This window comes from Hydrogenophaga borbori (assembly GCF_003417535.1).
GTDB classification, from domain to species: domain Bacteria; phylum Pseudomonadota; class Gammaproteobacteria; order Burkholderiales; family Burkholderiaceae_C; genus Hydrogenophaga; species Hydrogenophaga borbori.
The window spans coordinates 107,531-161,259 of sequence record NZ_QVLS01000007.1; the positions used below are offsets into that span (position 1 = coordinate 107,531).

Annotated in this window: 56 protein-coding genes and 4 tRNA genes (2 of these 60 running past the window's edge); 29 read left to right on the plus strand and 31 right to left on the minus strand. The window is 70.4% G+C overall.

The genetic code is table 11. The features are described 5' to 3' along the window. The 5 genes in view from DY262_RS12810 to DY262_RS12830 are tightly spaced (at most 34 nt apart) and all read right to left on the minus strand, a layout consistent with a single transcriptional unit that may run on beyond the window. Window positions 1–225, minus strand: partial view of an NAD(P)/FAD-dependent oxidoreductase gene (locus tag DY262_RS12810; protein ID WP_116959451.1) — the 5' end (the start) only. 945 nt of this gene lie to the left of the window's left edge; 225 of the gene's 1,170 nt are visible here — the first part of the coding sequence; it begins with the start codon at window positions 223–225; the stop codon falls past the left edge of the window. A gap of 34 nt (window positions 226–259) precedes the next feature. After that, a complete protein-coding gene (locus DY262_RS12815) occupies window positions 260–718 on the minus strand; it encodes a DoxX family protein (RefSeq protein ID WP_116959452.1) in 459 nt (152 codons plus the stop codon). After that, a complete protein-coding gene (locus DY262_RS12820) occupies window positions 715–1,503 on the minus strand; it encodes an HvfC/BufC N-terminal domain-containing protein (RefSeq protein WP_116959453.1) in 789 nt (262 codons plus the stop codon). Before DY262_RS12820 ends, DY262_RS12815 begins: the two co-directional genes overlap by 4 nt. Beyond that, complete coding sequence (locus DY262_RS12825) at window positions 1,500–2,402, minus strand: MbnB/TglH/ChrH family RiPP precursor modification enzyme (protein WP_116959454.1); 903 nt, start codon at window positions 2,400–2,402, stop codon at window positions 1,500–1,502. The genes DY262_RS12820 and DY262_RS12825 overlap by 4 nt, the downstream gene beginning before the upstream one ends. A 22-nt stretch (window positions 2,403–2,424) precedes the next feature. After that, the gene (locus DY262_RS12830; RefSeq protein ID WP_116959455.1) at window positions 2,425–2,706 is read right to left on the minus strand and encodes a BufA1 family periplasmic bufferin-type metallophore; all 282 of its coding nucleotides are present in this window, start codon (window positions 2,704–2,706) and stop codon (window positions 2,425–2,427) included. 141 nt (window positions 2,707–2,847) lie between these two features. Here DY262_RS12830 and DY262_RS12835 point away from each other — a divergent pair, with 141 nt between their 5' ends. The 3 genes from DY262_RS12835 to DY262_RS12845 all read left to right on the plus strand — a co-directional run bounded on the left by DY262_RS12835 (window position 2,848) and on the right by DY262_RS12845 (window position 4,224). After that, complete coding sequence (locus DY262_RS12835; RefSeq protein WP_116959456.1) at window positions 2,848–3,420, plus strand: sigma-70 family RNA polymerase sigma factor; 573 nt, start codon at window positions 2,848–2,850, stop codon at window positions 3,418–3,420. Then, complete coding sequence (locus DY262_RS12840; protein ID WP_116959457.1) at window positions 3,417–3,629, plus strand: zf-HC2 domain-containing protein; 213 nt, start codon at window positions 3,417–3,419, stop codon at window positions 3,627–3,629. The genes DY262_RS12835 and DY262_RS12840 overlap by 4 nt, the downstream gene beginning before the upstream one ends. Before the next feature lie 181 nt (window positions 3,630–3,810). Further along, on the plus strand, window positions 3,811–4,224 hold the full coding sequence (locus DY262_RS12845) for a hypothetical protein (RefSeq protein ID WP_116959458.1): 414 nt from the start codon (window positions 3,811–3,813) through the stop codon (window positions 4,222–4,224). A 15-nt stretch (window positions 4,225–4,239) separates the two neighbouring features. Here the strand turns inward: DY262_RS12845 and ftsY are convergent, their stop codons facing one another. After that, the gene (gene ftsY / locus DY262_RS12850; RefSeq protein WP_116959459.1) at window positions 4,240–5,313 is read right to left on the minus strand and encodes a signal recognition particle-docking protein FtsY; all 1,074 of its coding nucleotides are present in this window, start codon (window positions 5,311–5,313) and stop codon (window positions 4,240–4,242) included. Window positions 5,314–5,342: 29 nt separating this feature from the next. Between ftsY and DY262_RS12855 the strand changes: the two genes are divergently transcribed. The 5 genes from DY262_RS12855 to DY262_RS12875 all read left to right on the plus strand — a co-directional run bounded on the left by DY262_RS12855 (window position 5,343) and on the right by DY262_RS12875 (window position 9,574). Next, the gene (locus DY262_RS12855) at window positions 5,343–6,719 is read left to right on the plus strand and encodes a M16 family metallopeptidase (RefSeq protein ID WP_116959460.1); all 1,377 of its coding nucleotides are present in this window, start codon (window positions 5,343–5,345) and stop codon (window positions 6,717–6,719) included. Continuing rightward, the gene (locus DY262_RS12860) at window positions 6,716–8,050 is read left to right on the plus strand and encodes a M16 family metallopeptidase (protein WP_116959461.1); all 1,335 of its coding nucleotides are present in this window, start codon (window positions 6,716–6,718) and stop codon (window positions 8,048–8,050) included. Before DY262_RS12855 ends, DY262_RS12860 begins: the two co-directional genes overlap by 4 nt. Before the next feature lie 117 nt (window positions 8,051–8,167). Continuing rightward, a complete protein-coding gene (rsmD, locus tag DY262_RS12865; RefSeq protein ID WP_116959462.1) occupies window positions 8,168–8,749 on the plus strand; it encodes a 16S rRNA (guanine(966)-N(2))-methyltransferase RsmD in 582 nt (193 codons plus the stop codon). A gap of 20 nt (window positions 8,750–8,769) precedes the next feature. Further along, window positions 8,770–9,270 (plus strand): pantetheine-phosphate adenylyltransferase, encoded by a 501-nt coding sequence (gene coaD / locus DY262_RS12870; RefSeq protein ID WP_070397426.1) that lies wholly within the window; start codon window positions 8,770–8,772, stop codon window positions 9,268–9,270. 13 nt (window positions 9,271–9,283) lie between these two features. Then, a complete protein-coding gene (locus tag DY262_RS12875; RefSeq protein ID WP_116959463.1) occupies window positions 9,284–9,574 on the plus strand; it encodes a YfhL family 4Fe-4S dicluster ferredoxin in 291 nt (96 codons plus the stop codon). On the opposite strand, the gene pth is transcribed toward DY262_RS12875, so the two are convergent. The 7 genes from pth to DY262_RS12910 form a co-directional block, all read right to left on the minus strand. Next, complete coding sequence (gene pth / locus DY262_RS12880; RefSeq protein ID WP_116959464.1) at window positions 9,532–10,182, minus strand: aminoacyl-tRNA hydrolase; 651 nt, start codon at window positions 10,180–10,182, stop codon at window positions 9,532–9,534. The genes DY262_RS12875 and pth overlap by 43 nt on opposite strands. Before the next feature lie 149 nt (window positions 10,183–10,331). Beyond that, window positions 10,332–10,961, minus strand: a complete 630-nt coding sequence (locus DY262_RS12885) for a 50S ribosomal protein L25/general stress protein Ctc (protein ID WP_070397429.1) — start codon at window positions 10,959–10,961, stop codon at window positions 10,332–10,334. A gap of 87 nt (window positions 10,962–11,048) precedes the next feature. Next, window positions 11,049–12,023 carry a ribose-phosphate pyrophosphokinase gene (locus DY262_RS12890; protein WP_070397430.1) on the minus strand — a complete coding sequence of 325 codons (975 nt, stop codon included), beginning with the start codon at window positions 12,021–12,023 and terminating at the stop codon, window positions 11,049–11,051. 94 nt (window positions 12,024–12,117) lie between these two features. Then, a tRNA-Gln gene (locus tag DY262_RS12895) sits at window positions 12,118–12,194 on the minus strand. An 83-nt stretch (window positions 12,195–12,277) separates the two neighbouring features. Further along, on the minus strand, window positions 12,278–13,135 hold the full coding sequence (ispE, locus tag DY262_RS12900) for a 4-(cytidine 5'-diphospho)-2-C-methyl-D-erythritol kinase (protein ID WP_116959465.1): 858 nt from the start codon (window positions 13,133–13,135) through the stop codon (window positions 12,278–12,280). Then, window positions 13,132–13,629, minus strand: a complete 498-nt coding sequence (locus DY262_RS12905; RefSeq protein WP_147326229.1) for a lipoprotein insertase outer membrane protein LolB — start codon at window positions 13,627–13,629, stop codon at window positions 13,132–13,134. The genes ispE and DY262_RS12905 overlap by 4 nt, the downstream gene beginning before the upstream one ends. Continuing rightward, window positions 13,626–15,386 carry a tetratricopeptide repeat protein gene (locus DY262_RS12910; protein ID WP_116959467.1) on the minus strand — a complete coding sequence of 587 codons (1,761 nt, stop codon included), beginning with the start codon at window positions 15,384–15,386 and terminating at the stop codon, window positions 13,626–13,628. Before DY262_RS12910 ends, DY262_RS12905 begins: the two co-directional genes overlap by 4 nt. Window positions 15,387–15,489: 103 nt before the next feature. On the opposite strand from DY262_RS12910, the gene mutM reads away from it, so the two are divergent. The 3 genes from mutM (at window position 15,490) to mutY (ending at window position 19,444) form a co-directional block, all read left to right on the plus strand. Next, a complete protein-coding gene (gene mutM / locus DY262_RS12915; protein WP_116959468.1) occupies window positions 15,490–16,305 on the plus strand; it encodes a bifunctional DNA-formamidopyrimidine glycosylase/DNA-(apurinic or apyrimidinic site) lyase in 816 nt (271 codons plus the stop codon). A gap of 74 nt (window positions 16,306–16,379) precedes the next feature. Continuing rightward, complete coding sequence (locus DY262_RS12920; protein ID WP_116959469.1) at window positions 16,380–18,323, plus strand: dynamin family protein; 1,944 nt, start codon at window positions 16,380–16,382, stop codon at window positions 18,321–18,323. A 59-nt stretch (window positions 18,324–18,382) separates the two neighbouring features. After that, complete coding sequence (gene mutY / locus DY262_RS12925; protein WP_116959470.1) at window positions 18,383–19,444, plus strand: A/G-specific adenine glycosylase; 1,062 nt, start codon at window positions 18,383–18,385, stop codon at window positions 19,442–19,444. Here mutY and rapZ read toward each other — a convergent pair. From rapZ to DY262_RS12940, 3 genes are read right to left on the minus strand one after another with little or no spacing between them, the layout of a single operon-like run. Next, entirely contained in the window at window positions 19,426–20,310 is an 885-nt protein-coding gene (gene rapZ, locus DY262_RS12930) for an RNase adapter RapZ (RefSeq protein ID WP_116959471.1), read from the minus strand. The genes mutY and rapZ overlap by 19 nt on opposite strands. Continuing rightward, window positions 20,310–21,953, minus strand: coding sequence for a DNA repair protein RecN (gene recN, locus DY262_RS12935; RefSeq protein ID WP_116959472.1), 1,644 nt, complete (start codon window positions 21,951–21,953; stop codon window positions 20,310–20,312). Before recN ends, rapZ begins: the two co-directional genes overlap by 1 nt. Before the next feature lie 28 nt (window positions 21,954–21,981). Further along, window positions 21,982–22,899 (minus strand): NAD kinase, encoded by a 918-nt coding sequence (locus tag DY262_RS12940; RefSeq protein ID WP_116959473.1) that lies wholly within the window; start codon window positions 22,897–22,899, stop codon window positions 21,982–21,984. Window positions 22,900–22,988: 89 nt separating this feature from the next. Here DY262_RS12940 and hrcA point away from each other — a divergent pair, with 89 nt between their 5' ends. The 4 genes from hrcA to greB all read left to right on the plus strand — a co-directional run bounded on the left by hrcA (window position 22,989) and on the right by greB (window position 24,850). Beyond that, on the plus strand, window positions 22,989–24,008 hold the full coding sequence (gene hrcA, locus DY262_RS12945; RefSeq protein WP_116959474.1) for a heat-inducible transcriptional repressor HrcA: 1,020 nt from the start codon (window positions 22,989–22,991) through the stop codon (window positions 24,006–24,008). Between the two features lie 31 nt (window positions 24,009–24,039). Next, window positions 24,040–24,116: transfer RNA gene (locus tag DY262_RS12950), tRNA-Ile, on the plus strand. A gap of 27 nt (window positions 24,117–24,143) precedes the next feature. Continuing rightward, window positions 24,144–24,220: transfer RNA gene (locus tag DY262_RS12955), tRNA-Arg, on the plus strand. A gap of 72 nt (window positions 24,221–24,292) precedes the next feature. After that, window positions 24,293–24,850 (plus strand): transcription elongation factor GreB, encoded by a 558-nt coding sequence (gene greB, locus DY262_RS12960; protein ID WP_116959475.1) that lies wholly within the window; start codon window positions 24,293–24,295, stop codon window positions 24,848–24,850. Here the strand turns inward: greB and DY262_RS12965 are convergent, their stop codons facing one another. The 4 genes from DY262_RS12965 to DY262_RS12980 all read right to left on the minus strand — a co-directional run bounded on the left by DY262_RS12965 (window position 24,851) and on the right by DY262_RS12980 (window position 29,017). Beyond that, on the minus strand, window positions 24,851–27,115 hold the full coding sequence (locus DY262_RS12965; protein ID WP_116959476.1) for a RelA/SpoT family protein: 2,265 nt from the start codon (window positions 27,113–27,115) through the stop codon (window positions 24,851–24,853). 140 nt (window positions 27,116–27,255) lie between these two features. Beyond that, the gene (gene rpoZ, locus DY262_RS12970) at window positions 27,256–27,459 is read right to left on the minus strand and encodes a DNA-directed RNA polymerase subunit omega (protein WP_009519945.1); all 204 of its coding nucleotides are present in this window, start codon (window positions 27,457–27,459) and stop codon (window positions 27,256–27,258) included. A gap of 18 nt (window positions 27,460–27,477) precedes the next feature. Further along, on the minus strand, window positions 27,478–28,098 hold the full coding sequence (gmk, locus tag DY262_RS12975; RefSeq protein ID WP_116959477.1) for a guanylate kinase: 621 nt from the start codon (window positions 28,096–28,098) through the stop codon (window positions 27,478–27,480). 7 nt (window positions 28,099–28,105) lie between these two features. Then, complete coding sequence (locus DY262_RS12980) at window positions 28,106–29,017, minus strand: YicC/YloC family endoribonuclease (protein ID WP_116959478.1); 912 nt, start codon at window positions 29,015–29,017, stop codon at window positions 28,106–28,108. A 59-nt stretch (window positions 29,018–29,076) separates the two neighbouring features. Here DY262_RS12980 and DY262_RS12985 point away from each other — a divergent pair, with 59 nt between their 5' ends. The 5 genes from DY262_RS12985 to hemW are packed head-to-tail and all read left to right on the plus strand — an operon-like array spanning window position 29,077 to window position 33,574. Next, window positions 29,077–30,087: a serine/threonine protein kinase gene (locus DY262_RS12985; RefSeq protein WP_070397458.1), complete on the plus strand. Its 1,011-nt coding sequence runs from the start codon at window positions 29,077–29,079 to the stop codon at window positions 30,085–30,087. Then, window positions 30,084–30,986, plus strand: coding sequence for a PP2C family protein-serine/threonine phosphatase (locus DY262_RS12990; protein ID WP_116959479.1), 903 nt, complete (start codon window positions 30,084–30,086; stop codon window positions 30,984–30,986). The genes DY262_RS12985 and DY262_RS12990 overlap by 4 nt, the downstream gene beginning before the upstream one ends. A gap of 28 nt (window positions 30,987–31,014) precedes the next feature. Beyond that, a complete protein-coding gene (gene rph / locus DY262_RS12995) occupies window positions 31,015–31,743 on the plus strand; it encodes a ribonuclease PH (protein WP_116959480.1) in 729 nt (242 codons plus the stop codon). Continuing rightward, window positions 31,740–32,357 (plus strand): RdgB/HAM1 family non-canonical purine NTP pyrophosphatase, encoded by a 618-nt coding sequence (gene rdgB, locus DY262_RS13000; RefSeq protein ID WP_116959481.1) that lies wholly within the window; start codon window positions 31,740–31,742, stop codon window positions 32,355–32,357. Before rph ends, rdgB begins: the two co-directional genes overlap by 4 nt. Continuing rightward, window positions 32,354–33,574: a radical SAM family heme chaperone HemW gene (gene hemW / locus DY262_RS13005; RefSeq protein ID WP_116959482.1), complete on the plus strand. Its 1,221-nt coding sequence runs from the start codon at window positions 32,354–32,356 to the stop codon at window positions 33,572–33,574. The genes rdgB and hemW overlap by 4 nt, the downstream gene beginning before the upstream one ends. Window positions 33,575–33,591: 17 nt before the next feature. Here hemW and DY262_RS13010 read toward each other — a convergent pair whose 3' ends face one another. Together DY262_RS13010 and DY262_RS13015 are read right to left on the minus strand one after the other, a co-directional pair. Next, the gene (locus tag DY262_RS13010; protein WP_220377562.1) at window positions 33,592–34,980 is read right to left on the minus strand and encodes a heavy metal sensor histidine kinase; all 1,389 of its coding nucleotides are present in this window, start codon (window positions 34,978–34,980) and stop codon (window positions 33,592–33,594) included. After that, window positions 34,977–35,660 carry a heavy metal response regulator transcription factor gene (locus tag DY262_RS13015; protein ID WP_116959483.1) on the minus strand — a complete coding sequence of 228 codons (684 nt, stop codon included), beginning with the start codon at window positions 35,658–35,660 and terminating at the stop codon, window positions 34,977–34,979. Before DY262_RS13015 ends, DY262_RS13010 begins: the two co-directional genes overlap by 4 nt. Before the next feature lie 207 nt (window positions 35,661–35,867). Here DY262_RS13015 and DY262_RS13020 point away from each other — a divergent pair, with 207 nt between their 5' ends. Continuing rightward, a complete protein-coding gene (locus tag DY262_RS13020) occupies window positions 35,868–36,269 on the plus strand; it encodes a DUF4148 domain-containing protein (protein WP_116959484.1) in 402 nt (133 codons plus the stop codon). A gap of 140 nt (window positions 36,270–36,409) precedes the next feature. After that, window positions 36,410–37,660: a serine hydrolase domain-containing protein gene (locus tag DY262_RS13025; RefSeq protein WP_181936492.1), complete on the plus strand. Its 1,251-nt coding sequence runs from the start codon at window positions 36,410–36,412 to the stop codon at window positions 37,658–37,660. A gap of 9 nt (window positions 37,661–37,669) precedes the next feature. Here DY262_RS13025 and DY262_RS13030 read toward each other — a convergent pair whose 3' ends face one another. The 9 genes from DY262_RS13030 to DY262_RS13070 form a co-directional block, all read right to left on the minus strand. Continuing rightward, a complete protein-coding gene (locus tag DY262_RS13030) occupies window positions 37,670–38,203 on the minus strand; it encodes a DsrE family protein (protein WP_116959486.1) in 534 nt (177 codons plus the stop codon). 80 nt (window positions 38,204–38,283) lie between these two features. After that, a tRNA-Ser gene (locus DY262_RS13035) sits at window positions 38,284–38,371 on the minus strand. Between the two features lie 62 nt (window positions 38,372–38,433). Continuing rightward, entirely contained in the window at window positions 38,434–39,105 is a 672-nt protein-coding gene (gene ureG, locus DY262_RS13040) for an urease accessory protein UreG (protein WP_116959487.1), read from the minus strand. Continuing rightward, window positions 39,102–39,818, minus strand: a complete 717-nt coding sequence (locus tag DY262_RS13045) for an urease accessory protein UreF (RefSeq protein WP_116959488.1) — start codon at window positions 39,816–39,818, stop codon at window positions 39,102–39,104. The genes ureG and DY262_RS13045 overlap by 4 nt, the downstream gene beginning before the upstream one ends. Next, entirely contained in the window at window positions 39,784–40,350 is a 567-nt protein-coding gene (ureE, locus tag DY262_RS13050; protein WP_116959489.1) for an urease accessory protein UreE, read from the minus strand. The genes DY262_RS13045 and ureE overlap by 35 nt, the downstream gene beginning before the upstream one ends. Next, window positions 40,350–42,068 carry an urease subunit alpha gene (gene ureC, locus DY262_RS13055; protein WP_116959490.1) on the minus strand — a complete coding sequence of 573 codons (1,719 nt, stop codon included), beginning with the start codon at window positions 42,066–42,068 and terminating at the stop codon, window positions 40,350–40,352. Before ureC ends, ureE begins: the two co-directional genes overlap by 1 nt. Continuing rightward, window positions 42,068–42,373 carry an urease subunit beta gene (locus DY262_RS13060; RefSeq protein WP_116959491.1) on the minus strand — a complete coding sequence of 102 codons (306 nt, stop codon included), beginning with the start codon at window positions 42,371–42,373 and terminating at the stop codon, window positions 42,068–42,070. Before DY262_RS13060 ends, ureC begins: the two co-directional genes overlap by 1 nt. 5 nt (window positions 42,374–42,378) lie before the next feature. After that, complete coding sequence (locus tag DY262_RS13065; protein WP_116959492.1) at window positions 42,379–42,966, minus strand: HupE/UreJ family protein; 588 nt, start codon at window positions 42,964–42,966, stop codon at window positions 42,379–42,381. Window positions 42,967–42,982: 16 nt separating this feature from the next. Further along, a complete protein-coding gene (locus tag DY262_RS13070) occupies window positions 42,983–43,285 on the minus strand; it encodes an urease subunit gamma (protein WP_070397473.1) in 303 nt (100 codons plus the stop codon). An 83-nt stretch (window positions 43,286–43,368) separates the two neighbouring features. Between DY262_RS13070 and DY262_RS13075 the strand changes: the two genes are divergently transcribed. From DY262_RS13075 to urtA, 7 genes are all read left to right on the plus strand, one after another. Continuing rightward, complete coding sequence (locus tag DY262_RS13075; protein ID WP_116959493.1) at window positions 43,369–46,881, plus strand: ATP-binding protein; 3,513 nt, start codon at window positions 43,369–43,371, stop codon at window positions 46,879–46,881. Continuing rightward, window positions 46,874–47,890, plus strand: a complete 1,017-nt coding sequence (locus DY262_RS13080; protein ID WP_116959494.1) for a response regulator — start codon at window positions 46,874–46,876, stop codon at window positions 47,888–47,890. Before DY262_RS13075 ends, DY262_RS13080 begins: the two co-directional genes overlap by 8 nt. A 49-nt stretch (window positions 47,891–47,939) precedes the next feature. Continuing rightward, window positions 47,940–49,268 (plus strand): cache domain-containing protein, encoded by a 1,329-nt coding sequence (locus DY262_RS13085; protein ID WP_116959624.1) that lies wholly within the window; start codon window positions 47,940–47,942, stop codon window positions 49,266–49,268. An 8-nt stretch (window positions 49,269–49,276) separates the two neighbouring features. Further along, complete coding sequence (locus DY262_RS13090) at window positions 49,277–49,912, plus strand: response regulator (RefSeq protein ID WP_116959495.1); 636 nt, start codon at window positions 49,277–49,279, stop codon at window positions 49,910–49,912. Between the two features lie 166 nt (window positions 49,913–50,078). Beyond that, window positions 50,079–52,151 (plus strand): carbon starvation CstA family protein, encoded by a 2,073-nt coding sequence (locus DY262_RS13095; protein WP_116959496.1) that lies wholly within the window; start codon window positions 50,079–50,081, stop codon window positions 52,149–52,151. A gap of 22 nt (window positions 52,152–52,173) precedes the next feature. After that, window positions 52,174–52,368, plus strand: a complete 195-nt coding sequence (locus DY262_RS13100; protein WP_070397764.1) for a YbdD/YjiX family protein — start codon at window positions 52,174–52,176, stop codon at window positions 52,366–52,368. 189 nt (window positions 52,369–52,557) lie between these two features. Next, window positions 52,558–53,729, plus strand: the 5' portion of a protein-coding gene (gene urtA, locus DY262_RS13105; protein WP_116959497.1) for an urea ABC transporter substrate-binding protein. It continues 136 nt past the right edge of the window; only the first 1,172 of its 1,308 coding nucleotides appear in the window; it begins with the start codon at window positions 52,558–52,560; the stop codon falls past the right edge of the window.

Genomic DNA, 53,729 nt, shown 5'->3' on the forward strand with positions numbered 1-53,729 from the left:
GGCATGGGCCAGGGTGAGCAGGCCCGACAGGCCCACGCGGCAGGCGTCGGCCGTGTACCGTCCCGCGACCACGGCCGGCACCAGGGGTTCGTGCACGGGCGCGGGGGGCGGTGCCAGCAGGGTGACCTGCAGGTCGGCCGGGTGGTGCCGCGTCAGCCGGGCCAGCACCTCGCGGTGGGCCGGGCCGGCGCCGATGAGAACGAGTCGGGTGATGCCGCTGCGCATGGGCCGCGATGGTACGGCCCCCGCGCCGGCGGGCTCAGCAACGCCCGTGACGCCCCAGCCAGTGGTCCAGCGACCAGCGCCCCGGCCCGAACAGCGCCAGCGCCGCCAGCAGCGCGCCCCAGGTGAGGTGCTGCTGGAAGGCCGCCGGCGCGATCTCGCTCAGGCTGAGCACCGCCACCACGTTGACGACCGACAGCCCCAGCGCGGAGAAGCGCCCGGCCAGGCCCAGGGCCAGCAGCACCGGCAGTGCCAGCTCGCCGGCCGTGCCCAGGGGCGCGGCCAGGGCCGGTGGCAGCAGGGGCACGTGGTATTCCTCGGTGAACAGCAGCAGGGTGGTGTCCCAGTCGCGCACCTTGGTCAGGCCCGAGAGGAAGAAGACCTGGGCGATGTAGAGCCGCGCCAGCAGCGCGCCCAGGGGCTGGGCGGCGTCGAGCAGACGGGCCAGGGGCCGCCAGCCGGCGGCGATGCGGTGGCTGAAGGTGTTCGTGCTCATGGGTGGGCTCCGTCGGTGGTGTTGGGGCTGGGTTCGGACGCGGGCGCCACGCCCACGCACAGGCCGCTGCGCACGGCCTCGCTCAGCCAGCCGAGGGCGTCGAGAGGGGCAACCTCCAGGGCCTGCGCCAGCGTGTGGCCGGCCAGCAGCGCGGCCTCGAAACGCGCGCTGGCGGGGTCCAGGGGGGTGAGCCGCACGGCCTGGCCCTGGCGCCAGACGCGCACGTTCTCGGCCACGCCGTCGCGCAGGCGGCGGGCGGCGGTGGCGAGGTCGGGCTCGCCGTGCAGGTGGGCGTCGAGCAGGCTGAGCACGGGCCAGCGGCTCAGAACCACGGCGGTGGCGGGCGCGAACCGCAGGCGCAGGCGCTCCGGCGGTTCGCGTTCGAGCCAGGCGAAGCTGGCGGCGTCGGCGCGGGCGCCCTCGGCGCGGGTGGCGCCATGCAAGGCCCATTCGAGGCGGGCCACGTCGGGCAGGTAGGGCAGGTGGTCGAGGCCGGTCTGCTCGGCGATGAACCCGGCCAGCGTGCCACCCCATTCGCCGAGGTCGCCGCGCGTGGGCGGGTGGTGGTGCCACAGGGCGCGCGCGAGCGTGGCGAAGGCCTCTTCGCCCAGCAGCGCGGCGACCACGGGGTAGGCGTCGAGCAGGGCGCGTTCGGCGTGGGCGTGCGCGTTGGCGCGGTAGGCGCCGAGGCCGGGGCCGTGCCAGGGGGATGCGGGCCCGGGTGGGCGGGCCCGCAGCAGGGCGTCGAGCAGGCCGCGCTGCTGACGGGCGAGCCGGGCGTTCATGCGCAGGGCTCCGGGACGCGCGTGTTCAGCGCGTCGATGGCCAGGGCCCGCGCGTGGTCGGCTTCGTCCAGCAGCACCGCCAGCGCGGGCAGGTCGGTGTCCCACTCGATCAGTGTCGGCACGGCGCCGAAGCGCGCGACGGCGTGCCGGTACGCCTGCCACACCAGCGGGGACACGCGGCTGCCGTGGTCGTCGATCACCAGATCACCGCGGTCTTGGTGGCCGGCGAGGTGCAGCTCGGCCACGCAGGCGGGCGGTATCGCGTCGAGCCAGGCGCGCACGGCGGGCAGCGCGGCCTCGACGCGGCCGGCGCGCCGCCCGTTGAGTGCGTTGACGACCAGGTTGTTGACGTCCACCAGCAGCCGGCAGCCCGTGCGCCGGCTCAGGGCCGCGAGAAAGTCGGCCTCGGTCATGTCGGCCTCGGGCCAGTGCACATAGGCCGAGAGGTTCTCCACCGCGATCGGGCGGCGCAGCCGGTCCTGCACGCGCTGCACGTTGGCGCACAGCACGGCGAGCGCGGCGTGCGTGAAGGGCAGGGGCAGCAGGTCGGCGGCGTGCACGGCCCGGCCCCTCCAGGTGCCGCGCGCGAAGCTGGCGTGCTCGCTCACGAAGCGCGGTTCGGTGGCGGCCACGAGTTCGGCCAGCCGGTCCAGGTGCCAGGGGTCGATGCCCTCGGCCGAGCCCAGCGACAGGCCCACGCCGTGCAGGCTCAGGCCGTAGGACTCGCGGGCCTTGAGAAGAGGGGCCCGCAGGGCCGCGTGGGGCGCGAAGAAGTTCTCCGCGTGCACCTCGATGAAATCGAGCGCGGGCCGCTGCTCGAGCAGCGCGCGCTGGTGCGGCGCGCGCCAGCCGATGCCCAGCGCTGGCGCGGCGGCCTCGTGTGTCGGGACGGTCGGCATGGCGTGCGGCGGCCTGGCGCGATCAGCTCTTCATCGAGGCCTTCTTGGCCTCGTCGGCCGACAGGCCGCCCATCTGCTTGCAGGTGCCCGCGGGCACGTACTTCCAGTCGCCCTTGTCCATGTCCATCTTGGCCTGGCCCGCGCAGGAGTGCGTGCCCGCGAGATTGGCGCAGTCGTTCTGCCCGGCCTTGGCGATGCCGTAGCACTTCTCCTTGCCGCTGTTCTGCGCCAGCGCGGGGGTGGAGAGCAGGGCCAGCGACATCAGGGAGCCGGCGGCGGCGGCGAGGAATTGGCGTTGGTTCATGGGAGGGACTCCTCAAACCCAGTGCCCACCGCGCGATGGCTCGGTGCAGGCGATCTGGTGCGTGTGTGTCGCGGCGGCGCGTGGGTTCTTACACCGCCTGTCGTGGCGCGCCGCCATCGGCTTGACCTACACTGCCGCGCCATGCCGTCCCCAACGTTCGAACAGGAAGTGGCCGCGTCGCGCGGCTACCTCATGAAGTTCGCGCGCCTGCAGCTGCGCAATGAGGCCTGGGCCGAAGACGCGGTGTCCGAGACCGTGCTCGCGGCCATCGCCAAGCCGCAGGCCTTCGAGCGCCGCGCGCAGCTGCGGACCTGGCTCGTGGGCATCCTCAAGCACAAGATCGTCGACGCGCTGCGCCACCAGGGGCGCGAGGTGGCGCTGGGCCAGGGCGAGGACGACCAGGCCGACCCGCTGGACCATCTGCCCTTCGACGCCGGTGGCCACTTCGCCGAGCGCCCGGCCGACTGGGGCAACCCCGAGCAGGACCTGGGCAGCCGCCAGTTCCTGAGCGTGCTGGAGGCCTGCACCGAAAAGCTGCCCGCCGCGCAGGGGCGCCTGTTCCTGATGCGCGAGTGGCTGGAGATGAGCAGCGAGGAGATCTGTAAGGAGCTGTCGCTCACGCCGACCAACCTGTACGTCCAGTTGCACCGGGCCCGCCTGCGCCTGCGCGAGTGCCTCGAACTCAACTGGTTCGCCCGCCGAGACGCCGCATGAAGCCCCTCTACCCGTTGCGCCGCACCTGCAAGCAAGCCGTCGCGCTCATGATCGCGCGCGAGGACCGCGAGCTGCCGCGCCTGGAGCGCTGGGCCCTGCGGCTGCATCTGGCCGTGTGCAAGGCCTGCCCGAACTTCGAGCGTCAGCTGCTGACCATGCGCCAGGCCATGGGCGCCTGGCGCCACTACAGCGACGACGAGCCCCGCTGAGCCGAGCCTGCGCGCTCGCGCGTTGACGCATCAACAGTTCGCCTCTCGGGCAAGCCACCCATGGCCGCCAGGTGCGCAGCAAGTTTGCGCTGCGACAAACACGCCGCCCTCTTGCGCACGACATTGCCCTCGCATGGGATCGACCCATGAGCGCTTCAACAACCACTGAAGAGGATGCGTGATGAAGAAACTTTCGATGGCAGCGATGTTGGCTGCGGCCTTGCTGGGCGCGGGTGCTCAGGCCCAGGATCAGACCCGAGACCAGACCCGAGACCAGACCCGAGACCAGACGCAGGACCAGACGCGCGAGCTCTTGCGTGATCAAAACATCTACGGTTATCAGTTGATGACGCCCGCCGAGCGGGAGCAGTACCGCGCCCGGATGCGCGCCGCGCAAACCAATGAGGAGCGGGAACGCATTCGCGCGGAGAACCATGAGCGCATGGAAGCGCGGGCCCGCGAAAAAGGCGTCAATTTGCCCGATGCGCCGCCGCCCGGCCGCGGTCCGGGATCGGGTGCCGGCCCCGGCGGCGGCTCCGGTCCGGGCAGCGGAGGGGCCGGCCCCGGTGGCGGTGGATCCGGTCGCGGCCGCTGAAGCCGGCTGGCGGGCCTAGCTCAGCAGGGCCTGCGCGTACTCGCGGGCGTCGAAGGTTTCCAGGTCCTCGAGCTTCTCGCCCACGCCGATGAAGTACACCGGCACCGGCCGCTCGCGCGCGATGGCGCAGAGCACGCCGCCTTTGGCCGTGCCATCCAGCTTGGTGATGACCAGGCCGGTGAGTTGCAGCGCCTCGTCGAAGGCCTTGACCTGCGCGAGCGCGTTCTGGCCGGTGTTGCCGTCGATGACCAGCAGCACTTCATGGGGCCCCGTGGGGTCGGCCTTGTTCACCACGCGCTTGATCTTGCGCAGCTCCTCCATCAGGTGAAGCTGCGTGGGCAGGCGGCCGGCGGTGTCGACCAGCACCACGTCCTTGCCGCGCGCCCGGCCGGCGCTCACCGCGTCGAAGCACACGGCGGCCGGGTCGCCACCTTCCTGGGTGACGATGTCGACGGTGTTGCGGTCGGCCCAGACCGCCAGCTGTTCGCGCGCCGCCGCGCGGAAGGTGTCGGCGGCGGCCAGCAGCACGCTCGCGCCTTCGTCGGCCAGGTGGCGCGTGAGCTTGCCGATGGAGGTGGTCTTGCCCGCGCCGTTCACGCCCGCGACCATGATCACCGTGGGCTTGTGTTCGCCGATGACCAGGGGCTTCTGCAAGGGCTTCAGCAGGTCGGCGATGGCTTCGGCCAGCAAGGCCTTCACGGCGGCGGGCTCAGTGGCCTTGGCTTCTTTCACGCGGCGGCGCAGGTCGTTCAGCAGGTGCTGCGTGGCCGACACGCCGCTGTCGGCCATGAGCAGGGCGGCCTCGAGTTCCTCGTACAGGTCCTCGTCGATGCGCGTGCCCGTGAACACCGTGGCGATGCCGCTGCCGGTGCGCCGCAGGCCGGACTTGAGGCGGTCGAGCCAGCCCTGGCGCGGGGCCGCCGGCGCGGCCACCGGGGCGGGCAGGGGAGCGGCGACGGGCGCTGGCACCGCCACGGGCGCCGGCGCCGATGGGGGGGCCGATGCCGCTGCGGGACCGCCCACGGGGGCCTGGACGGCCGGCGCCTCCGGCGGGGGCGCGGGATTTTTTTTGCGAAAGAACGAGAACATTTCAGAATCTCTGGAATCCTTGGGATTCTATGAAACGCCTCCCGATGCTCCTGGGGCTGGTGCTGGCCGCGTCCATCGCGCGCGCGGCGCCCCCACCCAACGCCGCCCCGGCGGTCCAGCAATTCACCCTCGCCAACGGCATGTCGCTGATCGTGCGGCCCGACCACCGCGCGCCCACGGCCGTGCACATGCTGTGGGTGCGCGTGGGCGCCATGGACGAGGTCGACGGCACCTCGGGCGTGGCGCATGCGCTCGAGCACATGATGTTCAAGGGCAGCGCCACGCTCAAGCCGGGCGAGTTCTCCGAGCGCGTGGCCGCGCTGGGCGGCCAGCAGAACGCCTTCACCAGCCGCGACGCCACGGCCTACCACGAGCAGGTGCCGGCCGAGCGGCTGGAGGCGGTGATGGCGCTCAATGCCGAGCGCTTCGCCAGCAACCAGTGGCCCGACATCGAGTTCACGCGCGAGATCGAGGTGGTCAAGGAAGAGCGGCGCCAGCGCACCGAGGAGTCGCCGCGCGCGCGCCTGTTCGAGGCCTTCAATGCGATGGTCTGGCAGGCCAGTCCCTACCGCCGGCCCATCATCGGCTGGATGAGCGACATCGACGCCATGACGCCGCAGGACGTGCGCGACTTCCACCAGCGCTGGTACGTGCCGGCCAACGCGGCCGTGGTGGTGGCCGGCGACGTGGACCCGCAGCGCGTGCGCGAGATCGCCGAGCGGACCTACGGGCGCATCCCGGCGCGCGCCGTGCCCGCGCGCAAGCCGCGCACGGAACCGACGCAGCAGGGCCCGCGCCGGCTGGAGTACCGCGCCGTGGCCGACCAGGCCCTGGTGGTGCTGGCCTGGCACGCGCCGCGCTACAGCGGCAACGACGACGCGGCCAGCCGCGATGCGCTGGCGCTGGCGGTGCTGTCGGGCGTGCTCGACGGCTACAGCGGGGCGCGGCTGGAGCGCGCGCTGGTGCAGGGACAGGGCACGGGGGGGCAGCGCATCGCCGACAGCGCCAGCTCGGGCTACGGCCTGATGGGGCGCGGGCCGCAGGTGTTCACGGCCTCGGCCGTGCCGGCGCGCGGCGTCACGCCCGAGGCCGCCATGGCCGCGCTCAAGGCCGAGATTCAGCGGATCGCGCGCGAGGGCGTGAGCGAGGAAGAGCTGCAGCGCGTGAAGACGCAATGGACCGCCTCCGAGGTCTACAAGCTCGACTCGGTCTTCAGCCAGGCGCAGGAGCAGGGCAGCTACTGGGTCAACGGCCTGCCCACCGACGCGGGCGAGCGCCTGATGGCGGGCCTGCGGGCCGTGACGGCCGAGCAGGTGCGCGCGGTGGCGGGCCGCTACTTCACGGACCGCACGCTCAACACTGGCGTGCTGGTGCCCGAGGCGCGGGCGGCGGAGGGCCGGCCATGAGCACGGTGCGAGCCATTCGCCAAACGCTGGCCGCGCTGGGCCTGGCGCTGGGCCTGGGCGCGGCCTCGGCGGCCATCCCCATCGAGCATTGGGTGCACCCGAGCGGCACCCGGGTCTATCTGGTCAACAGCCCCGCGATCCCGATGGTCGACGTGCAGATGGACTTCGACGGCGGCAGCCGGCGAGAGCCGACCGAGCGCGCCGGCCTCGCCAACGCCACGGCCGGCCAGCTGTCGGGAGGCGTGGCCGCCTACGAGGGCCAGCCCGCGCGCGACGAAAACGCGCTGGCGGCGGCCTGGGTGGACCTGGGCGCGCAGTTCGACGCCAGCGCGGGCAGCGACCGCTTCTCGGTGCAGCTGCGCAGCCTGAGCGACCCGGCGATCCTGCCGCGCGCCGTGGCCCTGGCGGCGCAGCAGCTGGCGCGGCCCACCTGGCCCGAGGCCGTGTGGCGGCGCGACCGCGAGCGATCGGTGGCGGCGCTGCGCGAGGCGCTGAACCGGCCGTCCACCGTGGCCAGCCAGGCCTTCGGCCGCGCGGTCTACGGTGACCATCCTTATGGCCGCTTCGCCACGCCCGACACCCTGGGCGCGATCGGCGTGGACGACATGCGCAGCTTCTACCGCCGCCACGTCACCGCCTGCCGCGCGCAGGTCGTCATGGTGGGCGCAGTGGACCGCGCGGGCGCCGAGCGCATCGTCGACGCCCTGGTGCGCGCCATCGCGCCGAACGGCTGCGCCGAGCTGCCGCCGGTGGCCGAGGTGAAGCCCCTGGCCGCGCCCACGGAACAGCGCCTCCCCATGGCCGCCGCGCAGGCGCAGGTGCTCATGGGCCAGCCGGGCATCAAGCGCGACGACCCCGACTTCTTCCCCCTGCTTGTGGGCAATCACATCCTGGGGGGCAGCGGCTTCACCTCGCGCCTGACGCAGGAGGTGCGCGAGAAGCGTGGCCTGACCTATGGCGTGTACAGCTACTTTTCGCCCGGCCGCCATGCGGGCGCCTTCCAGATCGGCCTCAGCACCCGGCCCGATCAGGCCGACGAGGCCGTGCGCGTGGTGCGCGAGACCCTGGCGCGCTACGTGAGCGACGGTCCCAGCGAGGCCGAGCTGCAGGCCGCCAAGGACTACCTCGTCAACGGCTTCGCGCTGCGCTTTGACAGCAACCGCAAGCTGCTCGACAACGTGGTCAACATCGCCTGGAACGGCCTGCCGCTGGACTACCTGGACACCTGGACGCAGCGCGTGCGCGCGCTGAGCGTGGATGAGGTGCGCCGTGCGATGCAGCGGGTGGTGCATCCCGATCGCCTGGCCACGGTCATCGTCGGCGGGAAATAGGGGCCGCCCCTGCCGCGCTTCGCGCGACCCCCTCGAGGGGCGACACCGGCCGTCCGGCGAAGCCGGTCCGGCCGCGTCCCACGCCGGGGGCGGGCGCTCCCCGGTAAGCTCGCAGGCATGACAAGACATTCGGGCGCGCCGCCGCAGGAAGTCCGCCTGCTCGGCGGGCAGTGGAAACGCAGCAAGCTGCCCGTGGCCGACCGGCCCGGGTTGCGGCCCACGCCGTCGCGCGTGCGCGAGACCCTGTTCAACTGGCTGGGCCAGGACCTGAGCGGCTGGCGCGGCCTGGACGCCTTCGCGGGCACGGGCGCGCTGGGCTTCGAGGCCGCCTCGCGCGGGGCGCGCGAGCTGCTGATGGTGGAGCAGGAGCCCGCACTGGTGGCGCAGCTGCAGGCCGTGCGCGCGCGCCTGAAGGCCGAGGCCGTGCGCGTGCAGCGGGGCGACGGCCTGGCGGCCCTGCGCGCGGCGGCGGGGCAGGGCCTGGACGTGGTCTTCCTTGACCCCCCTTTCGACGCCAGCGGCCTGTTCGAGCCGGCGCTGCGCGCGGCGCGCGAGGCCGTGTCGGCCGAGGGGTTCGTCTACCTGGAGTCCCCGCGCCCCTGGACCGACGCCGAGCTGGCGCCCCTGGGCCTGGTCCTGCACCGGCACGGCCGCGCGGGCGCCGTGGCCTTTCACCTGCTGCGCCCGGTCGCGCCCTGAGCCCACGGGATAATCCCCCTATGCCCGAGACCACCGCCCGCATCGCCGTCTACAGCGGCACCTTCGACCCCATCACCCTCGGCCACGAAGACGTGGTGCGCCGCGCCGCCGGGCTGTTCGACGAGGTGATCGTGGCCGTGGCCGTGGCCCACCACAAGAAGACACAGTTCGGCGTGAATGAGCGCCTGGCGATGGTGGCGCAGGCCGCGCAGCGCCTGCCGGGCCGCGTGCGCGCGCTGCCCTTCGATGGCCTGATCATGGACTTCTGCCGCGAGCATGGCGCCCAGGCCGTGGTGCGCGGCATCCGCAACCTCACCGACTTCGACTACGAGGCGCAGATGGCGGCCATGAACCGCAAGCTGCATCCGGGGGTGGAGACGGTCTTCCTGCTGCCGCAGGCCGACCTGCAGTGCATCAGCAGCACCCTGGTGCGCGAGATCTCCAAGCTCGGCGGCGACGTATCGACCATGGTGCATCCCTCGGTGGCCGCGCGGCTCGTGCCGCCGCCGCTGCAGGCCTGAGGGGAGGACCGCCATGGCGCTGATGATCACCGACGAGTGCATCAACTGCGACGTCTGCGAGCCCGAGTGCCCGAACCAGGCGATCTCCATGGGCGAGGAGTTCTACGTGATCGAGCCCTCGCGCTGCACCGAGTGCGTGGGCCACTTCGAGGAGCCTCAGTGCGTCCAGGTCTGCCCCGTGTCCTGCATCCCGGTCAACCCGGCGCACGTGGAGTCCAGGGAGACGCTGTGGCAGAAGTACCAGCGCCTGCAGAAGGCCGGTCAGGGCTTGTCGTCGGCCTCGGGTGAGGTTCCGCCCGCCTGAGGCGGCGCGGCGGGTCGTGGCGGCTTCGGCCGTGGCGGCTTGCTGGTGTGGATCAGGGCGGTGGCCTTGTCCATTTCGCCCGCGATGAGCTGGGGCAGGGCCTTGAGGCAGCGGTCCAGCGCCTGCGCGATGGCGATGCGGTCGTCGGGCGAGGGCTTCTTGAGCACCCAGTTCGCCACCTCGTTCTTGTTGCCCGGGTGGCCGATGCCGATGCGCAGGCGCCAGTAGTCGGCGCTGCCCAGTTGCGCGTGGATGTCGCGCAGGCCGTTGTGGCCCGCGTGGCCGCCGCCCTTCTTGAGTTTGGCCTCGCCCGGGGGCAGGTCCAGCTCGTCGTGGACCACCAGCACCTCCTCGGGCGCGATCTTGTAGAAGCGCGCGAGCGAGCCCACCGACTTGCCCGAAAGGTTCATGAAGGTCTGCGGCTCGACCAGCCAGACCGGCTGGCCGCCCACGTTGGCGCGCGCCACCAGGCCGAAGTGCGAGCGCTCCATCTGCAGCGAGACCTTGAGCAGGCGCGCGGCCTCGTCCACCCACCAGAAGCCGGCGTTGTGCCGCGTCTGTTCGTACTCGGGGCCCGGGTTGCCCAGGCCGGCGATGAGCTTGATCATGGGGCGGGATTGTCCCAAAAGAAAAGGCCCGCGCGGGGCGGGCCTTCGGGAGGGCAGAAGAGGGTTCCGGCGCCGGGCCGCCCCAAGCCGGCACGCGCCCCCTTGGGGGGGGCAGCGACCCGCGAAGCGGTGGGGCGTAGGGGCCCTGCTTACTTCTTGCCCTTGCCCTTTTTCTTGTCGTCGGCGGGAGCGGCGGCGACCGGCGCGGCCACCACTTCTTCCACCGGCTCCACCACGGTGGCGACGGTGATGTCCTTGCGGCCGTGGGTGACGATCTTCACGCCCTTGGGCAGCTTGATGTCGCCGGCGTGCACGGTGGCGCCCTTGGTGACCTGGCTCAGGTCCACGGTGATGTGCTCGGGCAGCTGGGTGGCCAGGCACTCGATCTCGATGTCGTTGATCACGTGGTTGACCAGGCACTTGTCGAGCTTGACGGCCGGCGACTCTTCGGCGCCGGTGAAGTGCAGCGGCACCTTCTTGCGCAGGCGGGTCTTGTCGTCCACGCGCTGGAAGTCGACGTGCAGCACCTGCGGCTTGAACGGGTGGTATTGCACATCGCGCAGCAGGACTTTCTCGACCTTGCCGTTGAGCTCCATGTCGAGGATGGAGGCGTGGAAGGCTTCCTTCTTGAGGGCGTGCCACAGCGCGTTGTGATCGAGTTCGATCGAGACGGGGGCGGTGGTACCACCAAAGACGATGCCGGGCGCGCGACCGGTGATGCGCAGGCGGCGGCTCGCACCCGTGCCCTGCTTGGCGCGCTCGAAAGCGACGAATTGCATGACTGACTCCAGTTGAGGGGTTCCGCGACCAGAACGCCTCGGGTTGACGAAGGCCGCCTCGCGGCGGCCGGGGCTATCGTCCGACGATCAGAACAGGTTGTCCTGGTCGGCGAACAGACTCATGACCGACTCGCCCGAGGCAATGCGCGCGATCGACTCGGCGATCAGCGGCGCCACGGAGAGCTGGCGGATCTTGCCGCAGGCCTGGGCGGACTGCGACAGGGGAATGGTGTTGGTGACGACCACCTCGTCGAGCGCGCTGCCCTTGGCGATGCGCTCGATGGCGGGGCCGGAGAAGATGGGGTGCGTGCAGTAGGCGTAGACCTTCTTGGCGCCGCGTTCCTTGAGCACCTCGGCCGCCTTCACCAGCGTGCCGGCGGTGTCGATCATGTCGTCCATGATCACGCAGTTGCGGCCTTCGATGTCGCCGATCACGTGCATCACCTCGGACACATTGGCCTTGGGGCGGCGCTTGTCGATGATGGCCATGTCGCAGTTGAGCTGCTTGGCCAGCGCGCGCGCGCGCACCACGCCGCCCACATCGGGCGAGACCACCAGCAGGTCTTCGTAGTTCTTGGTGCGCAGGTCGCCCAGCAGCACGGGCGAGGCGTAGATGTTGTCGACCGGGATGTCGAAGAAGCCTTGGATCTGGTCGGCGTGCAGGTCCATGGTCAGCACGCGCTGGACGCCCACGGTCTGCAGCATATTGGCCACGACCTTGGCGCTGATGGGCACGCGGCTGGAGCGCGGGCGACGGTCCTGACGGGCGTAGCCGTAGTAGGGGATGACGGCGGAGATGCGCTCGGCCGAGGCGCGCTTGAGCGCGTCGACCATGATGAGCAGCTCCATCAGGTTCTCGTTCGTGGGCGCGCAGGTGGACTGCACCACGAACACATGGCGGGCGCGCACGTTCTGGGTGATCTCGACGGTGACCTCGCCGTCCGAGAAGCGGCCCACGGTGGCCGCACCGAGCTGCGTGCCCAGGTGCTGGGCGATCTCGGCCGCCAGCACGGGATTCGCGTTGCCGGTGAAGATCATGTAATCCGGGGGCTGAACTTGCATGGCATTCCCAGCGGTCTGGCGGCCACCGGCGGGGCCGCGATCAAAAAACAACGGCCATCAACGATGGCCAGTGTGAGTGATGTCAGAAAAACGGTGGCAGGGGAGGAAGGACTCGAACCCTCGCATGCCGGAATCAAAATCCGGTGCCTTTACCAACTTGGCGACTCCCCTACGCTGGAGATCCGTGGCGAAACCACGAACCACCGAATTGTCGCAGGTTGCTCAACCGCTGCGCCGTCTGGTGGTCCGGCCGTTCAGCCGTCGCACCAATCGAGCAATGGATGGGCATCCATGTTGCCGCAAACCCGCACCTGCCAGGACGCTGGCGCCGGACCGAGAACCGGGTTCGCGCCGCACGGTGCGAACACCGCCGTTCCCGAACCGGTCATGCGCCCCGACAGACCTTGGTCTGCCAGCCAGTGAAGGCATTCACCGACCTCGGGGCACAGGGCCCGTGCCACCGGCTCCAGATCGTTGTGGCCGAAGGCCATCAGCGATTCGAGGTTGCCGTTTGCAGCAAAGCCTTGGATTGTAGCAGTTTTCGAATCGCGTTTGAGCGCTGGGTCGGCAAAGATCTGCGGCGTCGACGCTCCCCCCGGCGGTTTGACCAGCACCAGGTGACCGCGCGGCAGCGCGATCGGCGTCAGGCGCTCGCCGATGCCCTCGACCCAGGCGTGGCGTCCGCCGATGAAGAAGGGCACGTCGGCGCCCAGCGCGAGGCCGATGTGCGCGAGCGCCTCGCGCCGCAGGTTCAGGTTCCACAGCCGGTTGAGCGCCAGCAGCGTGCTGGCGGCGTCGGACGAGCCACCGCCCAGGCCGGCCTGGGCGGGCAGGCGTTTGTCCAGGGTGATGCGCACGCCTTGCGTGCAGCCCGTGGCCTGGCGCAGGGCGCGGGCGGCGCGCACGCACAGGTCGTCCTCGGGCAGCGCGCCGGGCGTGCTGTCCACGCGCTCGATGGCGCCGCTGTCCAGGCGCTCGAAATGCAGGTGGTCGCACCAGTCGATGAGCATGAACACCGACTGCAGCTCGTGGTAGCCGTCCGGGCGGCGGCCCACGATGTGCAGGAACAGGTTGACCTTGGCCGGCGCGGGAACGTCGTACAGGCGCTTCATGGCTGCTCGAACACGAGGCGCAGCTCCGCCGAGGGCTGGGGCTGTTCGCGCCGGGCCACCAGGCGGCCGCTGGCGTGCTGCGAAAGGTCGACGCGCCAGCCGCCGGCCGGGGCGTCGCGACCCGCCAGCCAGTCGAACATGGCCAGCACGGGCAGCGGGGCGCCGCTGAGTTCGGTGGTGAGCGCATCCAGGCTGTCGCGGCGGGTGGTGTGATTGCCGCGCTGCAGTTCGGCGCCCTGGGCGGACCAGCGCACCGTGGCCAGGGTCTGGCCGAGCGCCGATGTGAGCTGCAGTTCGCCGGTATCGGCACTGCCGCGCAGGTCGAACAGCGCCGAGAAGGCCTGGGGCGGCGCGCCGTCCACGCGCAGCGCGAGCCGGCCGGCCCAGGCGGTTTCGCCGGGCGCGCGCGGGAGGCGTGGCGTGGCGCAGCCGGCCAGGCCGACGGCCAGGGCGAACATGGCCGAACGCCGGGTGAAGGGGGAAGCCGTTGTCACGGCTCGACGTTGAGGCGCTTGAGCGTGCTCTTCAGCGTCTCGTTGTCGCTGGCGAGCGCCAGGCCCTCGCGCCAGACGCGGCGGGCGTCGTCGTGCTGCCCCTTCACCCAGAGCACCTCGCCCAGGTGGGCGGCGATCTCGGGGTCGGGGCGCTTGCCATAGGCCTCGCGCAGGATGCCAAGCGCGCGCTCGGTGTTGCCCAGGCGGAACTCGACCCAGCCCAGGCTGTCCTGGATGTAGGCGTCGTTGGGCGCCATGGACACGGCCTTCTCGATGAGCTGCTTGGCCTCGGGCAGGCGCTCGTTGCGGTCGGCCAGGGAGTAGCCCAGCGCGTTGTAGGCGTGGTGGTGGTTGGGATCGATGGCGATGAGCTGGCGCAGCAGGCGCTCCATGTCGGCGGGCTGACCGGCCTTGTCGCCCATCATGGCCTGCTCGTAGAGCAGTTCGGTGTCCTGCGGGAAGCGCTGCACGGCTTCGCCGTAGACCTGGTAGGCCTCGCGCCAGGCCTTGAATTCGCGCAGCAGCTGGGCTTCGCTGATCAGCTTGAGGCGCGCATCGTCGGGCCGGCGCTCGGGCTGGCTGCGCAGCAGGGCGCGGGCCTCGTCGAGACGGCCTTGGCGTGCCAGCACCGAGGCGCGGCGCATCTGCGCGGCCATGATTTCCTCGGGGTTGTCGATGCGGTCGATCCAGGCGTTGGCGGCGACGTAGTCTTGCTGCTTCTCGGCGATCTCGGCCTTGAGCAGATAGGCCTGCGTGAGCGCGCGGCGCGTGCGCTCGTCGTTGGCGTCGCGCACCAGTTGCAGGTAGGTGTCGAGCGACACGTTGGCGGCGGGCAGGGCGTTGTCGCGCACCTGGAGCATGCCCAGCAGCAGCCAGGGGTCGGGCTGCTGCGGCGCGCGGGTGGTGAGCCGCTCCAGCTGCACGCGCGCGTCGCGCAGGCGGCCCAGGTCCAGCAGCACGCGGGCGTAGGCGGTGGAGATGGCGGTGTTGGCGGGGTCCTTGGCGCGGGCGGCGTCGATGTGTTCACGCACCACCGGCTCGGCATCGGCCTGGCCGCGCTCCAGCAGCTCCAGCGCCAGCAGCGCGGGGTAGGGCGAGGCCGGGTCCGCCGCGTGCCCGCGCCGCGCGGCGTCGGTGGCGGCGACCGGGCGGTCGAGGTCGAGTTCGAGCCGGCCGATGGTGGACCAGGCCGCGCCCGCGTGGGCCGGCTGGGTCAGGAAGGGGGCCAGGGCCTCGCGCGTGGCGGCCAGCACCTGGGCCTTGTCGTTCACCCGGGCGTACATCTGGGGAATGGCCGCGATGCCGCCGTTGCGGTCGTCGGCCGGCGTCGCCATCAGCACGGCGCGCAGGGGAGCCGCGGTTTCGCTCACCCGGCCCAGGGACAGCAGCGCGAGCAGCGTGAAGCGGCTGGCGTCGGCGTCGCTGGGGATGTCGCGGGCCCAGGCGCGCGCGGCGGCCAGCGCGGCGTCGACCTGGCGCGACTGCAGCGCGACCTCCACGGCCCGCCGGTAGAGCTCGGGGTTCTTCTGCTGCTGGGCGGCTTCGAGGAAGAGGGAGTAGCCCGCGCCGGGGTCGCCGCCGCGCACGTTGAGCTCGCCCAGCAGCAGCTGATAGAACAAGGGCGCGTCGAGCGAGGAACTGCTCGCGGCCGGGTTGAGCGGGCTTTGTGCCAGGGCCGCCGGGCCGGCCAATGCGCCGGCGCAGGTCAGCACGATCAGCGGGAGGCGAAGACGTCTGTGCAGCGGCGCAGGTTTCATCGGGTCATGATAATTGAAGGGGTTGAGGCCTTTGGTGTCTTGATCCCAATCCCCGGCGGGCGTTCCCCGCGCGCCGTCCCACCCATTCCTTCGCCGAATCGCCGTGCCCGAATTGCCCGAAGTCGAGGTCACCCGACGCAGCTTTGCCGACCGCATCGCCGGCGCCACCGTGCGCGCCGCCCGGCTGGGCAAGCCGCTGCGCTGGCCGCTCGGCGTGGCGCCCGAGGCGCTGGTGGGGCAGCGCGTGCGCTCGGTGGGGCGGCGCGGCAAGTACCTGCTGGTGGAGATGGACCGCGGCTGGCTTTTGGTGCACCTGGGCATGTCGGGCAGCCTGCAGTTCGCGCCGGCGCTGCCGCCCCCCGGCCCGCACGACCACTTCGAGCTCGACACCAGCCAGGGCTTGCTGCGGTTGCACGACCCGCGGCGTTTTGGCGCAGTGGTTTGCGTGCCTTCGCTGGACCACGCCCGCGCGGTCCAGCTGCTGGGCGGGCTGGGCGTGGAGCCGCTGGAGGCCGGCTTCGATCCCGTGCGCTTCCATCAGGCCCTGCGCCAGCGGCGGGCACCCATCAAGCAGGTGCTGCTGGCGGGCGACATCGTGGTCGGCGTGGGCAACATCTACGCCAGCGAGGCGCTGTTCAGCGCCGGCATCCGTCCGACCACGCGGGCCGACCGCATCAGCGGCCCGCGCGCCGCGCGGCTGCACGCGGCCATTGTCCAGGTGCTGCAGCGCGCCCTGGCCGTGGGCGGGAGCACGCTGCGCGACTTCGTCAGCGCCGATGGCCAGAGCGGCTACTTCCAGCTCGACACCATGGTGTACGACCGCGCCGGCCAGCCCTGTCGCCGGTGCGCGACGGCGATCCGGACCATCCGCCAGGGCCAACGTTCGACCTACTTTTGCCCGCTCTGCCAGGCCCGCTGACCATGCGTCCCCGATAGGCGGCCCCGCCGAGGGGTGGGTGCTATATTGATCGATCGCCCGCAAAGCACTGCCGCATGAGTTTCATTCAAGCCTTTGATCAGCACGGCGCCTGGCGCAAGCAGTTCGCGCTGCGCCTGAAGCTCCTGTCCGAATGGCTGGCCGACCACGACCTGATGGAGCCGGGCATCCGCGAACGGCTGGACCAGCTGCACGCCCAGATCAAGAACGACAAGATCACGGTCGCCTTCGTGGCCGAGTTTTCGCGCGGCAAGTCCGAACTCATCAACGCCGTGTTCTTCGCGGGTTACGGCCGGCGCATCATGCCGGCGAGCGCGGGTCGCACCACCATGTGCCCCACCGAGCTGGCCTACGACGCCGACCTGCCCCCCTGCCTGCGCCTGCTGCCCATCGAGACGCGCCTGCAGCCGCAATCCCTGCTCGACTGGCGCCACGCCCCCGCCAAGTGGGAGCGCGTCGACCTCGACGTGAACGACCCCAAGCAACTCGCCAAAGCGATCCAGAAGGTGTCGGAGGTGCGGCACGTGCCGGTGGACGAGGCGCGCGCCCTGGGCTTCTGGCACGACGAACTGCCCGAGGACAACCCCTTGCCCGGCCCGGACGGCCTGATCGAAGTACCGCGCTGGCGCCACGCGCTCATCAACATGGCGCACCCGCTGCTCAAGCAGGGCCTGGTCATCCTGGACACGCCGGGCCTCAACGCCATCGGCGCGGAACCCGAGCTCACCGTGAGCCTGCTGCCCCAGGCGCACGCGGTGGTGTTCATCCTGGCGGCCGACACGGGCGTGACCAAGTCCGACCTGAGCATCTGGCGCCAGCACCTGGCCACCCTGGGCGACGGACAGGCCTCGCGCCTGGTCGTGCTCAACAAGATCGACACCATGTGGGACGCGCTGAGCTCGCCCGAGCAGGTGCAGCTGCAGATTGCCGCGCAGCGCGCCGATTCGGCCGAGATCCTGGGCGTGCCTCAGTCGCAGGTGCTCGCGGTGTCGGCCCAGAAGGGCTTGCTCGCCAAGGTCAACCGCGACGAGGAACTGCTCAAGGCCAGCCAGCTGATCGACCTGGAGCGTGCGCTCGGCGAAGGCCTGCTGGGCCAGCGCCGCCGCATCCTGGGTGCGGCCGTGGCGTCCGGCGTCGAGGCGCTGCGCGGCGAGGCCGGTCGCATGGTGCATTCGCGCCTGCGCGACCTGGTCGAGCAGATCCAGGAGCTGGACGGCCTGCGGGGCAAGAACGCGGGCGTGATCAAGCAGATGCGCCTGCGCATCGAACAGGAGCAGGCCGACTTCGACGCCAGCGGGGCCAAGATCCAGGCGGTGCGCTCGGTGCACCTGCGCCTGCTCAAGGACCTGTTCGCGTTGCTCAGTCCCTCGCACCTGAAGGCCGAGGTCGCCACGCTCGCGAAGCAGCTCAAGAGCCCCGGCATCAAGCTCGGCGTGCGCCGCGCCTATGACGGCACCTTCAACCGCCTGCGCGAAGACCTCGCGCGCGCCGATGAGATGGCCGGCGAGATCCAGTCCATGCTGGAAGGCAGCTTCAAGAACCTCAACGCCGAGTACGGCTTCTCGCTGCAGGCGCCGTCATCGCCGCAGCTCGCGCTCTACCGCCGGGACCTCGACCTGATCGAGAAAAGCCACCTGCAGTACCTGAGCCTGGGCAACGCGCTGCGCCTGGCGCAGCCCGAGTTCGCCGAGCGCCTGGCGCGCGCGCTGATGAGCCGCCTGCGCGTGGTCTATGAGACCGCGGTCAACGAGGTCGAGCTCTGGAACAAGTCGGCCGCGGCCCAGCTCGACGCGCAGCTGCGCGAGCGCCGCCGCAACTTCACGCGCCGCATCGAGGCGGTCTCGCGCATCCAGCAGGCCGCCAGTGGCCTCGACGAGCGCATCCGCGAGTTGCAGGGGCAGCAGACGGCGCTCAACCAGCTCGAGGCCAAGTTCGAGGAACTCACCGCGCACTTGCTGGCGGCGCCCGACGAAGAACCCGCCGAAGCCCTCGCGGCATGAGCGGCGCACGGCCGCCCGGAGGCGCTCGCACCGCAGCGCGCAGCACGGTGGGGCATCCCATGCGGGCGCTGCCCGCGGACTTCGCGCCGCGCCTCATCCACTGGCAGGCCCGGGACGGCCGGCACGGACTGCCCTGGCAGGGCACACGCGACCCCTACCGCGTCTGGCTGTCCGAGATCATGTTGCAGCAGACGCAGGTGTCGACCGTGCTGGCCTACTACCCGCGCTTCCTCGAGCGTTTTCCCGATGTGGCCGCGCTCGCGGCCGCGCCCATCGACGAGGTGATGGCCCTGTGGAGCGGCCTGGGCTACTACAGCCGCGCGCGCAACCTGCACCGTTGCGCGCAGGCGGTGGTGGCCGATCACGCGGGCCGCTTCCCCACCACGGCCGCCGGGTTGGAAACGCTGCCGGGTATCGGCGCGTCCACGGCGGCGGCCATCGCGGCGTTCTGCTTCGGCGAGCGCGTATCCATCGTGGATGGCAACGTCAAGCGCGTGCTGGCGCGCCTGCTGGCGTTCGACGGCGACGTGGGTCAGGCCGCGGGCCAGCGCGCGCTGTGGGACCTGGCCCAGGGTTTGCTGCCGCCCCAGCCGTCGAATGAGGACATGCGCGCCTACACCCAGGGCCTGATGGACCTGGGCGCCACGGTGTGCACGCGCACCCGCCCGCGCTGCGAGGTTTGCCCGGCGCGCGGGCTCTGCCTGGCCTTCGAGCGCGAGGCCATCGCGCGCTACCCCGTGAAAACGCGCCGGGTGCAGCGGCGCTTCGAGCGCTGGTGGCTGCTGTTCGCCGTGCGCGGCGACGCCGTGTGGCTGCAGCGCCGACCCGAACGCGGCATTTGGGCCGGCCTGCACTCGCCCCCGGTGTTCGCGGGCGAAGACGACATGCGGGCCGCGGTGCCGGCCGGCTGGCCTTCGCACTGGAATGCCACCGAGCCGGTGGCCCACGCGCTGACCCACCGCGAACTGCAGCTGCTGCCGCATTGGGTGGCGGTGAGCGAGGCCCCCGCCGGCTGGGCCGGCGAGTGGGTGAAGCGGTCGGCCCTGGCCTCGGTGGGCCTGCCGGCGCCGGTGCGCAGCCTGCTCGGCGGCGCCTGGGCCACTCAGGTCCTGGACCAGTAGTCGGCCTCGCGGTGGCGCACGCGCGCCACCCAGTCCTGGCCGAAGTGCGCGGCCAGGCGCTCCACCAGGAACACCGAACGGTGCTGCCCGCCCGTGCAGCCGATGGCCACCGTGACGTAGCTGCGGTGGTCGCGTTCCATGTGGGGCAGCCAGTGCCGCAGGAAGGTGCGGATCTGCTCCTCCATCGCCAGCACGTCGGGACTGGCCTCGAGGAAGCGCGCCACCGGCGCGTCGCGCCCGGTCAGGGGCTTGAGCAGCGGGTCGTAGTGCGGGTTGGGCAGCATGCGCACGTCGAACACGAAGTCGGCGTCCATGGGAATGCCGCGCTTGAATGCGAAAGACTCGAACACCAGCGTCATGGGCGTGCGCGTCGCGCCCACCAGCTCCTTTACCTGGCTGCGCAGCTGCGCCGCGCGCGTGAGGCTGGTGTCGAGGACCAGGGCCTGCTCGCGCAACTCGGCCAGCAGCTCGCGCTCGTACTCGATGGCGTCGGTCAGCGCGCGGCGCTGGTCGTCGGTTTCCTGCAGCGACAGCGGGTGCAGGCGGCGCGTTTCGGAGAAACGGCGCACCAGGGTGTCGGTGGTCGAGTCGAGGAACAGCGTGGTGAGGTGGACGTCGCGCGAGCGCAGCGCGGCCAGGCGGCGCGGCAGGCCGGGCAGCGACTGGGCGCTGCGCACGTCCATGGCGATGGCGACCTTGCGCACGCGGTCGTGGCGGTCCAGGTCGATGAAGGCCTCGAGCAACTCGGGCGGCAGGTTGTCGACGCAGTAGAAGCCCAGGTCTTCGAGGGCGGTGAGCGCGACCGACTTGCCCGAACCGGACATGCCGGTGATGACGACGAGTTCGGTGGGGGAGTGGGTGTTCATCAGGCCGACAAAAGCTCGCGCGCGTGCGCAAGCGAGATTTCAGAGTGTTCGTTGCCGCCGAGCATGCGCGCCAGTTCGCGCACGCGCGCTTCGGCGTCGATGGGCTGCACGCTGCTCAGGGTTTGCTGGCCCTGGCGCTGCTTGGCCACCAGCAGGTGGTGGTCGGCGCAGGCCGCCACCTGGGCCAGGTGGGTCACGGCCAACACCTGGCGGTCCTGGCCGAGCTGGCGCAGCATCTGACCCACCGTGTGCGCAACGGCGCCGCCGATGCCGGCGTCCACCTCGTCGAAGATGAGCGTGGGCGCCTGGCCGAGGCGGCTGGTGACGACCGAGATGGCCAGGGCGATGCGCGAGAGTTCGCCGCCCGAGGCGACCTTGGCCACCGGCTTGGGCGTGCTGCCGGCGTGGCCCGCGACGCGCAATTCCACCTGTTCCAGTCCAAACGACTGGGGTTCGGCCAGCGCTTGCAACGCCACCTCGAACCGGCCGCCCTGCATGCCCAGGGTCTGCATGGCGTCGGTCACGGCGGTGGCCAGGCGCGGCGCGGCCTTCTGGCGCTGGCGGCCCACGGCGCGCGCGGCCTGGTCGAAGGCGGCGCGCGCGCTGGCTTCGCGCCGCTCCAGGGTGTCCAGGTCCAGGGTGTCGGCGAGGCGCTGGAGTTCGTGCTTCCACTGCGCGTGCAGCGCGGGCAGCTCCTCTGGCGTGGTGCGGTAGCGGCGGGCGAGCGAGAGCCAGGCGCCCAGGCGCTCGTCGAGCGCGGCCAGGGCGGAGGGGTCGAGTTCGGCATGGCGCTGGTGCTGGTGCAGCTCGTGCACCGCGTCCTGCACCTGGGCCAGCGCGCCGTTCAGGGAGTCGATGGTCTGGGCGAAGGCGGGCTCCACGTGCGCCTGGGCCTGCAGCGCGGCCACCGCGCGGCTGAGCAGGCGGCTGGCGCTGTCGTCCTGCTCGTCGAGGGCCTGCACGGCGGTTTCGGCCGCGTCGATCAGGGCCTGGGCGTTGGCCAGGCGGCCGTGGCGCGTGTTCAGTTCTTCCCATTCGCCGGTCTGCGGGCCGAGCTTGTCGACCTCGGCGATCTGCCAGGCCAGGCGTTCGCTGTCCTGGCGCGCGGCGTCCTGTCGCTCGCGGGCCTCGCGCAGCGCTTGGGCGGCCTGACGCCAGGCGGTCCAGGCCGCGCTCAAGGCGGTGGCGTCGATACCGGCATAGGCGTCGAGCAGCTCGCGCACCGCCTCGGCCCGCGTGAGGCTCTGCCAGGCGTGCTGGCCGTGGATGTCGACCAGCGCGTCGGCGGCCACGCGCAGCTGAGCGAGCGTGGCCGGGCTGCCATTGATCCAGGCGCGGCTGCGGCCGTCGGTGTCGATGGTGCGGCGCAGCAGCAGCGTGCCGTCGTCGGCGAAGCCTTGCTCGTCGAGCCAGGGCTTCAGGGACGCGGGACGGTCGAACTCGGCGGCGATCTCGCAGCGCGGCGCGCCTTCGCGCACCACGCCGGCCTCGCCGCGCGCGCCCAGCGCCAGCTGCAGCGCGTCGATGAGGATGGACTTGCCGGCGCCGGTTTCGCCCGTGAGCACGCCGAAGCCGCCGGCCAGCTCCAGGTCCAGCGAGGTGACGATGACGAAGTCGCGCAGGACGATGCGTCGAAGGCTCATGGCAGGGAGTGGGTGAATCGGGCCCGCGTCAGGCGCCCTCGTTCCAGTGCAGCTTGCGGCGCAGGGTGTCGAAGTAGTTCCAGCCGACCGGGTGCAGCAGGCGCAGCGCGTGTTCCGAGCGCTTCACGACGATGCGGTCGCCGTGCAACAGGCTCGTGAAAGTCTGCATGTCGAAGTTCGCGCTGGCGTCGCGCCCGTTGACGAGCTCCAGGGCAATCTCGCAATGCGCGGGCAGCACCACGGGGCGGTTGGACAGGGTGTGCGGCGCGATCGGCACCATCACCCAGCCGCCGATGCTCGGGTGCAGCAGCGGCCCGCCGGCCGACAGCGCATAGGCGGTGGAGCCGGTGGGCGAGGCGATGATCAGGCCGTCGGCGCGCTGGTTGGCCACGAAGCGGCCATCGACCTCCACGCGCAGCTCGATCATGCTGGCCACGGCGCCGCGGTTGACGACCACGTCGTTGAGCGCGGTGGCCTCATAGACGCAATGGCCATCGCGCCAGACGCTGGCCGCCATCAGGGCGCGCGCCTCTTCCTGGTAGTCGCCGCGCAGGATGGGGCACAGGGCTTCGCGGTAGTCCTCGAAGGCAATGTCGGTGATGAAGCCGAGCCGTCCCTGGTTGATGCCCACCAGCGGCACGCCCTGGCGCGCCATCTGCCGGCCGATGCCCAGCAGGGTGCCGTCGCCCCCGACCACCAGCGCGAGTTGGGCGTGCCGGCCGATGCCGGGCACGTCGAGCGAGGGGTAGTCCGTCAGTCCCGTGTTCTGCGCGGTCTGCTGCTCCAGAGAGACCTCGCAGCCCTGGGCGTGAAGGAACTGGGCGATCTCCTCGACCACATGGCGGGCGCCCGGCGCCTGGTACTTGCCCACGATGACCACGTGGACGAAGCGCAAGGGGCGTTTCGCGGCGGGTGTCGTGGCGCGGGGATCCAGCGGGGCATTCATGCGCAAATTACATCACACGGTGTCGTGGGCGAAGCGGGTTGCGCCGCACCGCAGCGCGCGCCGCCGGGGCTTTCCTTAGAATGGTCTGAATGATGGACGATCGCGCTAAGTTGCTGCTCAAGGCGCTGGTGGAGCGCTACATCGCCGACGGGCAACCGGTGGGCTCGCGCACGCTGGCCCGGGCCGCCGGGCTGGAACTGTCGCCAGCGACCATCCGCAACGTGATGAGCGACCTGGAAGAGCTGGGCCTGATCGCCAGTCCGCACACCTCGGCGGGGCGCATTCCCACGGCGCGTGGCTACCGGCTCTTCGTGGACACCATGCTCACCGTGCGGCGCGAGGAAATGATGCCGCGCGTCACCGAGTTCAGCGCGCCGGGCGCGGAATCGCCGCAGCGCGTCATCAGCCAGGCCGCGCACCTGCTGTCCAGCCTGTCGCAGTTCGTTGGCGTGGTCATGGCGCCGCGCCGCGCCTCGGTGTTCCGACACATCGAATTCCTCAGCCTGTCCGAGCGGCGCGTGCTGGTGATCATCGTCTCGCCCGACGGCGAGGTGCAGAACCGCATCATCCAGACCCAGGCCAGTTTCACGCAGTCGCAGCTGGTCGAGGCGGCCAATTTCCTCAACACGCACTACGCGGGTCTCACCATCGAGGCCGTGCGCGAGCGCCTCACCACCGAGCTGGACGCGCTGCGCGGCGAGATTGCCGACCTGATGAAGCAGGCCGTGGACATCGGCGCGCAGCCGGCCCAGCAGGACGAGGTGGTGGTCGCCGGCGAGCGCAACCTGCTGTCGGTGAGCGAGTTCAGCAGCGACCTGGGCAACCTGCGCCGCCTGTTCGACCTGTTCGAACAGAAGACCCAGCTCATGCGCCTGCTCGATGTCTCCACGCAGGCCGACGGCGTGCGCATCTACATCGGCGGTGAAAGCCAGGTGGTGCCGTACGAGGACCTGTCGGTGGTGACGGCGCCCTACGAAGTGGATGGCCAGGTCGTCGGCACCCTGGGCGTGATCGGCCCGCAGCGAATGCCCTACGACCGCATGATCCAGATCGTCGACGTCACGGCCAAGCTGGTGAGCAATGCGCTGAGCCACACCAAGCAGGGGTAGGCGCGCAGGGGCGCCCTACAATCCCGCGCTCGGGCCGTTAGCTCAGTTGGTCAGAGCAGAGGACTCATAATCCTTTGGTCGTTGGTTCAAGCCCAACACGGCCTACCAAAAAAGCCTGCTATACTGCGAGGCTTCGCGGCTGTAGCTCAGTTGGATAGAGTACTTGGCTACGAACCAAGGGGTCGTGGGTTCGAATCCTGCCAGCCGCGCCACTACTGAAAGCCCGCAGCCACAAGCTGCGGGCTTTTCTCTTTCCGGCGCCTCTTTCGCGCGTACCCGTCACCATGAGCAAGGCATTCACCCGCGAATCCGATTCGGACGACGATGACGACGCCGTCGGCGCGCCAGCCACACCGGGTGGCAAGAACTACGTCACCCGCACGGGCTACGAGCGCCTTCGCCGGGAGCTCCTGGGCCTGATGGACGAGGAGCGGCCCAAGGTGGTCGAGGCCGTGCACTGGGCCGCCAAGAACGGCGACCGCTCGGAGAACGGGGACTACCTGTATGGCAAGAAGCGCCTGCGCGAGATCGACCGGCGCATCCGCTTTCTCACCAAGCGCCTGGAGATCGCCGAGGTGGTGGATCCTTCCGCGCACCACGGCAGCGACCAGGTGTTCTTCGGTGCCACCGTCACCTACGCGGATGAGTCGGGGCGCGAGACCACCATCACCATCATCGGCATCGACGAGGCCGACAGCACGCAAGGGCAGGTGAGCTGGGTGGCGCCGGTTTCGCGCGCCTTGCTCAAGGCCCGTGTGGGTGACGTGGTCAAGCTCGCCGTGCCGGGCGGTGTGCAGGAACTCGAGGTGCTGGACGTGAGCTACCCGGCGCCCGCCGCCTGATCAGGCCTTGGCCGCGGCCTTGTAGCGCTGGGCCTTGATGACCGAGGGCGTGCGTTTGAGGCTGCGCAGCACGTCGGCCAGGTGCTGGCGGTCGCGCACCGCCACCGAGAAGCGGATGTCCGTGGCGGTCTGCGCGGGTTCGTCGCCCATGTCCACGTGGGTGATGTCGGCCTCGGCCGCGGCGATGCTCGAGGCCACGCGCGCCAGCACGCCTTTGCCATTGGCCACGGTGACGACCACGGTGGTGTCGAAGGAGCGCACGGGTTCGTCGGCCCATTCCACTTCAAGGAAGCGTTCGGCATCGCGGTCGCGCAGCCGGCGGGCGGTGGGGCAGTCCTCGGCATGCACCACCAGGCCTTCTCCTCGGCCCAGGTAGCCGACGATGCGATCGCCCGGGATGGGCTTGCAACATGGGGCGTACTGCACCGACAGGCCTTCGCTGCCGTCCAGTGTGACCACACCCTGCAAGGCGCTCTCGCCATGACCGGCGGTGGCGTAGCGCTCGGTGCTGATCAGCACCGCGTCGGGCTTGAGCCCGGTTTCGGACAGCAGCACCGCGAGCTTCTTGCCCACCATGCTGGCGATGCGCCGGCCCATGCCGATGTCGGACAGCAACTCGGCCCTGCTCTTGTTGCCGGTGAAGCGCAGCAGCTTCTCCCACACCAGCGCCTGCTCACCGTCTTCGCCCGGCAATTGCGCGATGCCTTCGGAGCGCAGGGCCTGGCTGAGCATGCGCTCGCCCAGTTCAAGGGATTTTTCCTGCGCCACCGTCTTGAGGTGGTGGCGGATCTTGGAGCGCGCCCGGCCGGTCTTGACGAAGGACAGCCAGGTGGGATTGGGCTCGGCCTTCTCGTCCGTGATGACTTCGACCACGTCGCCGTTGGCCAGTTCGGACCGCAGCGGCCGCTGCTCGCCATTGATGCGCGCGGCCACCGTGCGCTGGCCGATGTCGCTGTGAATGGCGTACGCGAAGTCGACCACCGTCGCGCCGCGCGGCAGCGCGAGGATCTTGCTCTTGGGCGTGAACACGTAGACCGCGTCGGGGAAGAGGTCGATCTTGATGTGGTCCCAGAACTCGCTGGCGTCGTGCGTTTCCTGCTGGATGTCCAGCAGCGACTGCAGCCACTGCGTGCCCAGGCGCTGCGACATGTCGCTGCCGGGCTCGTTGGCCTTGTAGAGCCAGTGCGCCGCCACGCCCGATTCGGCCACCACGTCCATGCCATGCGTGCGCACCTGGAACTCGATGGCGGTTCCGAAGGGCCCCACCAGCGTGGTGTGCAGCGACTGGTAGCCATTGACCTTGGGAATCGCGACGTAGTCGCGGAACTTGCCCGGCAGCGGCTTGTAGAGCTGGTGCAGCACGCCCAGGGCGGTGTAGCAGTCGGTCAGCTCGGGCACCACGATGCGAAAGCCGTAGATGTCGGTCACCTGGGCGAAGGACAGGTGCTTGCTGTCCATCTTGCGGTAGACGGAGTACAGCGTCTTCTCGCGGCCCATGATGCGCACCGGCATCAGCTGTCGCTTGAAGGCGGTTTCCACTTCCTGCTGCACGCGTGCGATCAGGTCGCGGCGGCGGCTGCGCGCCCGGTTCAGCGCCTTGGACAACACCTCGTAGCGCCAGGGGTGCAGGAACCGGAAGGCCAGGTCCTGCAGTTCGCGGTAGGTGAAGTTCAGGCCCAGGCGGTGGGCGATCGGGGCGTAGATTTCCAGCGTTTCCGAACTGATGCGCTGCCACTTGCTGCGCGGCATGTCGGCCATCGTCCGCATGTTGTGCGTGCGATCGGCCAGCTTGATCAGGATGACCCGCACGTCCTTGGCCATGGCCAGCAGCATCTTGCGGAAGGACTCGGCCTGGTTGTGCTCGCGCGAGGTGAACTCCAGCCGCTCCAGCTTGGTCAGTCCGTCGACCAGCTCGGCCACCGGCGCGCCGAAGCGCTCGACCAGTTCCTGCTTGGTCACGCCGCAATCCTCGATGGCGTCGTGCATCAGCGCGGCCATCAGGGCCTGGGCGTCGAGCTTCCATTCCGCGCACATCGAGGCCACCGCGATGGGGTGGGTGATGTACGGATCGCCGTTCTTGCGCAGTTGGCCCAGGTGGGCCTCGTCGGCGAAGCGGTAGGCCTGCCGGATATGCTCGATGTCCGTGGGGCCGAGGTAGTCGAGCTTGCCCAGCAGCGCGGCGAAGCTGGCCGCAGCCGCGCTCGCGGCCGCGGTGGCCGCGTCAGGCGGGCTGACCGCCAGGGTACCGTCGACGGTAGGGGTCATCCTGCAACTGTAGCGCCAGACGGCATGCACCGCTTTGGGTCACCGATCTAGGCCCTGGTCCCGGGGCGGAATCGGGGCCGCCAGAAACAAAAAGACACCGTCGAACGGTGCCTTTTGTGGGGAGGGTGCGACGCTGCGACTCAGGTCGGCACTTTTTTGAGCATCTCGAGGCCGACCTTGCCTTCGGCGATCTCGCGCAGGGCGGTGACACCCGGCTTGTTCTTGCTCTCGATCTTGGGGGCGTGGCCCTGGCTCAGCATGCGGGCGCGGTAGGTGGCGGCCAGCACGAGCTGAAAGCGGTTGGGGATCTGTTCCAGGCAGTCTTCGACGGTGATGCGTGCCATGGCGGGCTCCGGGCAATGTCAGGGGATGTTGAGCGCTTCGAATGTGTCGCTGCGGGCGCTGCGCTGCGCCGCGTACTTCAAGCGCTGGGCGTGAACGATGGCCTTGAGATCAAACAGGGCCCGTTCAAACAACTCATTGATTATAACGAAGTCGAAATCCCGGGCGTGGGCCATCTCCAGGGCGGCATTGCGCAGGCGCAGATCGATCACATCGGCGGTGTCCTCGGCGCGCCGCTCCAGGCGCGAGCGCAGCTCTTCCCAGCTGGGCGGCAGGATGAAGATCAGGACCGCGTTGGGAAAGATGCGCTTGACCTGCAGCGCGCCCTGGTAATCGATCTCCAGCACCACGTCGGCGCCTTGCTTGATGCGCTGCTCGATGGCGGTCTTGGACGTGCCGTAGCGGTTGCCGTGCACCTGCGCCCACTCCAGGAAAGCGTCCTGCGCGATCATCTGGTCGAAGCTCTCCTGGCTCACGAAGTAGTACTCGCGGCCATGCAGCTCCTGCCCCCTCGGCGGGCGCGTGGTGTGCGACACCGAGGGCTGCACGCGGGCATCGAGCTCCATCAGCGCCTTGACCAGACTGGATTTGCCTGCCCCGCTGGGCGCGGCCACGACGAACAGGTTGCCGGGGTATTGCATCAGGGTCTCATTCGAGGTTCTGCACCTGCTCGCGCATCTGTTCGATGAGCACTTTCATGTCCACCGAGACGCGGGTGAGTTCCAGGCTCGACGACTTGGAGCCCAGGGTGTTGGCTTCGCGGTGCAGCTCCTGGATCAGGAAGTCCAGGCGCTTGCCCACCTCGCCGCCGCGCTGCAGCAGGCGTTCGATCTCGTCCAGGTGGGAGCGCAGGCGCGTGAGTTCTTCTGCCACGTCGATGCGGATGGCGAAGGCCGTGGCCTCGGCCAGGGCGCGGTCGCGCGCGGCCTCGCTGGCGGCGATGCTGCCCGAGGCGTCGGCGCCCAGGGCTTCCTGCCAACGGTCGAGGAAGCGCTGGCGCTGCTGGGCCACGAGCTCGGGGATCAGGGGTTGGGCCGTGTCGGTGAGGGCGCGCAGCTGGCCCACGCGATCGAGCAGCATGCTGGCCAGCCGGGCCCCTTCGCGCGCCCGGGCTTCGAGCAGCTGTGTCAGGGCGGTGTCCAGCAGTTCGGGCAGGCGTTCGTGCAGATCGGCCGGCGGGGCGCTGCGGCGTCCCACCAGGGCCAGCACCTCGGCCACCGACAGCGGTTGCGCCTGCGGGAGCCAGGTGCGGATGCTGTCCTGCGCCCCCAGCAGGCGCTGCAGTTCGGCGCTGCCCGGCGCGCGCGGCGTGGCGTCGGACGGGGTTTCGATCCAGGCGCGCACCTCGACCTTGCCGCGCTTGAGCCGCTGCGTGAGGCGTTCGCGCAGGGCGGGTTCGCTCGGGCGCAAGTCATCCGGGAGCTTGAAACCGAGATCGAGGAATCGGCTGTTGACGGATCGGATTTCGACACCGACGGACGGGCCGGATTCTCCCGCGGCCGGCTCTGCGCCAGCGTTTCGCTGGGCCGAGGCGTAGCCGGTCATGCTGTAAACTGCCATCGCTCTGGGCCGGTGGTGTTGGAGGTCCAAAACGGGGCGTTTCGGAAACCGGTCGAATTATGTCAAAGGTCAAACCCGCTCCTCTGCCACCCGACACGGTGATCGGTGGCTACCGCATCGTTCGCAAGCTGGCCGCCGGCGGTTTTGGCGTCGTGTACCTCGCGGTCGACACCGAAGGCCAGCAGGTCGCCGTCAAGGAATACCTGCCCTCGTCTCTGGCCACGCGTGGCCCCGGCGAGCTGTTGCCGCAGGTGCAACCCGAAAAGCTGTCGCTGTACCGACTGGGCCTCAAGAGTTTCTTCGAGGAAGGCCGCGCGCTGGCGCAGATCTCCCACCAGTCGGTGGTGAGCGTGCTGAACTTCTTCCGCGAGAACGAAACCGTCTACATGGTCATGAACTACCTGGAGGGCTCGTCCCTGCAGGAATTCATCATCACCGCGCGCGAGCTCAAGAAGCAGAAGGTCTTCCGCGAATCCACCATCCGCTCGCTCTACGACGAGGTGCTGCGCGGCCTGCGCATCGTGCACCAGCACAAGATGCTGCACCTCGACATCAAGCCCGCGAACATCTTCGTCACCGACGACAACCGCGCGGTGCTCATCGACTTCGGCGCCGCGCGCGAAGTGCTGAGCAAAGAGGGCAACTTCATCCGGCCCATGTACACGCCGGGCTTCGCTGCGCCCGAGATGTACCGCCGCGATTCGTCCATGGGCCCCTGGACCGACATCTATGCCATCGGCGCCTGCATCTACGCCAGCATGCAGGGCTACCCACCCAACGACGCGCCCCAGCGCCTCGAGAAGGACCGCCTCTCGCTGGCCCTGTCGCGCCTGCGTGGCGTGTACTCCGACAACCTGATCGAAGTGGTCGAGTGGTGTATGTCGCTCGACCCGCTCTCGCGCCCGCAATCGGTCTTTGCGCTGCAGAAGGAACTCAGCCGCGAGACCGAGCGCAGCTACACCAAGCTCACCGTGGCCGAGAAGATGCGCCTGCAGTTCGACAACATCGTCTCCGACAAGCAGAAGTCGCTGCTGCGCAAGTCCACCGACGTGGGCACCAAATTCCGATGAAGTTTTCGGTCTACCAGATCAGCCGGCAAGGCGGTCGCGAGCGCAACGAAGACCGCATGGGCTACGCCTATACGCGCGAGTCCGGGCTGTTCGTGCTGGCCGACGGCATGGGCGGCCATCCGGAAGGCGCCATGGCCGCGCAGCTGGCGCTGCAGACGCTCTCGGCCTACTTCCAGAAGGCGGCCAACCCGACGGTGCGCGAGGTGCCTGAGTTCCTCTCCAGCGCGCTCATGGCCGCGCACCACCAGATCATCCGCTACGCCGCCGAGAAGGGCATGCTCGACACGCCGCGCACCACGCTGGTGGCGGCCGTCATGGAGCGCGGCCACATCCACTGGGTGCACTGCGGCGACTCGCGCCTGTACGTGGTGCGCGACGGCGAGCTGCTCACGCGCACGCGCGACCATTCCTACATGGAGCAGCAGGCGCACCTGGGCCGCAACACCGAGCACATCAACCGCAACATCCTGTTCACCTGCCTGGGTTCGCCGGCCAAGCCGGTCTACGACCTGTCGGGCCCGGTGCAGCTCATGCAGGGCGACCGCGTGCTGCTGTGTTCCGACGGCCTCTGGGGCACGGTCGAGGACGACGAAATCGTGAACGAACTGTCCTCACGCCCGCTGGAGCAGGCCGTTCCCGACCTGGTGGAAACCGCGCTGCGGCGCGGCGGCCAGCGCTGCGACAACGTCACGGTACTCGCCATGGAGTGGGAAACCGCCGACGAGTACCAGACGACGCGCGTGTCCACCGAAGACATCGAGGACGGCGTGTTCGCCTCCACCATCCAGTCGGGCGTGCCCGACCCCACCGTCGAAGACCTGGACGACGCGGCCATCGAAAAGTCGATCGCCGAGATCAATGCGGCGATCGCCCGCACGGCGGCCGCGCGCAACGCCTGAGCTTCGTTTTTCCTGAGGTTTTTTCTCTATGACGGCTGTCCAACGACCGGGCCAGCGGGCCGCCAATGCCCTGCGCCCGGTGCGCATCACCCGTGGCTACACCATGCACGCCGAGGGCTCGGTGCTGATCGAATTCGGGCACACCAAGGTGCTCTGCACCGCTTCCGTGGAAGAAAAAGTGCCGCCGCACAAGCGCGGCAGCGGCGAAGGCTGGGTGACGGCCGAGTACGGCATGCTGCCGCGCGCCACGCACACGCGCAGCGACCGCGAGGCGGCCAAGGGCAAGCAGAGCGGGCGCACGCAGGAGATCCAGCGCCTGATCGGCCGCTCGCTGCGCGCGGTGTTCGACCTCAAGGCCCTGGGTGAGCGCACCATTTCGCTCGACTGCGACGTGCTGCAGGCCGACGGCGGCACGCGCACGGCGGCGATCACCGGCGCTTTCGTGGCCGCCCAGGACGCGGTGAGCCGCCTGATGGACGCCGGCAAGCTGACGGCCTCGCCGATCAAGGACCATGTGGCCGCGATCTCGGTCGGCATCCTGGACGGCGCACCACTGCTCGACCTGGAGTACGTGGAAGACTCTGCCTGCGACACCGACATGAACGTGGTCATGACCGGCGCCGGCCACTACGTGGAGGTGCAGGGCACGGCCGAGGGCGCGGCCTTCACCCGCGCCGAGATGGACCAGCTGCTGGTGCTGGCCGAAAAGGGCATCGCCGAACTCGTGGCCTTGCAGAAGGCGGCGCTCGGCGCATGAAGCTGGTTCTCGCGTCGAACAACGCCGGCAAGCTGGCCGAATTGCAGGACCTGTTCGCGCCGCTGGGTGTGCAGCTCGTGCGCCAGGCCGAGCTGGGCATCCCCGAGGCGCCCGAGCCGCACCGCACCTTCGTCGAGAACGCCCTGGCCAAGGCCCGGCACGCCGCGCGCGAGAGCGGCCTGCCGGCGGTGGCCGACGACGCCGGCCTGTGCGTGGAGGCTTTCGGCGGCCTGCCGGGCGTGGACACCGCCTACTACGCCACGCAGCACGGCTACCCCAAGGGCGACGACCACAACGTCACCGCGCTGCTGGAGCAGATGCGCGACGTGGGCGACCGCCGCGCGGCCCTGGTCAGCACCCTGGTGGCGCTGCGCCACGCCGACGACCCCGAGCCCCTCGTGGCCACCGGCCGCGCGCCCGGCCTGATCACGCGCGAGCGTGTGGGCGCGCACGGCTTCGGTTTTGATCCGGTGATGTTCATTCCGGCCTTGGGCAAGACCTTCGCCGAGCTTGACCCCGAGGTGAAAAACCGGCACAGCCACCGCGGACAGGCCGCGCGCGCCATGCTCGAACTCATGCGCGAGCGCTGGTTCTCGCCCACCCCACCGGTATGAGCGAACTGCCGCCCAGCCGCGACCCGCGCCACTGGATGCGGCCGGGCACGCTGCAGCTCGGCGCACCGCCGCCGCTGTCGCTCTACATTCACCTGCCGTGGTGCCTGAAGAAGTGCCCCTACTGCGACTTCAACTCGCACGAATGGAGCGCCACGGCCGCGTCGGGGCAGGCCATGCCCGAGGCGCGCTACCTCGACGCCTTGCGCGCCGACCTCGAGGCCTCGCTGCCCCTGGTCTGGGGCCGGCCGGTGCACAGCGTGTTCATCGGCGGTGGCACGCCCAGCCTGTTCTCCCCGGAGGCCATCGATCGCCTGCTGGCCGACGTGCGCGCGCGCCTTCCGCTGGAGCCCGACGCCGAGATCACCCTGGAGGCCAACCCCGGCACCTTCGAGAAAGACCGCTTTCGCGCCTTCCGCCAGGCCGGCGTGACGCGCCTGTCGGTCGGGGTGCAGAGCTTCGACGACGCGCAGCTCAAGGCCCTGGGCCGCGTGCACGACGGCGCGCAGGCGCGCGCCGCGCTGGAGGAGGCGGCCCAGGTGTTCGACACCTTCAACCTCGACCTGATGTACGCGCTGCCGGGCCAGACGCTCGCGCAGTGCGAGGCCGACCTGCGCACCGCGCTGTCCTTCGCGCCGCCGCACCTGTCGGTCTACCACCTCACGCTGGAACCCAACACCTACTTCGCCAAGTTCCCGCCCCCGCTGCCCGGCGACGACGAGGCCTACGAGATGCTGGACCGCATCACCGAGCTCACCGCGGTGGCGGGCCTGCAGCGCTACGAGGTCTCGGCCTACGCCCGGTCCGGGCACGCCTGCCGGCACAACCTCAACTACTGGCGCTTCGGCGACTACCTCGGCATCGGCGCGGGCGCGCACGGCAAGCTCAGCTTCGCGCACCGCATCGCGCGCCCGGTGCGCGTGCGCGAGCCGCGGCTGTACATGGAGCGCGCCCTGGCCGGCGATGCCGTGGCCAGCATGGACGAGGTGCCGCGCGCGCAGCTGCCGTTTGAATTCATGCTCAATGCGCTGCGCCTGCGCGAGGGCTTCGCGCTGGCCGACTTCATGTCCGGCACCGGCCTGCCGCTGTCCAGCATCGACGCGGCCTTGCGCGAGGCCGAGGCCAAGGGCCTGGTCGAACGGGAGGGGGGCTGGGTGCGGCCGACCGAGCGCGGCTTCGACTTCCTGAGCGACCTGCAGTCGCTGTTTCTGCCGGCCTGAGGCGCGGCAGGGCGGCGTCACACCATATTGAAGCCCACGCGCGTGCGGCCCGCGGCCGACTCGGCGGCCGCGAAGCCGTCGTGCATGCGCGCGATGGCGGCCACGATGGACAGGCCCAGTCCATGGTGCGGCTTTTCCAGTTCGCAGCGCGAGGCGTCGGCGCGGAAGAAGCGGTCGAACAGGCGTGGCAGGTGCTCGGGCTCGATGGCCGGTCCAACGTTCTCCACCCACAGCCGCACGCCCTGGTCGCCCTCGCGAAGGATGCGCACGCACAGGCGCGAGTCCTTGTCGGCGTAACGAATCGCGTTGCCCAGCAGGTTGGACAGCGCGCGCTTGACCAGCGGCTCGTCCACCGAGAGCAGGGCGTCGCCTTCGATGTCGATGCCCAGGCCGGCTTCCTCCATGGGTGCCTCGTGGAACTCCACCACCTGCTGCACCAGCTCGGCCAGGCTCAGGGGCGCGCCGCGCCGCGCCTTCACGCCGCGGTCGGCCTGCGCCAGGAACAGCATGTCGTTGACGATGCCAGCCAGGCGCTGCAGCTCTTCCAGGTTGGACAGCAGCACCTCCTCGAGCTCGGGCGCGCTGCGCTCGCGGCTCAGCGCCACCTCGGTGTGGCCGATCAGGTTGGCCAGCGGCGTGCGCAGCTCGTGCGCCACGTCGGCGTTGAAGCCTTCGAGCTGAACGTAGGTGCGCTCCACGCGCTGCATCAGGCCGTTGAACTGCTCGATCAGTGGCTGCAGTTCTTCGGTGGGCTCGCACAGCGTCAGGCGCTGGTCCAGCCGGCGCACGTCGATGGCGCGCGTCTGCGCCGCCAGGTCCATCAGCGGGCGCAGGCTGCTGCGCACGCGCCAGTAGGTGGCCCAGGCCACGAAGGCGCCCCCCGCCAGCGTGGCAGCCACCAGCAGCAGCGCCATGCGCCGGCCGTACTGCGCGTCGCGCGAACAGTCCATCACCAGCCGGCCCTTGAGCGGCGCGCTGCCATCGGCGCGCGGCACCTCGAACCGCAGCTCGCTCGTCGGGGCGGTGGCGGGGTCGAAGCTGGGCAGGGGATCGCGGTACAGGGTGCTGCCGTCGGCCCGGCGCAGCTCCACGAAGTTGCCGGGGCGGCGCTCGCTCAGCCACAACAGCTTTTGCACCATGTCGGCCTCGCTGCCGTGGGCGTCGGTTTCCTTCAGCACCTCGATGAGCACGTGCGAGTAGCCGCGCAGTTCCTCCTGCTGGCGCGAGGCGAACAGCATCCAGGTGGCGGCGTAGATGACGGCCAGCAGCACGCCCAGGCCGATGATGGTCTGCACCGCGAGCAACAGCGACAGGCGCTTGCCGATGGAGTAGGCGCAGGGCGTGGGCGCGGCGCGCAGCGCCGTCGTGGCCGAGTTGGTGGGCGGGGTGATGGCGGTGGTGTTCACGCGCGTTCCTCCAGCACATAGCCCATGCCGCGCACGTTGTGCAGCAGCTTGGGGCGGAAGGGGTCGTCCATCTTGGCGCGCAGCCGGCGGATCGCCACCTCGACCACGTTGGTGTCGGAGTCGAAGTTCATGTCCCACACCTGTTCGGCGAGCGTGGTGCGCGACAGGATTTGCCCCTTGCGGCGCGCCAGCAGGGCCAGCAGGGCGAATTCCTTGGCGGTGAGTTCCAGGCGCTGGCCCGAGCGCGTGGCCTTGCGGCTGAGCAGGTCGATCTCGAGGTCGCTCACGCTGAGCCGGCTGTTGCTGGCCTCGTTGCTGGCCGCGGGGCCGCGGCGCAGCAGCGCGCCGATGCGCGCGAGCAGCTCGGAGAAAGCGAAGGGCTTGACGAGGTAGTCGTCGGCGCCGGACTGCAGGCCGCGCACGCGGTCCTCCACGAGGTCGCGCGCCGTGAGCATGAGCACCGGGGTGTTGCGCTTCTCGCGCAGCGCGGCCAGCACGCCGAAGCCATCCACGCCGGGCAGCATGATGTCCAGCACCACGAGCTGGTAATCGCCCTCGGTGGCCAGGTAGCGGCCCTCGATGCCGTCGCGGGCCACGTCGACGGTATAGCCGGCCTCGGTCAGGCCGCGCCGCACGTAGTCGGCCTGCTTGGCTTCGTCTTCGATGACCAGGATGCGCATGGCGTGGGCAGGGGCGGAAATAGGCGTGCGCTATTCGATTGCGCACCATGAAATTGTCACGGAAAGTGAGCCGACCTTGGGTTACGAATACGTAATTCAGGCGTTCGGTAAACGACAACCCCGCTTCCTACAGTTCCCTCCATGCCGACACACCGCGGCATTCAGAGCGTCTCCTCCCCTCCATCTGTCGTCATCAAAGGAACTGTCATGAAAGCCTCGAAAAGCCTCCTGTTGCCCATCGCCTTCGCCCTCACCGCTGGCGCCGCCTTCGCCGAAGGTCCGCTGGAGGGCAATGAAGTGTTCAACTTCCAATCGACCCTGAGCCGTGCCGACGTCCAGGCCCAGGTCGCACCGGCCTACAAGGCCGACCAGATCGCCCGCGGTGAAGCCAACCCCGCGCAAGCCCAGGCCACCGTGGTGGCCAGCCAGCTGACCCGCGCGCAGGTGCTGGCCGAGGCCGCCGAGGCCCGCCGCCTGGGCCTGATCGCCAGCGGCGAGATCCTGCCCGTGGCCACGCCCCAGCAGGCCGAGCAGATCCGACTGGCCGGCCTGCGCGCCGTGCAAGGCCATGCGGTGGTGCAGGCGCCGAGCGCCGTGCAGGCCCACTGACCCCGCGATTGCGCGTCTCCTCCAAGGTTTGGACAGCGGCCCATGGGCCGCTGTTTTTTTTGCGCCGGCGCGGGCGCCTCGCATAATGCCCACGACCGCCCCAGCGGGGCCCCACAGGAACCGCGATGCCGCCGCTTCCCTTGCGCAGACGCCCACTGGCCGCCGCGTTCTTCGGCCTGTTGGCCCTGATGGTCTGGGGCGTGCGGGCCGATCCCGTGTTCGTACCGGATGGCCCGCAGGCCGCGGCCTACGGCCAGGCGCAGGGCTACCCGGTGCCTCGGTCCGGCTTGCGAGCGGACGAGCTGCGCCAGGAGCACTACGTGGGCCTGCACAGCCACTACGACCAGGTCCGCCCCCTGAAGGAGGTGCCGACCGCCGCCGCGCCGTCCCCCTTGTCGCGCGCCGCGGAAAGCCTGGAGCTGCAGTACACCCACGAGGGGCGCACCCTCACGCTGGGCGACTACCTGCGCCGCCACCCGGTGACGGGCTTGCTGATCGCGCGCGACTCGACCATCCTGTTCGAGCGCTACCAGTACGGCCGCCGTGACAGCGACCGCTTCCTGTCGCACTCGCTGGCCAAGACCATCACCGGCCTGCTGGTGGGCGCGGCGTTGGAGGACGGCGCCATCCGCTCGATCGACGACAAGGTCTCGGCCTACCTGCCCGAACTCGCGGGCACGGCCTACGGCGCCACACCGATCCGCGCGCTGCTGAGCATGGCCTCGGGCCTGGCCTTCAACGAGAGCTACCAGCCGAACGACGACGTGCACCGACTGGCCGAGGCGCTCATCGGGCCCTCGCCCCTGGGCGCGGTGGCGGCGGTGCGCCAGTTCGACGCGCGCGTCGCCGAGCCGGGCACGGTGTTCCACTACTCCAGCGCCGACTCGCAGGTGCTGGGCATGGTGGTGAGCCGCGCGGTGGGCATGCCGCTGCCCGAGTACTTCAGCCGCCGGCTGTGGGCGCCGCTGGGCGCGGAGGCCAACGCCGCCTGGGACACCGACCCGTCGGGCGAGGCGCTGGGCTTTTGCTGCGTCGTGGCCCGCCTGCGCGACTGGGCGCGCCTGGGCCTCATGCTCGCCCACGACGGCCGCTGGAACGGGCGGCAGGTGGTCTCGCGCCCCTGGGTCTACGAAAGCACCGCGCCAGCGCGTGGCTTGAACGCGCCGTACGGTTACCAGATCTGGCTGTCGGGCGAGGCGCCGCGCTACTACGCCATGCGCGGCGTGCTGGGCCAGTTCGTGCTGATCGACCCGATCACGCGCTTCGTGCTGGTGCAGACCGCGGTCAACCTCAACCCCACCGACCCCGGAGCCACCGCCGAGCTGACGGCGCTGTGGCAGGCGCTGCTGGTGCAGCACGGTCCGCCCGGGCGCTTCGGGCGGACCTGGTGACTCACCGGCTTATTGCAGTTCGGGGATCTGCTTGACCAGTTCCTCGCGCGTCAGGCGCGGGAACCACTCGGCGTACATGTAGCTGTAGCCCTCGTTCTGCCACTTGGCCAGATCGATCACGGCCGCCGGCACCACGGTGATCACGTCGTAGAACTCATCGGGCTTGTAGCCGCGCGAGCGCGCCGCGTTGGCGCAGACGCGGATGGTCACGCCGGCGTCGGCCAGGGCTTTGAGCTCCTCGTACATGTCGGGATAGGCCGCGCGGTTCAGGCGCGAGAAGGCGTGCAGCTCGTTGCCGTGCGCCACGATCACGATGTGGGACTTCGGGTCGCCGTATTCCTTGATCGCGCGCAGGTGGTTCTTCACATAGCCGAAGGCGGGCTTGGCGTCCAGCGGCTTGGCGAAGTTGAAGTCGTACAGCGCCTTCTGCGGCGCGTAGCGGGTGCCGTCGAACTTGGACGGGTCGTTGGGCCCGGCGATGGCGGCGCCGCTGAACAGCAGGCCGGCGAACAGGGGCGCGAGGGCGCGGCGGGTGAGGGGCATGAGGGTCTCCGACAGTGTTGGAATGAGGGATCAACCGCAGGGGTTGAGCCGCCGACTGTAACGGGACCGTTGGGAGGCGCTGGCGGAGACGGTGAGATTCGAACTCACGGACCCTTGCGGGTCGGCAGTTTTCAAGACTGCTGGTTTAAACCACTCACCCACGTCTCCGCAGCGGCTGGGATTCTAGTGCGCCGCGACCGACAGCACACGGGGCCGGCGGGCCGAGGCCTTCAGGCCGGCTGCGCCGCCGTCAGCAGGCCGCGTGTTTCGATGAAGCGCACCACCTCGTCCAGCCCTTCGAGGGTTTTGAGGTTGGTCATCACCCAGGGGCGGCGCTGGGCGTCGGGGCGCATGCGTGCGGTGTCGGCTTTCATCACCTCCAGGTCGGCGCCCACGTGCGGCGCCAGGTCGGTCTTGTTGATGACGAAGAGGTCGCTCTTGGTGATGCCGGGGCCGCCCTTGCGCGGGATCTTCTCGCCGGCCGCGACGTCGATCACATAGATGGTGAGGTCGCTCAGCTCGGGGCTGAAGGTGGCGGCCAGGTTGTCGCCGCCGCTTTCCACGAAGACGATGTCGGCCTCGGGAAAGCGCTCGAGCATGCGGTCGATGGCCTCGAGGTTGATGGAGGCGTCCTCGCGGATGGCGGTGTGCGGGCAGCCGCCGGTCTCCACGCCCAGGATGCGCTCGGCCGGCAGCGCGCCGCTCACGGTGAGCAGGCGCTGGTCTTCCTTGGTGTAGATGTCGTTGGTGATGGCGATGAGGTCGTGGCGTTCGCGCATGGCCTTGCACAGCATCTCCAGCAGGGTGGTTTTGCCCGAGCCCACCGGGCCGCCGATGCCCACGCGCAAGGGGGGCAGGGGCTTGGTGCGGTTCGGGATGTGGTGCAGCGGTGTGGTGCTCATGATCGGAACAGGCGTGAGTACTGGGTTTCGTGGCGCGCCGAGAGGATGGCGAGCATGGGGGTGAAGGCCTGGCGCTGGTCGTCGCTGTCGCGCGCGATGGCCTCGTCCACGGCGGCGGGGATTTCGCCCACCAGGCGCGCGAGCAGGCGCTGGCCCATGCCCTGGCCCAGGGGCACGGCCTTGATGGCGGCCTGCACCATGTTCTCGGCCCAGCCAAAGGCCAGGCCGATGAGGGCTTCGCGGACCGTGGCCTCGCCCTGCGCGGCGGCGCAGGCGGCGGCCACGGGCCAGGTGGGCGGGTTCAGCGCGGCGTCGCTGAGGGCGGCATGCACGGCGGTGCCGTGTTCGCCCAGGGCCTGCGCCCAGGCCAGCAGGGACTTGCCCATCTGCTCGCTCTGCAGGCGCAGCTCGCTGCTCTCGCGGGTGGTGAGCACCCATCGGTTCAGCGCGCGCACGCGTTCGACGTCGCGCGCGCGCCAGGCGCTCAGTGCCTCGGCCATCACGGCCAGGTCGCTGCGGGCCTGGCCCAGGTGCAGCTGGTCGACGAGCCAGGTGGCGACGCTGGCCTCGTCGTGCGCCAGGCCGGCGTCGATGGCGGCCTCCAGGCCTTCGGAATAGGAGAAGCCACCCACGGGCAGGGCGGGCGAGGCCAGCCACAGCGTGCGCAGCAGGCCCGCGTCAGTGGTCGTGCGAATGGCCGTGTTCGTGGTCATGGGGGTGGCCAGGGGCGGCGTGGTCGTGCCCACTGCCGTGGGAGTGGCCGTGCGAGTGGCCGTGGCCCTGTCCGCCGTACGCCCCGCCTTCGGGTTCGAAGGCCTCGCTCGCCTCGGCCACGTCCAGGTGCATGGCGCGCAGCATGTCGGCCAGCACGTGGTCGGGTTCGATCTTCAGGTGGTCGGGCTTCAGCTCCATCGGCACGTGCCGGTTGCCCAGGTGGTAGGCGGCGCGCATCAGGTCGAAGGCCTGCTCGGCCAGCGGGTGCGCGGGGCAGGCGGTGATGCGCAGCACGGCCTGCGGCGCGGCGATCACGCGCACGAGTTCGCCCTCGGCCGTGACCAGCACGTCGCCGCCACGCACCACGCGGCCGCGCGGCAGGAAGACGGCGAGCGCGCGGCCGTCGCTCAGGCGCGCATCGAAGCGACTCTTCTGGCGGATGTCCCAGTCCAGCTCGACCGTGGGGGCGCGTTTGAGCAACACGGGCGCCAGGCCCTTGCCGGCGGCGATGAGTTGGGAGGCTTGTGGCATCAGAACAGGAAGTAGCGCTGCGCCATGGGCAGCGCGGTGGCGGCTTCGCAGGTGAGCAACTGCCCGTCGGCGCGCACGCGGTAGGTCTGGGCGTCGATCTCCATGGTGGGCAGCCAGGCGTTGTGCACCATGTGGGTCTTGTTCACGCCGCGGCAGCCCTGCACGGCGGACAGGGTCTTGCGCAGGCCATAGCGCTCACCCACGCCCGCGTCCAGCGCGGCCTGCGAGACGAAGCTCAGGCTGCCGCGCGCCAGCGCCCCGCCGTAGGCACCGAACTGCGGGCGAAAGTGCACCGGCTGCGGCGTGGGGATGGAGGCGTTGGGGTCGCCCATGGCGGCCAGCGCGATGCTGCCGCCCTTGAGCACGACGAAGGGCTTGACGCCGAAGAAGGCCGGCTTCCACAGCACCAGGTCGGCCCACTTGCCCACCTCCAGCGAGCCCACGGCGTGCGAGATGCCGTGGGCGATGGCGGGATTGATCGTGTACTTGGCGATGTAGCGCTTGACGCGGAAGTTGTCGTGGCGCGACGCATCTTCGGGCAGGGTGCCGCGCTGCAGCTTCATCTTGTGCGCGGTCTGCCAGGTGCGCAGGATGACCTCGCCCACGCGGCCCATGGCCTGGCTGTCGCTGCTCATCATGCTGATGGCGCCCAGGTCGTGCAGGACGTCCTCGGCCGCGATCGTCTCTTTGCGGATGCGGCTCTCGGCGAAGGCCAGGTCCTCGGGGATGGCGGCGTCCAGGTGGTGGCACACCATGAGCATGTCGACGTGTTCGTCGAGCGTGTTCACGGTGTAGGGCATGGTGGGGTTGGTGGAGGACGGCAGGAAGTTCTTCTCGCCCACCACGCGCAGGATGTCGGGCGCGTGGCCGCCGCCCGCGCCTTCGGTGTGGAAGGCGCACAGGGTGCGGCCCTTCGTGGCCTCGATGGTGTTCTCCACGAAGCCCGACTCGTTGAGCGTGTCGCTGTGGATGGCGACCTGCGTGTCGGTCTCCTCGGCCACGGCCAGGCACTGGTCGATGGCCGCGGGCGTGGTGCCCCAGTCTTCGTGCAGCTTGAGGCCGATCACGCCGGCGTGGATCTGTTCGCGCAAGGCGTCGGGCCGGCTGGCATTGCCCTTGCCCAGGAAGCCAATGTTCATGGGCAGGCCATCGGCCGCCTGCAGCATGCGCTCGATGTGCCAGGGCCCGGGCGTGCAGGTGGTGGCGAAGGTGCCCGTGGCGGGGCCCGTGCCGCCGCCCAGCATGGTGGTCACGCCCGAGGCCAGGGCCTCGTCCACCTGTTGCGGGCAGATGAAGTGGATGTGGCTGTCGATGCCGCCGGCCGTGACGATCAGGCCTTCGCAGGCGATCACCTCGGTGCCCGGGCCGATGACGATGTCCACGCCGGGCTGCGTGTCGGGGTTGCCGGCCTTGCCGATGGCGGCGATGCGCCCGTCCTTGAGACCGATGTCGGCCTTGACGATGCCCCAGTGGTCGACGATGAGCGCGTTGGTCATCACGGTGTCCACGGCGCCCTGCGCGCGCGAGCGCTGCGATTGCGCCATGCCGTCGCGGATGGTCTTGCCGCCGCCGAACTTGACCTCTTCGCCATAACCGCCGGCGGCCAGGGTGAAGTCCTGTTCCACCTCGATCAGCAGCTCGGTGTCGGCCAGGCGCACGCGGTCGCCCACCGTGGGGCCGAACATGTCGGCGTAGGCGCGTCGTCCAATGGTCGCCATCAGAGCTGTCCTTGTATGAGGCCGCGAAAGCCGAACACCACGCGGTCCCCGGCGTAGTCCACCAGTTCCACCGTGCGCTGCTGGCCGGGCTCGAAGCGCACGGCGGTGCCGCTGGCGATGTTCAGGCGCTTGCCGCGCGCGGCGGCGCGGTCGAAGTCGAGCGCGCCGTTGGTTTCGGCGAAGTGGTAGTGCGAGCCGACCTGGATGGGCCGCGTCGCGGTGTTCTTCACCACCAGCGTGAGGCTGGGCCGTCCGGGGTTGAGGGCGTGCTCGCCCTCGGCGATGAGGTATTCACCGGGCGTCATGGCCGTCAACCCGCCAGCAGGCCCCAGCCCATGTTCAGGCCCATCAGGGCCACCACCGCGCCGGCCGCGCGCGTCCACCACACGCTGTGGTGCCGCAGCCGCCGGCCCAGGGTGATGCCGGCCCCGTGGAGCAGGGCCGTGCCCGCCACCATGCCGGCCAGGGCGGCCAGCCCGCCGAGTTCCTGTCCGTGCGCCGCGCCATGGAACAGCGCGAAGCCCCCCACCAGCAGCGCGCCCGCGCCTGGCGGCAGCTTCGTCCGCGCCGCCAGCAGCAGGCCCACCACCAGCAGCGAGGCGGCGATCATGGGTTCGATGGCGGGGAGGCCCAGACCGCCCTGGGCGAGCAGGGCGCCGGCCAGGAGCGTGAGCGCGAAGGCGAGGGGGGCGGTCCACACGCGGCGCGTGGTGGCCGCGCTCCACACGCCCACGGCGAGCATCGCGGCCAGGTGGTCCGGGCCGGTGATGGGGTGCAGCAGCCCGGCGAAGAAGCCGTGGTGGCCGTGTCCGTCGGCCCCCACGTGGGCCAGGGCGATCGACCCCGTGCCCGCGAGCGCGGCGGCGCCCAGGGCCTTGATCCAGTGGCCTTGTGTCATAGGTGTGTCTCCTCGTTCATGGAATGGGTTGGTGGACGGTAACCAGCTTGGTGCCGTCGGGGAAGGTGGCTTCCACCTGGATGTCGGGAATCATCTCGGCCACGCCGTCCATGACGTCGGCGCGCGTGAGCACCTCGCGGCCCGCGCTCATGAGCTGCGCGACGGTCCGGCCGTCGCGCGCGCCCTCCATCACGGCGGCGGTGATCAGGGCGATGGCCTCGGGGTGGTTGAGCTTGAGGCCGCGCGCGCGGCGGCGTTCGGCCAGCAGCGCGGCGGTGAAGATGAGCAGCTTGTCCTTCTCGCGCGGGGTCAGGTCCATGGTGGTCGGTTTCTCCTGCGGGCCGGGTCAGCAAGACGCATACCCGATGAGGGTAGTGGCATGAAAGCTGCAGCGCCAGTCTCGTGAACGCCTCGTCCGCCGATCCCGCCGCCGCCGCGCCCGACGCCCCGCAGCGCATCATCAAGGTGCGGCGCGACTACAACAGCTGGGTCGGCAGCGAGACCCTGGAGGACTACGCGCTGCGCTACACGCCGCAGCGCTTTCGCAAGTGGAGCGAGTGGCGCGTGGCCAACACCGCCTTCGGCGTGGCCTCCTTCCTGGTGCTGGAGGCCGTGGGCGCCACGCTGCTGCTCAGTGTCGGCTTCACCAACGCGGCGCTGGCCATCCTCGCCACCGGCCTGATCATCTTTCTCGCCGGCCTGCCCATCAGCGTCTATGCCGCGCGCCATGGCGTGGACATGGACCTGCTCACGCGCGGCGCGGGCTTCGGCTACATCGGCTCGACCATCACCTCGCTCATCTACGCCTCCTTCACCTTCATCTTCTTCGCGCTGGAGGCCGCCGTCATGGCCTACGCGCTGGAACTGGCGCTGGACATCCCGCCCGCCTGGGGCTACCTCATCTGCGCGCTGGTGGTGATCCCGCTGGTGACGCACGGGGTGTCGGTGATCAGCCGCTTCCAGATGTGGACCCAGCCGCTGTGGCTGGTGATGATGGTGGTGCCTTTCCTGGCCGTCGCGGTGCACGCGCCCGAGACCTTCCGCGAGGTGGCGCACTACGCGGGTGCGTCCGGCACCGCGATGGGTTTCGACTGGCACCTGTTCGGTGCGGCCCTCACGGTGGGCATCGCCCTGATCACGCAGATGGGCGAGCAGGCCGACTACCTGCGCTTCATGCCGGCGCGCCAGCCCGGCCGGGGCCTGCGCTGGTGGGCAGCGGTCGTCGCTGGCGGCCCGGGCTGGGTGCTGATCGGGGTGCTCAAGATGCTCGGCGGCGCGCTGCTCGCCTACCTGGCCATCCGCCACAGCGTGCCGGCCGAGCGTGCGGTCGACCCGAACCAGATGTACCTGGCCGCCTACGACTTCCTGCTGCCCCATGGCTGGGCGGTGGCGGCCACGGCCCTGTTCGTGGTGGTCTCGCAGCTCAAGATCAACGTCACCAACGCCTACGCGGGGTCGCTGGCCTGGAGCAACTTCTTCTCGCGCCTCACGCACAGCCACCCGGGCCGCGTGGTCTGGGTGGTGTTCAACACCTTCATCGCCTTCCTTCTGATGGAGATGAACGTGTTCCAGGCCCTGGGCCAGGTGCTGGGCGTGTACGCCAACATCGCCATCGCCTGGATCATGGCCGTGGTGGCCGACCTGATCGTCAACAAGCCCCTGGGCCTGAGCCCGCCCGGCATCGAGTTCAAGCGCGCCCACCTGTACGACATCAATCCCGTGGGCGTGGGTGCCATGGCGCTGGCCTCGGTGGTGTCGATCACCGCGCACCTGGGCGTGATGGGGCCCACGGCCGAGGCGTTCTCGGCCGTGATCGCGATGGTCACGGCTTTCCTGGCCGCGCCAGCGATCGCCTGGCTCACCCGGGGGCGCTTCTATCTCGCGAGGCCGTCCGACCCCGACACACCGCGGAGCCGGCGCCGCCAGGCCGCCGGTGCGCCCGCCATGGCGGGCGGGCGCGCCGGCGGTGCCGCGGGGGGCGTCTGCGTCATCTGCGAACAGGTCTACGAAGGGCCCGACATGGCCCATTGCCCGGCCTACCAGGGGCCCATCTGTTCCCTGTGCTGCACGCTGGACGCGCGCTGCGGCGACCTGTGCAAGCCGCACGCACGCCTGTCGGTGCAGTGGAACGGCGCCCTGCGCCGCCTCTTGCCCCGGCGGGCCTGGCCCTACCTGGACGCGGGCCTGGCGCACTACCTGCTGCTCATGCTCATCGTGGCGCCGCTGCTGGCGGCCGTGCTCGGGCTGCTGTACCGGCAGGAGGTGCAGTCCCTGGCGGCAACCCTGGGCGGCGGCAGCGCCTCCCTGCTCGACACCGCGCTGCGCTCGGGCTTCCTGCGGGTGTACGCCGTGCTGCTGCTGATCGCCGCCACGGTGGCCTGGTGGCTGGTGCTGGCGCACAAGAGCCGCGAGGTGGCGCAGGAGGAGTCGAACCGGCAGACCCACCTGCTGATGCGGGAGATCGAGTCGCACCGCCGCACCGACGAGGCCCTGCAGCAGGCGCGCCACGCGGCCGAGCAGGCCAACCAGGCCAAGACGCGCTACATCAGCACCATCAGCCACGAGCTGCGCACGCCGCTCAACAGCATCCTGGGCTATGCGCAGCTGCTGCAGGAGGACAGCGGCCTGGCGCCGCACCGCGCCCAGGCCATCCGGGTCATCCACCGCGGCGGCGAACACCTGCTGTCGCTCATCGAGGGCACGCTGGACATCGCGCGCATCGAGGCCGGCAAGTTCGCGCTCGACGTCAAACCCATGGCCTTCGCGGCCACGCTGGCCGAGGTGGCGGGCCTGTTCGAGCTGCAGGCCGCGGCCAAGGGCCTGCGTTTCGTCTACGACACCGACGGTCGCCTGCCCGAGGCCGTGCGCGCCGACGACAAGCGCGTGCGCCAAATCCTCATCAACCTGCTCGGCAATGCCGTGAAGTTCACCCGGTCCGGCGAGGTGCGCCTGCGCGTGCGCCACGCGCGCGAAATGGCGCACTTCGAGGTGCACGACACCGGTCCCGGCATGGGCAGCGCCGACGTCGAGCGCGTGTTCGAGCCCTTCGCGCGCGGCGCGGGCGAGGCCGGCGATCGCTCGGGCGTGGTCGGCACCGGCCTGGGCCTGACCATCGCCAAGATGCTGACCGACCTGATGGGGGGCGAGCTCAGCGTGCGCAGCGCGCCGGGCCAGGGCAGCGTGTTCACCGTGCGCCTGTTCCTGCCCGAGATGCGCGGTGCGCTGCCGGTGCGCGAGCGCGTGGAGCTGCCGGCAGGCTACGAGGGGGAGCGCTGCCGCGTGCTGGTGGTGGACAACGAGGAAGCCGACCGCGAGCTGCTGCAGCGCTGGCTGGAGCCGCTGGGCTTCGAGGTGCAACTGGCGCGCAGCGGCGACCACGCGCTGGAACTGCTGGCCGGCCTGCGGCCCGGCGAGGCGCGCGCGCCGCACGCGGTGTTTCTCGATCTCGCGATGCCCGGCATCGACGGCTGGGAGACGCGCCGGCGCCTGCGCGCCGCCGGCTGGGCCGGTGTGCCGCTGGCCATCGTCTCGGCCAACGCCTTCGACAAGGGCCTGCACAGCGAACTGGAACCCGGCGAGGCGCTGCCGCCGCAGGACTTCTTCGTCAAGCCGGTGCGGCGGTCGGAATTGCTGGCCTGGCTGGCGCAGCGACTGGACCTGCGCTGGACCGAGGCGGCCGCGGCGCCCGAGCCGCCGCCGCTGGCGCGGCCCGAGGCGGCGCCCCCGGCGCGCGAGGAGATCGCCCCGCTGCTGGAACTGGTGCGCCTGGGCTACACGCGCGGCATCCTGCAGTGGCTGGACGACTGGGTGCGGCGGCGGCCCGAGCGCGCGGGCCAGGCCGCCGCGCTGGCCACGCTGGCGCGTGAGTTCCGCTTCGAGGCCATCGAACGGCAGCTGGGGCAGGACCATGTCTGAGGCCATCGATCCGCAGCGCCTGTCGCCCCGCCTGCCGCGCGGCGAGCACCGCGTGGTGCTGCTGGTCGACGACGCGCCCGACAACCTGGCGCCCCTGCACGACGCGCTGGACGGCGCCGGCTACACCGTGCTCGTCGCGCTCGACGGCGAGAGCGCCATCCGCCGCGCGCGGCAGGCCCTGCCCGACATGGTGCTGCTCGACGCGCTGATGCCCGGCATCGACGGTTTCGAGGTGGCGCGCCGCCTCAAGGCCGATGCGCTGACGGCCACCACGCCCATCATCTTCATGACCGGCCTGACCGAGCCCGAGCACCTGGAGGCCGCGTTCGAGGCCGGGGGCGTGGACTACGTGACCAAGCCGGTCAAGCCGCGCGAGGTGATGGCCCGCATGGCCCTGCACCTGCGCCAGGCGCGCCAGGCCCGCGACGGCGCGCGCGAGCGCAGCCAGGCGCGCCACGCGCTGGACGCCTTCGGCTACGCCACCATCACCGTGCGCGCCAGCGACGGCCGCCTGCTGTGGCAGACGCCGCTCGCGCGCGAGCTGCTGCGCCAGCACGGCGGCGGCGATTCGGTGCACGCGCCCGAGGCCGTGCTGCACTGGCTGCGCCGCCACCTGGCCGACGCCCAGGCCCTGCGCGAGCCGCCCCGGCTCACCCTGCAGAACGGTCCGCGCCGCCTGAGCTTTCGCCTGCACCAGCGCGTGGGCGACGAGGACGGCGATCCCCTGGGCCAGGGCGACTGGCTGATCGTGATGCAGGAGACCTCGGATGAGTCGGCCTTCAGCGCGCTGTCGCAGGCCTTCGGCCTGACCGCGCGCGAGGCCGAGGTGCTCTACTGGGTCGTCAAGGGCAAGATCAACCGCGACATCGCCGACATCCTGGGCGCCAGCCCGGCCACGGTGAAGAAGCACCTGGAGCGCATCCACGCCAAGATGGGCGTGGAGACGCGCACGGCGGCGGCGGCGATGGCGATGCAGCGCGTGCGGCAGCTGGAGACGCTGAGGGGCTGAGGGCGGGCCGCGCTTGGCGGACAATCCGCGTTCGCTGCCCGTTCCCGCCATGCGACTGCGCACCAAGATCCTCCTGCTGGCCATCCTGCCGTTGCTGGCCGCGCTCGCGCTCATCGCCCTGGCCGTGCAGCAGCAGGAGCGCGCGCTGGCGCAGCGCGAGTACGCCCTGGTCGAGCGCGCCTACATGGACGCGCGGCGCAGCGAGTTGCGCAGCTACGTGGACCTGGCCGTGAGCACGGTGCGGCCGCTCTACGACCGGCGCGGCGGCGAGGCGGAGCGTGAACAGGCGCTGCGCCTGCTGGCGTCGCTCGACTACGGCCCCGACGGCTACTTCTTCGTCTACGACCTCCAGGGCAAGGTGCTGATGCACTCGCGCCAGACCGAGCTGGTGGGCCAGAACCTCTGGGCGCTGAGAGACCCGCAGGGCCGGCCCACCATCCAGCGCCTGATCGCCCAGGCGCGCGCGGGCGGCGGTTTCGTCGACTACCTGTGGCAACAGCCCTCCAGCGGCCTGGTCAAACCCAAGCTGGGCTATGTCATCGCGCTCGAGCGCTGGGGCTGGATGATGGGCACCGGCCTGTACCTCGACGGCATCCAGGCCACGCTGTCGCAGCTGGAGCGCGAGGCCAACCGCAACATCGCCACCACGCTGCTGTGGATCGCCGGCATCGCGGCCTTTGGCATCGCCCTCATCAGCGCCAGCGGCCTGGCGCTCAACCTCAGCGAGCAGCGCGTGGCCGAGAACAAGCTGCGCCTGCTCGCGCGCCAGGTGCAGCAGTCGCAGGAGGACGAGCGCGCGCGCCTGGCGCGCGAGCTGCACGACGGCGTCAGCCAGACCCTGGTGTCGAGCAAGCTGCTGGTGGAGGCGGGCGCGGCGGATGGCGATCGCGAGTCCCTGGCGCGCGCCCTGCGCCAGCTCGAAAACAGCCTGGTGGAGGTGCGGCGCATCTCGCACCGCCTGCGCCCCGCCTTGCTCGACAACCTGGGCCTGCCCGCCGCGCTGCAGCACCTGGCGCGCGAGGTCGAAGACGCCAGCGGCCTGGCGGTGGCCGTGCGCCTGGAGGGCGCGCCGCGCGAGCTGGGCGACGAGGTCAAGACGGCGCTCTTTCGCATCGCCCAGGAGGGCCTGACCAATGTGGTCAAGCACGCGCAGGCCCGCCAGGTCGAGTTGCTGCTGGGCTTTGGCACCGGCGGCGCGCTGCGCCTGAGCCTGACCGACGACGGCCGAGGCTTCGACGAGCAGGCCGTGCAGCTCGACCCGGAACGCGGCATTGGCCTGCGCAACATGCGCGAGCGCCTGGCGGCCATCGGCGGGCGCCTGCGCATCCAGTCCGCGCCCGGCCATGGCACCCAGCTGGAGGCCGCGCTGTCCGCCTGAGCTTTCCCATGAACGCCCCCGGCAAGCCCATCCGCATCCTGCTCGTCGATGACCACCCCATGGTGCGCGAGGGCTTGCGCGCGCGCCTGTCCAGCGTGCCGCGCCTGCAGGTGGTGGGCGAGGCCGGCGACGCCGCCGAGGCGCTGCGCCAGCTCGAGCTGAACCCGCCCGACGTGGTGCTGCAGGACGTGGGCCTGAAGGATGGCAACGGCATCGACCTGGTGCAGGCCATGCTGGCGCGCCAGCCCACGCTGCGCGTGCTGATGTTCAGCATGTACGACAACCCCGAGTACGTGCAGCGCGCCCTGCAGGCGGGCGCGCGCGGCTACGTGCTCAAGGAAACGCCGGCCGAGGAGGTGCTGGCCGCCATCGACGCCGTGGTGGCGGGCGGCACCTTCCTCAGCCCCGCCGTCTCGCGCCGCCTGTTCCGCGGCCAGGCGCCGCGGCCCATGCTCACGCCGCGCGAAAGCCAGATCCTCAGCGCCCTGGGCCGGGGCGAATCGAGCAAGCACATCGCCCAGGCCATGCACCTGAGCGTGCGCACCGTCGAGGCGCACCGCCAGAGCATCAAGCGCAAGCTGGGCATCGAAGGCCAGGCCGAGCTCATCAAGTACGCGGTGGAGCACGCGCGCGAAGCGCCCTGAGCCCGCTGCCGCCGCGCTGCGGGGGGTGATTAAGGGTTTTCCCTTAAGTGGTGCCGCGCGGGATCGATCGTGGTGCAACGGATGCGCCACGGCGGTGCGCTGACCATACTGCGCGGCGCCCGGCGGCCCCGCCTTTTCTGGGGGCGGGGCTCAAGAGGAGACTGGCATGTCTGGACTGGGTCGCCACCTCGGGTGGCTTTTCGTGGCCGTGTTGGGCGCCTTCGCGCTCGCGGCCGTGGCGCTGGGGCGCGGCGAGGCCGTCAGCGCCCTGTGGGTGGTGGTCGCCGCCGTCTGCGTCTACCTCATTGCCTACCGCTACTACAGCCTGTTCCTCGCCACCAAAGTGCTGGGCCTGGACGGCCAGCGCATGACGCCCGCCTGGCGCCACAACGACGGCCTGGACTACGTGCCCACGCACAAGTACGTGCTCTACGGCCACCACTTCGCCGCCATCGCGGGCGCCGGTCCGCTGGTGGGCCCGGTGCTGGCCGCGCAGATGGGCTACCTGCCCGGGCTGCTGTGGCTGCTGGCCGGCGTGGTGTTCGCCGGCGCGGTGCAGGACTTCATCGTGCTGTTCATCTCCACGCGCCGCGACGGCCGCTCGCTGGGCGACCTGATCAAGCAGGAGATGGGCACCGTGCCCGGCCTGATCGCGCTGTTCGGCGCCTTCATGATCATGATCATCATCCTCGCGGTGCTGGCGCTGATCGTGGTCAAGGCCCTGGCCGACTCGCCCTGGGGCACCTTCACCGTGGCGGCCACCATCCCGGTGGCGCTGTTCATGGGCGTGTACCTGCGATTCATCCGCCCCGGTCGCATCGGCGAGGTCTCGGTGATCGGCTTCGTGCTGCTCATGCTGGCCATCGTGGGCGGCCAGTGGGTGCACGAGAGCCCGGTCTGGGCGCCGCTGTTCACCTACGACGGCAAGGCGCTGACCTGGATGCTCATCGGCTACGGCTTCGTCGCCGCTTCCATCCCGGTGTGGCTGCTGCTGGCGCCGCGCGACTACCTCTCCACCTTCCTCAAGATCGGCACCATCGTCGCACTGGCCATCGGCATCGTGATCGTCGCCCCGCCGCTGCAGATGCCCGCCATGACGCAGTTCGCGGCCGGCAACGGCCCGGTGTGGTCGGGCAACCTGTTCCCCTTCCTGTTCATCACCATCGCCTGCGGCGCGGTGTCGGGCTTTCACGCGCTGATCTCCTCGGGCACCACGCCCAAGATGCTGGACAACGAGACCCACGCGCGCTTCATCGGCTACGGCGGCATGCTGGCCGAGTCCTTCGTCGCCGTCATGGCCCTGGTCGCCGCCGCCTGCATCGACCCCGGTGTCTACTTCGCCATGAACAGCCCGGCCGCGCTGGTGGGCAACACGCCCGAGCTGGTCGCGGCCAAGCTGTCCACCTGGGGCTTCGTGATCACGCCCGAGATGCTGGTGCAGACCGCCAGGGACGTGGGCGAGAACACCATCCTGGCGCGCGCCGGCGGCGCGCCCACGCTGGCCGTGGGCATGGCCCACATCCTGCACCAGGTGGTGGGCGGCAAGACCATGATGGCCTTCTGGTACCACTTCGCCATCCTGTTCGAGGCCCTGTTCATCCTCACCGCGGTCGACGCCGGCACGCGCGCGGGCCGCTTCATGCTGCAAGACCTCATGGGCAGCTTCGTGCCCGCGCTCAAGCGCACCGACTCGCTGCCCGCCAACCTGATCGCCACCGCCCTGTGCGTGGCGGCCTGGGGCTACTTCCTCTACCAGGGCGTGGTCGACCCGCTGGGCGGCATCAACACCCTGTGGCCGCTGTTCGGCATCGCCAACCAGATGCTGGCCGCCGTGGCCCTGATGCTGGGCACCGTGGTGCTCTACAAGATGAAGAAGGACCGCTACGCCTGGGTCACCATGGCGCCCGCGGCCTGGCTGCTGGTCTGCACGCTGTCGGCGGGCTGGCTCAAGATCTTCTCCAGCGACCCCAAGGTGGGCTTCCTGTCCAACGCCCAGCGCTACGCCGACGCCATCCAGCAGGGCGTGCTGCTGGCGCCGGCCAAGACGGCAGAAGCCATGTCGCGCATCGTCTTCAACAACCGCCTGGACGCGGTGCTGTGCGGCCTGTTCATGTTCGTGGTGCTGAGTGTGCTGGTCTACAGCGTCAAGAGCATCTTGCAGGCGCGCGCCGAGCGGCACGCCACCGCGAACGAGGTGCCCTTCGAAGCGCTGCCGGCCGGCGCCAATGCCGGTGCCTGAGAACGCTTCGCCCGGCAAGGGCCTGCTCGACGACATCGGGCGGGCCGGCCGCTACCTGACCCAGAGCTTTCGCCTCATGGTCGGTGTGCCCGACTACGGCAGCTACGTGGCCCACATGAAGGCCACGCACCCGGACCAGCCGCCCATGAGCTACGAGGCCTTCTTCCGCGAGCGCCAGGCCGCGCGCTACGGCTCGCGCATGGGGCGCTGCTGCTGACCGGTCGGCCGGGCGCGCCCACCGGGGCGCGCCCAGCCTTCGCCCGAGGCGCGTACGCCAAGCGGCGTACATACGCCATCCCCGCTTCTTCCTAGCATCCGTTTCGTCCGCTGTCAGGGCCTTCGGGCCCGCCTCAGCGGCGCGAATCCCGTCCCACGGGCCCCCAACGGATCCAGCTGGAGAAGCGCCATGTCGTCGAACACCTCCCAACCGCGTCGCCTGACGCTCAAGACCCTGGCGGCCGCCGCCACCGCCGCCTCGCTCGGCTTCACCGGCCTGAGCGCGCACGCCCAGGACACCATCAAGGTCGGTGTGCTGCACAGCCTGTCGGGCACCATGGCCATTTCGGAAACCGTGCTCAAGGACACGGTGCTCATGGCCATCGACGAGATCAACGCCAAGGGCGGCCTGCTGGGCAAGAAGCTCGAGCCCGTGGTGGTGGACCCGGCCTCCAACTGGCCCCTGTTCGCCGAAAAGACCAAGCAGCTGCTCACGCAGGACAAGGTCGCGGTGATCTTCGGCTGCTGGACCTCGGTCAGCCGCAAGTCGGTGCTGCCGGTGGTGGAAGAGAACAACGGCCTGTTGTTCTACCCCGTGCAATACGAGGGCGAGGAGCTCAGCCCCAACGTGTTCTACACCGGTGCCGCGCCCAACCAGCAGGCCATTCCGGCGGTGGAGTACCTCATGAGCAAGGACGGCGGATCGGCCAAGCGCTGGGTGCTGCTGGGCACCGACTACGTCTACCCGCGCACCACCAACAAGATCCTGCGCGCCTTCCTCAAGAGCAAGGGCGTGAGCGAGGCCGACATCATGGAGGAGTACACCCCCTTCGGCCACAGCGACTACCAGACCATCATCGCCAAGATCAAGAAGTTCGCGGCCGAGGGCAAGAAGACGGCCGTGGTCTCCACCATCAACGGCGACTCCAACGTGCCCTTCTACAAGGAACTGGGCAACGCGGGCCTCTCCGCCAAGGACGTGCCGGTGGTGGCCTTCTCCGTGGGCGAGGAAGAGCTGCGCGGCGTGGACACCAAGCCGCTGGTGGGCCATCTGGCCGCCTGGAACTACTTCATGAGCATCAAGAGCCCGGCCAACACGGCCTTCGTGAAGAAGTGGAGCGACTACGCCAAGGCCAAGAACATCGCCGGCCACAAGGACAAGCCCATCACCAACGATCCGATGGAGGCCACCTACATCGGCTTCAACATGTGGGCGCAGGCCGTGACCAAGGCCAAGAGCACCGACGTGGACAAGGTGCGCGAGGCCATGGCGGGCCAGACCTTCCCGGCACCGGGCGGCTTCGTCTCCACCATGGACAAGGAGAACCACCACCTGCACAAGCCGGTGTTCATTGGCGAGGT

Bases quoted from the DNA above. Each gene is read 5' to 3' on its own strand.
- DY262_RS12815 (WP_116959452.1), bottom strand. From the start codon at position 718: ATGAGCACGAACACCTTCAGCCACCGCATCGCCGCCGGCTGGCGGCCC.
- ispE (WP_116959465.1), bottom strand. From the start codon at position 13,135: ATGAAGCGCCTGTACGACGTTCCCGCGCCGGCCAAGGTCAACCTGTTC.
- rapZ (WP_116959471.1), bottom strand. From the start codon at position 20,310: ATGAACACCCACTCCCCCACCGAACTCGTCGTCATCACCGGCATGTCC.
- DY262_RS12845 (WP_116959458.1), top strand. From the start codon at position 3,811: ATGAAGAAACTTTCGATGGCAGCGATGTTGGCTGCGGCCTTGCTGGGC.
- DY262_RS13060 (WP_116959491.1), bottom strand. From the start codon at position 42,373: ATGACGCCCGGTGAATACCTCATCGCCGAGGGCGAGCACGCCCTCAAC.
- ftsY (WP_116959459.1), bottom strand. From the start codon at position 5,313: ATGTTCTCGTTCTTTCGCAAAAAAAATCCCGCGCCCCCGCCGGAGGCG.
- DY262_RS13095 (WP_116959496.1), top strand. From the start codon at position 50,079: ATGTCTGGACTGGGTCGCCACCTCGGGTGGCTTTTCGTGGCCGTGTTG.
- DY262_RS12890 (WP_070397430.1), bottom strand. From the start codon at position 12,023: ATGCAAGTTCAGCCCCCGGATTACATGATCTTCACCGGCAACGCGAAT.
- DY262_RS12860 (WP_116959461.1), top strand. From the start codon at position 6,716: ATGAGCACGGTGCGAGCCATTCGCCAAACGCTGGCCGCGCTGGGCCTG.
- pth (WP_116959464.1), bottom strand. From the start codon at position 10,182: ATGATCAAGCTCATCGCCGGCCTGGGCAACCCGGGCCCCGAGTACGAA.
- DY262_RS12820 (WP_116959453.1), bottom strand. From the start codon at position 1,503: ATGAACGCCCGGCTCGCCCGTCAGCAGCGCGGCCTGCTCGACGCCCTG.
- DY262_RS12830 (WP_116959455.1), bottom strand. From the start codon at position 2,706: ATGAACCAACGCCAATTCCTCGCCGCCGCCGCCGGCTCCCTGATGTCG.
- DY262_RS12840 (WP_116959457.1), top strand. From the start codon at position 3,417: ATGAAGCCCCTCTACCCGTTGCGCCGCACCTGCAAGCAAGCCGTCGCG.
- DY262_RS12885 (WP_070397429.1), bottom strand. From the start codon at position 10,961: ATGCAATTCGTCGCTTTCGAGCGCGCCAAGCAGGGCACGGGTGCGAGC.
- DY262_RS12835 (WP_116959456.1), top strand. From the start codon at position 2,848: ATGCCGTCCCCAACGTTCGAACAGGAAGTGGCCGCGTCGCGCGGCTAC.
- recN (WP_116959472.1), bottom strand. From the start codon at position 21,953: ATGAGCCTTCGACGCATCGTCCTGCGCGACTTCGTCATCGTCACCTCG.
- greB (WP_116959475.1), top strand. From the start codon at position 24,293: ATGAGCAAGGCATTCACCCGCGAATCCGATTCGGACGACGATGACGAC.
- DY262_RS13070 (WP_070397473.1), bottom strand. From the start codon at position 43,285: ATGGACCTGACCCCGCGCGAGAAGGACAAGCTGCTCATCTTCACCGCC.
- rpoZ (WP_009519945.1), bottom strand. From the start codon at position 27,459: ATGGCACGCATCACCGTCGAAGACTGCCTGGAACAGATCCCCAACCGC.
- DY262_RS12920 (WP_116959469.1), top strand. From the start codon at position 16,380: ATGAGTTTCATTCAAGCCTTTGATCAGCACGGCGCCTGGCGCAAGCAG.
- ureE (WP_116959489.1), bottom strand. From the start codon at position 40,350: ATGCCACAAGCCTCCCAACTCATCGCCGCCGGCAAGGGCCTGGCGCCC.
- gmk (WP_116959477.1), bottom strand. From the start codon at position 28,098: ATGCAATACCCCGGCAACCTGTTCGTCGTGGCCGCGCCCAGCGGGGCA.
- DY262_RS12980 (WP_116959478.1), bottom strand. From the start codon at position 29,017: ATGGCAGTTTACAGCATGACCGGCTACGCCTCGGCCCAGCGAAACGCT.
- DY262_RS13020 (WP_116959484.1), top strand. From the start codon at position 35,868: ATGAAAGCCTCGAAAAGCCTCCTGTTGCCCATCGCCTTCGCCCTCACC.
- DY262_RS12910 (WP_116959467.1), bottom strand. From the start codon at position 15,386: ATGAAACCTGCGCCGCTGCACAGACGTCTTCGCCTCCCGCTGATCGTG.
- hemW (WP_116959482.1), top strand. From the start codon at position 32,354: ATGAGCGAACTGCCGCCCAGCCGCGACCCGCGCCACTGGATGCGGCCG.
- hrcA (WP_116959474.1), top strand. From the start codon at position 22,989: ATGATGGACGATCGCGCTAAGTTGCTGCTCAAGGCGCTGGTGGAGCGC.
- DY262_RS13065 (WP_116959492.1), bottom strand. From the start codon at position 42,966: ATGACACAAGGCCACTGGATCAAGGCCCTGGGCGCCGCCGCGCTCGCG.
- mutY (WP_116959470.1), top strand. From the start codon at position 18,383: ATGCGGGCGCTGCCCGCGGACTTCGCGCCGCGCCTCATCCACTGGCAG.
- coaD (WP_070397426.1), top strand. From the start codon at position 8,770: ATGCCCGAGACCACCGCCCGCATCGCCGTCTACAGCGGCACCTTCGAC.
- DY262_RS13080 (WP_116959494.1), top strand. From the start codon at position 46,874: ATGTCTGAGGCCATCGATCCGCAGCGCCTGTCGCCCCGCCTGCCGCGC.
- DY262_RS13015 (WP_116959483.1), bottom strand. From the start codon at position 35,660: ATGCGCATCCTGGTCATCGAAGACGAAGCCAAGCAGGCCGACTACGTG.
- DY262_RS12965 (WP_116959476.1), bottom strand. From the start codon at position 27,115: ATGACCCCTACCGTCGACGGTACCCTGGCGGTCAGCCCGCCTGACGCG.
- DY262_RS13085 (WP_116959624.1), top strand. From the start codon at position 47,940: ATGCGACTGCGCACCAAGATCCTCCTGCTGGCCATCCTGCCGTTGCTG.
- rdgB (WP_116959481.1), top strand. From the start codon at position 31,740: ATGAAGCTGGTTCTCGCGTCGAACAACGCCGGCAAGCTGGCCGAATTG.
- DY262_RS13030 (WP_116959486.1), bottom strand. From the start codon at position 38,203: ATGCCCCTCACCCGCCGCGCCCTCGCGCCCCTGTTCGCCGGCCTGCTG.
- rph (WP_116959480.1), top strand. From the start codon at position 31,015: ATGACGGCTGTCCAACGACCGGGCCAGCGGGCCGCCAATGCCCTGCGC.
- DY262_RS13045 (WP_116959488.1), bottom strand. From the start codon at position 39,818: ATGACCACGAACACGGCCATTCGCACGACCACTGACGCGGGCCTGCTG.
- DY262_RS12990 (WP_116959479.1), top strand. From the start codon at position 30,084: ATGAAGTTTTCGGTCTACCAGATCAGCCGGCAAGGCGGTCGCGAGCGC.
- DY262_RS12940 (WP_116959473.1), bottom strand. From the start codon at position 22,899: ATGAATGCCCCGCTGGATCCCCGCGCCACGACACCCGCCGCGAAACGC.
- DY262_RS12875 (WP_116959463.1), top strand. From the start codon at position 9,284: ATGGCGCTGATGATCACCGACGAGTGCATCAACTGCGACGTCTGCGAG.
- rsmD (WP_116959462.1), top strand. From the start codon at position 8,168: ATGACAAGACATTCGGGCGCGCCGCCGCAGGAAGTCCGCCTGCTCGGC.
- ureC (WP_116959490.1), bottom strand. From the start codon at position 42,068: ATGGCGACCATTGGACGACGCGCCTACGCCGACATGTTCGGCCCCACG.
- DY262_RS12825 (WP_116959454.1), bottom strand. From the start codon at position 2,402: ATGCCGACCGTCCCGACACACGAGGCCGCCGCGCCAGCGCTGGGCATC.
- ureG (WP_116959487.1), bottom strand. From the start codon at position 39,105: ATGAGCACCACACCGCTGCACCACATCCCGAACCGCACCAAGCCCCTG.
- DY262_RS12855 (WP_116959460.1), top strand. From the start codon at position 5,343: ATGAAACGCCTCCCGATGCTCCTGGGGCTGGTGCTGGCCGCGTCCATC.
- DY262_RS13090 (WP_116959495.1), top strand. From the start codon at position 49,277: ATGAACGCCCCCGGCAAGCCCATCCGCATCCTGCTCGTCGATGACCAC.
- DY262_RS12985 (WP_070397458.1), top strand. From the start codon at position 29,077: ATGTCAAAGGTCAAACCCGCTCCTCTGCCACCCGACACGGTGATCGGT.